The organism is Stenotrophomonas sp. STEN147 (genome assembly GCF_056757995.1).
On sequence record NZ_JBRRCG010000007.1, the window covers coordinates 113,754 to 169,803 of the forward strand.

At 67.2% G+C, this 56,050-nt stretch carries 52 protein-coding genes (2 of these 52 only partly in view); 24 read left to right on the forward strand and 28 right to left on the reverse strand.

Features of this window, described 5'->3' with window-relative positions; all coding sequences use genetic code 11:
- On the reverse strand, positions 1-797 hold the beginning of the coding sequence (locus tag ACVOKU_RS09565) for a methyl-accepting chemotaxis protein (RefSeq protein ID WP_481559762.1). 1,738 nt of this gene lie to the left of the window's left edge; the window shows 797 of its 2,535 coding nt (coding positions 1-797); its start codon is at positions 795-797; the stop codon falls past the left edge of the window.
- A 203-nt stretch (positions 798-1,000) separates the two neighbouring features.
- On the opposite strand from ACVOKU_RS09565, the gene ACVOKU_RS09570 reads away from it, so the two are divergent.
- Entirely contained in the window at positions 1,001-1,840 is an 840-nt protein-coding gene (locus ACVOKU_RS09570) for an arylamine N-acetyltransferase family protein (protein WP_481559763.1), read from the forward strand.
- A gap of 23 nt (positions 1,841-1,863) precedes the next feature.
- On the opposite strand, the gene ACVOKU_RS09575 is transcribed toward ACVOKU_RS09570, so the two are convergent.
- On the reverse strand, positions 1,864-2,235 hold the full coding sequence (locus tag ACVOKU_RS09575) for a VOC family protein (RefSeq protein WP_481559764.1): 372 nt from the start codon (positions 2,233-2,235) through the stop codon (positions 1,864-1,866).
- An 80-nt stretch (positions 2,236-2,315) separates the two neighbouring features.
- On the opposite strand from ACVOKU_RS09575, the gene ACVOKU_RS09580 reads away from it, so the two are divergent.
- Positions 2,316-3,032, forward strand: a complete 717-nt coding sequence (locus ACVOKU_RS09580) for a transporter substrate-binding domain-containing protein (protein ID WP_481559765.1) — start codon at positions 2,316-2,318, stop codon at positions 3,030-3,032.
- A 51-nt stretch (positions 3,033-3,083) separates the two neighbouring features.
- Here ACVOKU_RS09580 and ACVOKU_RS09585 read toward each other — a convergent pair whose 3' ends face one another.
- Positions 3,084-3,980 carry a LysR substrate-binding domain-containing protein gene (locus ACVOKU_RS09585; protein WP_065174425.1) on the reverse strand — a complete coding sequence of 299 codons (897 nt, stop codon included), beginning with the start codon at positions 3,978-3,980 and terminating at the stop codon, positions 3,084-3,086.
- Between the two features lie 98 nt (positions 3,981-4,078).
- Here ACVOKU_RS09585 and ACVOKU_RS09590 point away from each other — a divergent pair, with 98 nt between their 5' ends.
- Complete coding sequence (locus ACVOKU_RS09590; protein WP_481559766.1) at positions 4,079-4,261, forward strand: hypothetical protein; 183 nt, start codon at positions 4,079-4,081, stop codon at positions 4,259-4,261.
- A gap of 34 nt (positions 4,262-4,295) precedes the next feature.
- On the opposite strand, the gene ACVOKU_RS09595 is transcribed toward ACVOKU_RS09590, so the two are convergent.
- Together ACVOKU_RS09595 and ACVOKU_RS09600 are read right to left on the reverse strand one after the other, a co-directional pair.
- Positions 4,296-4,868, reverse strand: coding sequence for a GIY-YIG nuclease family protein (locus ACVOKU_RS09595; protein WP_481559767.1), 573 nt, complete (start codon positions 4,866-4,868; stop codon positions 4,296-4,298).
- Between the two features lie 61 nt (positions 4,869-4,929).
- Entirely contained in the window at positions 4,930-6,480 is a 1,551-nt protein-coding gene (locus ACVOKU_RS09600; RefSeq protein WP_481559768.1) for an alkaline phosphatase, read from the reverse strand.
- Positions 6,481-6,599: 119 nt separating this feature from the next.
- Between ACVOKU_RS09600 and ACVOKU_RS09605 the strand changes: the two genes are divergently transcribed.
- The gene (locus tag ACVOKU_RS09605) at positions 6,600-7,388 is read left to right on the forward strand and encodes a D-alanyl-D-alanine carboxypeptidase family protein (protein ID WP_481559769.1); all 789 of its coding nucleotides are present in this window, start codon (positions 6,600-6,602) and stop codon (positions 7,386-7,388) included.
- 13 nt (positions 7,389-7,401) lie between these two features.
- On the opposite strand, the gene ACVOKU_RS09610 is transcribed toward ACVOKU_RS09605, so the two are convergent.
- Both ACVOKU_RS09610 and ACVOKU_RS09615 read right to left on the reverse strand, forming a co-directional pair.
- Complete coding sequence (locus tag ACVOKU_RS09610; RefSeq protein WP_481559770.1) at positions 7,402-7,995, reverse strand: TetR/AcrR family transcriptional regulator; 594 nt, start codon at positions 7,993-7,995, stop codon at positions 7,402-7,404.
- Between the two features lie 16 nt (positions 7,996-8,011).
- Positions 8,012-8,608, reverse strand: coding sequence for an NAD(P)H-dependent oxidoreductase (locus ACVOKU_RS09615; RefSeq protein ID WP_481559771.1), 597 nt, complete (start codon positions 8,606-8,608; stop codon positions 8,012-8,014).
- Positions 8,609-8,811: 203 nt separating this feature from the next.
- Between ACVOKU_RS09615 and ACVOKU_RS09620 the strand changes: the two genes are divergently transcribed.
- Positions 8,812-10,860, forward strand: coding sequence for a TonB-dependent receptor domain-containing protein (locus tag ACVOKU_RS09620; RefSeq protein ID WP_481559772.1), 2,049 nt, complete (start codon positions 8,812-8,814; stop codon positions 10,858-10,860).
- 64 nt (positions 10,861-10,924) lie between these two features.
- On the opposite strand, the gene ACVOKU_RS09625 is transcribed toward ACVOKU_RS09620, so the two are convergent.
- A complete protein-coding gene (locus tag ACVOKU_RS09625) occupies positions 10,925-11,752 on the reverse strand; it encodes an isocitrate lyase/PEP mutase family protein (RefSeq protein WP_481559773.1) in 828 nt (275 codons plus the stop codon).
- A 153-nt stretch (positions 11,753-11,905) separates the two neighbouring features.
- Between ACVOKU_RS09625 and ACVOKU_RS09630 the strand changes: the two genes are divergently transcribed.
- The 4 genes from ACVOKU_RS09630 (at position 11,906) to accC (ending at position 15,233) form a co-directional block, all read left to right on the forward strand.
- Positions 11,906-12,640 carry a DOPA 4,5-dioxygenase family protein gene (locus ACVOKU_RS09630; protein WP_481559774.1) on the forward strand — a complete coding sequence of 245 codons (735 nt, stop codon included), beginning with the start codon at positions 11,906-11,908 and terminating at the stop codon, positions 12,638-12,640.
- A gap of 232 nt (positions 12,641-12,872) precedes the next feature.
- Positions 12,873-13,316: a type II 3-dehydroquinate dehydratase gene (gene aroQ, locus ACVOKU_RS09635; RefSeq protein ID WP_065174418.1), complete on the forward strand. Its 444-nt coding sequence runs from the start codon at positions 12,873-12,875 to the stop codon at positions 13,314-13,316.
- A gap of 59 nt (positions 13,317-13,375) precedes the next feature.
- Complete coding sequence (accB, locus tag ACVOKU_RS09640) at positions 13,376-13,855, forward strand: acetyl-CoA carboxylase biotin carboxyl carrier protein (protein ID WP_277381132.1); 480 nt, start codon at positions 13,376-13,378, stop codon at positions 13,853-13,855.
- A gap of 10 nt (positions 13,856-13,865) precedes the next feature.
- Positions 13,866-15,233 (forward strand): acetyl-CoA carboxylase biotin carboxylase subunit, encoded by a 1,368-nt coding sequence (gene accC / locus ACVOKU_RS09645; RefSeq protein WP_014648613.1) that lies wholly within the window; start codon positions 13,866-13,868, stop codon positions 15,231-15,233.
- Positions 15,234-15,366: 133 nt separating this feature from the next.
- Here the strand turns inward: accC and ACVOKU_RS09650 are convergent, their stop codons facing one another.
- Positions 15,367-15,741 carry a hypothetical protein gene (locus tag ACVOKU_RS09650; protein WP_065174417.1) on the reverse strand — a complete coding sequence of 125 codons (375 nt, stop codon included), beginning with the start codon at positions 15,739-15,741 and terminating at the stop codon, positions 15,367-15,369.
- Positions 15,738-16,712 (reverse strand): hypothetical protein, encoded by a 975-nt coding sequence (locus ACVOKU_RS09655; RefSeq protein ID WP_053515678.1) that lies wholly within the window; start codon positions 16,710-16,712, stop codon positions 15,738-15,740. Before ACVOKU_RS09655 ends, ACVOKU_RS09650 begins: the two co-directional genes overlap by 4 nt.
- A 151-nt stretch (positions 16,713-16,863) precedes the next feature.
- Here ACVOKU_RS09655 and prmA point away from each other — a divergent pair, with 151 nt between their 5' ends.
- From prmA to fis, 3 genes are all read left to right on the forward strand, one after another.
- Positions 16,864-17,784, forward strand: a complete 921-nt coding sequence (prmA, locus tag ACVOKU_RS09660) for a 50S ribosomal protein L11 methyltransferase (RefSeq protein WP_053515676.1) — start codon at positions 16,864-16,866, stop codon at positions 17,782-17,784.
- Between the two features lie 42 nt (positions 17,785-17,826).
- On the forward strand, positions 17,827-18,579 hold the full coding sequence (locus ACVOKU_RS09665) for a DUF3426 domain-containing protein (RefSeq protein ID WP_481559775.1): 753 nt from the start codon (positions 17,827-17,829) through the stop codon (positions 18,577-18,579).
- A gap of 115 nt (positions 18,580-18,694) precedes the next feature.
- Positions 18,695-18,970, forward strand: coding sequence for a DNA-binding transcriptional regulator Fis (gene fis / locus ACVOKU_RS09670; RefSeq protein WP_005419706.1), 276 nt, complete (start codon positions 18,695-18,697; stop codon positions 18,968-18,970).
- A 29-nt stretch (positions 18,971-18,999) separates the two neighbouring features.
- Here the strand turns inward: fis and ACVOKU_RS09675 are convergent, their stop codons facing one another.
- The 6 genes from ACVOKU_RS09675 to ACVOKU_RS09700 are packed head-to-tail and all read right to left on the reverse strand — an operon-like array spanning position 19,000 to position 24,807.
- Positions 19,000-19,995, reverse strand: coding sequence for a phosphatidate cytidylyltransferase (locus ACVOKU_RS09675; protein ID WP_053515673.1), 996 nt, complete (start codon positions 19,993-19,995; stop codon positions 19,000-19,002).
- Complete coding sequence (locus ACVOKU_RS09680) at positions 19,992-20,621, reverse strand: lysophospholipid acyltransferase family protein (RefSeq protein WP_053515671.1); 630 nt, start codon at positions 20,619-20,621, stop codon at positions 19,992-19,994. The genes ACVOKU_RS09675 and ACVOKU_RS09680 overlap by 4 nt, the downstream gene beginning before the upstream one ends.
- A gap of 12 nt (positions 20,622-20,633) precedes the next feature.
- Positions 20,634-21,071, reverse strand: a complete 438-nt coding sequence (locus tag ACVOKU_RS09685; protein ID WP_065174414.1) for a hypothetical protein — start codon at positions 21,069-21,071, stop codon at positions 20,634-20,636.
- Positions 21,068-22,402 carry a phosphatase PAP2/dual specificity phosphatase family protein gene (locus tag ACVOKU_RS09690; RefSeq protein WP_481559776.1) on the reverse strand — a complete coding sequence of 445 codons (1,335 nt, stop codon included), beginning with the start codon at positions 22,400-22,402 and terminating at the stop codon, positions 21,068-21,070. Before ACVOKU_RS09690 ends, ACVOKU_RS09685 begins: the two co-directional genes overlap by 4 nt.
- Positions 22,402-24,165 carry a bifunctional alpha/beta hydrolase/class I SAM-dependent methyltransferase gene (locus ACVOKU_RS09695; protein WP_481559777.1) on the reverse strand — a complete coding sequence of 588 codons (1,764 nt, stop codon included), beginning with the start codon at positions 24,163-24,165 and terminating at the stop codon, positions 22,402-22,404. Before ACVOKU_RS09695 ends, ACVOKU_RS09690 begins: the two co-directional genes overlap by 1 nt.
- 24 nt (positions 24,166-24,189) lie before the next feature.
- Entirely contained in the window at positions 24,190-24,807 is a 618-nt protein-coding gene (locus ACVOKU_RS09700) for a CDP-alcohol phosphatidyltransferase family protein (protein WP_481559778.1), read from the reverse strand.
- Positions 24,808-25,017: 210 nt separating this feature from the next.
- On the opposite strand from ACVOKU_RS09700, the gene purH reads away from it, so the two are divergent.
- Both purH and purD read left to right on the forward strand, forming a co-directional pair.
- On the forward strand, positions 25,018-26,601 hold the full coding sequence (gene purH, locus ACVOKU_RS09705) for a bifunctional phosphoribosylaminoimidazolecarboxamide formyltransferase/IMP cyclohydrolase (protein ID WP_065174411.1): 1,584 nt from the start codon (positions 25,018-25,020) through the stop codon (positions 26,599-26,601).
- A gap of 61 nt (positions 26,602-26,662) precedes the next feature.
- Positions 26,663-27,946: a phosphoribosylamine--glycine ligase gene (gene purD / locus ACVOKU_RS09710; protein WP_481559779.1), complete on the forward strand. Its 1,284-nt coding sequence runs from the start codon at positions 26,663-26,665 to the stop codon at positions 27,944-27,946.
- A gap of 131 nt (positions 27,947-28,077) precedes the next feature.
- Here the strand turns inward: purD and ACVOKU_RS09715 are convergent, their stop codons facing one another.
- From ACVOKU_RS09715 to rpoH, 3 genes are all read right to left on the reverse strand, one after another.
- Complete coding sequence (locus ACVOKU_RS09715) at positions 28,078-28,527, reverse strand: DUF2247 family protein (RefSeq protein WP_481559780.1); 450 nt, start codon at positions 28,525-28,527, stop codon at positions 28,078-28,080.
- Positions 28,528-28,586: 59 nt separating this feature from the next.
- The gene (locus ACVOKU_RS09720; RefSeq protein ID WP_481559781.1) at positions 28,587-29,633 is read right to left on the reverse strand and encodes an RHS repeat domain-containing protein; all 1,047 of its coding nucleotides are present in this window, start codon (positions 29,631-29,633) and stop codon (positions 28,587-28,589) included.
- Positions 29,634-29,908: 275 nt separating this feature from the next.
- Positions 29,909-30,784, reverse strand: a complete 876-nt coding sequence (rpoH, locus tag ACVOKU_RS09725) for an RNA polymerase sigma factor RpoH (RefSeq protein WP_053515659.1) — start codon at positions 30,782-30,784, stop codon at positions 29,909-29,911.
- Between the two features lie 355 nt (positions 30,785-31,139).
- On the opposite strand from rpoH, the gene ACVOKU_RS09730 reads away from it, so the two are divergent.
- The 3 genes from ACVOKU_RS09730 to ACVOKU_RS09740 all read left to right on the forward strand — a co-directional run bounded on the left by ACVOKU_RS09730 (position 31,140) and on the right by ACVOKU_RS09740 (position 34,708).
- Positions 31,140-31,532 carry a BlaI/MecI/CopY family transcriptional regulator gene (locus ACVOKU_RS09730; protein WP_481559782.1) on the forward strand — a complete coding sequence of 131 codons (393 nt, stop codon included), beginning with the start codon at positions 31,140-31,142 and terminating at the stop codon, positions 31,530-31,532.
- The gene (locus tag ACVOKU_RS09735; RefSeq protein WP_481559783.1) at positions 31,529-33,055 is read left to right on the forward strand and encodes a M56 family metallopeptidase; all 1,527 of its coding nucleotides are present in this window, start codon (positions 31,529-31,531) and stop codon (positions 33,053-33,055) included. The genes ACVOKU_RS09730 and ACVOKU_RS09735 overlap by 4 nt, the downstream gene beginning before the upstream one ends.
- Before the next feature lie 120 nt (positions 33,056-33,175).
- Positions 33,176-34,708 carry a serine hydrolase domain-containing protein gene (locus ACVOKU_RS09740; RefSeq protein WP_481559784.1) on the forward strand — a complete coding sequence of 511 codons (1,533 nt, stop codon included), beginning with the start codon at positions 33,176-33,178 and terminating at the stop codon, positions 34,706-34,708.
- A gap of 7 nt (positions 34,709-34,715) precedes the next feature.
- Here the strand turns inward: ACVOKU_RS09740 and ung are convergent, their stop codons facing one another.
- The 5 genes from ung to rhlB all read right to left on the reverse strand — a co-directional run bounded on the left by ung (position 34,716) and on the right by rhlB (position 39,764).
- Positions 34,716-35,429: a uracil-DNA glycosylase gene (gene ung / locus ACVOKU_RS09745; protein ID WP_481559785.1), complete on the reverse strand. Its 714-nt coding sequence runs from the start codon at positions 35,427-35,429 to the stop codon at positions 34,716-34,718.
- A complete protein-coding gene (locus tag ACVOKU_RS09750; RefSeq protein WP_193395996.1) occupies positions 35,426-36,268 on the reverse strand; it encodes a response regulator in 843 nt (280 codons plus the stop codon). Before ACVOKU_RS09750 ends, ung begins: the two co-directional genes overlap by 4 nt.
- A 7-nt stretch (positions 36,269-36,275) precedes the next feature.
- Complete coding sequence (gene ftsX, locus ACVOKU_RS09755; protein ID WP_481559786.1) at positions 36,276-37,223, reverse strand: permease-like cell division protein FtsX; 948 nt, start codon at positions 37,221-37,223, stop codon at positions 36,276-36,278.
- A gap of 3 nt (positions 37,224-37,226) precedes the next feature.
- Entirely contained in the window at positions 37,227-37,913 is a 687-nt protein-coding gene (gene ftsE / locus ACVOKU_RS09760) for a cell division ATP-binding protein FtsE (protein ID WP_053515652.1), read from the reverse strand.
- A 123-nt stretch (positions 37,914-38,036) separates the two neighbouring features.
- Positions 38,037-39,764, reverse strand: a complete 1,728-nt coding sequence (rhlB, locus tag ACVOKU_RS09765) for an ATP-dependent RNA helicase RhlB (protein ID WP_065174408.1) — start codon at positions 39,762-39,764, stop codon at positions 38,037-38,039.
- Positions 39,765-40,286: 522 nt separating this feature from the next.
- Between rhlB and trxA the strand changes: the two genes are divergently transcribed.
- Both trxA and rho read left to right on the forward strand, forming a co-directional pair.
- Complete coding sequence (gene trxA, locus ACVOKU_RS09770; RefSeq protein WP_025878607.1) at positions 40,287-40,616, forward strand: thioredoxin; 330 nt, start codon at positions 40,287-40,289, stop codon at positions 40,614-40,616.
- A gap of 230 nt (positions 40,617-40,846) precedes the next feature.
- Positions 40,847-42,586, forward strand: coding sequence for a transcription termination factor Rho (rho, locus tag ACVOKU_RS09775; RefSeq protein ID WP_346475326.1), 1,740 nt, complete (start codon positions 40,847-40,849; stop codon positions 42,584-42,586).
- Positions 42,587-42,666: 80 nt separating this feature from the next.
- Here the strand turns inward: rho and ACVOKU_RS09780 are convergent, their stop codons facing one another.
- A complete protein-coding gene (locus tag ACVOKU_RS09780; protein ID WP_481559787.1) occupies positions 42,667-45,198 on the reverse strand; it encodes a glycoside hydrolase family 3 protein in 2,532 nt (843 codons plus the stop codon).
- A gap of 341 nt (positions 45,199-45,539) precedes the next feature.
- Between ACVOKU_RS09780 and ACVOKU_RS09785 the strand changes: the two genes are divergently transcribed.
- Positions 45,540-46,547: a LacI family DNA-binding transcriptional regulator gene (locus ACVOKU_RS09785; RefSeq protein ID WP_053515642.1), complete on the forward strand. Its 1,008-nt coding sequence runs from the start codon at positions 45,540-45,542 to the stop codon at positions 46,545-46,547.
- Between the two features lie 20 nt (positions 46,548-46,567).
- Here ACVOKU_RS09785 and ACVOKU_RS09790 read toward each other — a convergent pair whose 3' ends face one another.
- Complete coding sequence (locus ACVOKU_RS09790) at positions 46,568-47,845, reverse strand: sugar MFS transporter (protein WP_481559788.1); 1,278 nt, start codon at positions 47,843-47,845, stop codon at positions 46,568-46,570.
- Positions 47,846-47,863: 18 nt separating this feature from the next.
- Between ACVOKU_RS09790 and ACVOKU_RS09795 the strand changes: the two genes are divergently transcribed.
- The 4 genes from ACVOKU_RS09795 to ACVOKU_RS09810 all read left to right on the forward strand — a co-directional run bounded on the left by ACVOKU_RS09795 (position 47,864) and on the right by ACVOKU_RS09810 (position 54,076).
- A complete protein-coding gene (locus tag ACVOKU_RS09795; RefSeq protein WP_481559789.1) occupies positions 47,864-48,154 on the forward strand; it encodes a hypothetical protein in 291 nt (96 codons plus the stop codon).
- Positions 48,155-48,254: 100 nt separating this feature from the next.
- Positions 48,255-51,248, forward strand: coding sequence for a TonB-dependent receptor (locus tag ACVOKU_RS09800; protein ID WP_481559790.1), 2,994 nt, complete (start codon positions 48,255-48,257; stop codon positions 51,246-51,248).
- Positions 51,249-51,370: 122 nt separating this feature from the next.
- Positions 51,371-52,387 carry a cupin-like domain-containing protein gene (locus ACVOKU_RS09805; RefSeq protein WP_481559791.1) on the forward strand — a complete coding sequence of 339 codons (1,017 nt, stop codon included), beginning with the start codon at positions 51,371-51,373 and terminating at the stop codon, positions 52,385-52,387.
- A gap of 114 nt (positions 52,388-52,501) precedes the next feature.
- The gene (locus ACVOKU_RS09810; RefSeq protein WP_074900002.1) at positions 52,502-54,076 is read left to right on the forward strand and encodes a sensor domain-containing diguanylate cyclase; all 1,575 of its coding nucleotides are present in this window, start codon (positions 52,502-52,504) and stop codon (positions 54,074-54,076) included.
- Between the two features lie 17 nt (positions 54,077-54,093).
- Here the strand turns inward: ACVOKU_RS09810 and aceK are convergent, their stop codons facing one another.
- Both aceK and ACVOKU_RS09820 read right to left on the reverse strand, forming a co-directional pair.
- Complete coding sequence (gene aceK / locus ACVOKU_RS09815) at positions 54,094-55,824, reverse strand: bifunctional isocitrate dehydrogenase kinase/phosphatase (protein WP_053515635.1); 1,731 nt, start codon at positions 55,822-55,824, stop codon at positions 54,094-54,096.
- 92 nt (positions 55,825-55,916) lie between these two features.
- A protein-coding gene (locus ACVOKU_RS09820; RefSeq protein WP_053515634.1) for a hypothetical protein crosses the window boundary here: on the reverse strand, positions 55,917-56,050 show its end. It continues 226 nt past the right edge of the window; the window shows 134 of its 360 coding nt (coding positions 227-360); the start codon falls outside the window, past its right edge; its stop codon occupies positions 55,917-55,919.

Genomic DNA, 56,050 nt, shown 5'->3' on the forward strand with positions numbered 1-56,050 from the left:
GATTGGGTCTCCACATCAAGGCCGACGCGGGCGGCGGTGTAGCCGAGCAGTGCCGACTGATAGGCGTCCATGCCGGTGCGGAGCGCCTCCTGCACGTCGGGCGGCAACCCCGCCAGCGCCAGATCGAACGGCAGCTTCTCTTCGCTGGCGCGGTCGGCATGAGTCGAATCGCCATCGAGCAGCAGCAGCGCTTCCTGGCGCCGCATCTTCTGCAGGTGCAGCGCCAGTGCCGGCCGGTCCAGGCCATCCACCCGCTGCTGCAAGGCGTCGGCGGCCTGCTGCAGTTGTGCAGCCAGGCCGGCATCACCCCGCCCCATCTCATCCACACGTTCGAACAGCGCGGCCACGCCCTGCGAGAATCCCTCGGCGGCCTCGGTGAGCGCCTGCAATGCCTTGCGGCGACCGGCATCCATCGGCATCGCCCTGAGCGCATTCAGATCGACCTGCAATGCCCGCTGGGCCGCCTGCAGCTGGCTGCGGTCTGCATCGTCGAAACTGCGTGCATACTGGGTCTGCAGGCGACGCGCCTCCGCCACCCGCGTCGCCAAGCGTGCGGCCAGATCGCTGCCACGCTGGTAACTGGCTTGGCTGCGTGCGGCCTGGCTGCTGGCATGGCCGGTCCAGGCATGGACAGCGGCAATCGCCACCAGGCCCGCGCCGCAGACCAGCAGGGTGGCCTTGAGTTTGTTGGCCACGCTGAGTCGATGCGGCTGCAGCCAGACCAGCAGGCGTGGAAACGCCGAGCGCATCGCGATGATGCGGGTGCGCAGGGACCGAAGGGGGACGGCGGCCGACATCACAGACTCCAGGCGGAAGGACGCACCTGTATCGGCCTGACCGGCGACAACTTTAGGCGCATTGCCGACGCCATGGCACGCACCGTGCCGGTTGCGCTCTTTGTACCGGCCCCAGGCGACGGAGACGTGACACAGCGCCTGCGCTTGACCTCAACCCCGGTTGTGGTTGCACAGTGGGATTGTTCCCACCGGCCGCCCTCGCCATGACCCCGCTCGACGTCCCCCGTTATCTGCAGCGCCTGCAACTGGATGCTCCGCCGTCGCTGGACCTTGCCGGACTGACCCTGCTGGTGCAGCGCCATAACGCCCTGCTCCCTTTTGAAACCCTCAGCAGCCTGATGCGCGACGCGGTGCCGATCGATCTGGACAGCGTGCAGCACAAGCTTCTCGACCAGCAGCGCGGCGGTTACTGCTTTGAACTCAACGGCGGCCTGCTGGCGCTGCTGCAGGCTGTGGGCTTCGACGCACAGCCGCTGAGCGCGCGCGTGCTGCTGGCGGCACAGGACGATGCCCCGACGGCGCGTACCCACCTGCTGCTGCGCGTGCACGTGGAGGGAGAGGACTGGCTGGTCGATGCCGGCTTCGGTGGCCTGACGCCGACAGTGCCGCTGCGGCTGCACGAAACGGCGCCGCAGGCCACGCCGCACGAGTCTTTCCAGCTGCAGCAGCTGCCGGGCGCGGACGACTTCGTGCTGTCCGCCCAGACGGGCGACGCATGGCGGGCGCTGTACCGCTTCGACCTGCGGCCGCCAGCGCCGATCGACAACGTGGTGGCCAACTGGTACGTGTGCACGCACCCGGATTCGAGTTTCCCTGGCCAGCTGCGCGCCTCACTGGCCGGTCCGGACTGGCGGCGCACCATCGGCAGTGGCAACTACACCGAGTACCGCCCCGGGCAGGCGCCGCTCAAACGCCCACTGCGCGATGCCGCCGACGTGCGCGACGTGCTGCAGTCGGCATTCGGCCTGCGCGTGCCGGACGATGCGCGGCTCGACCCGGCGATCACCGATTGGCTGCAGCGCTCGCACGCCGCATCACGGTAGCACCGCGCGGCACGGTGCTCGGGTTAGAACTTAACCGGCGCCTGCAGCGCAATGCGGTTGCCCTCGCTGTCGCAGATCTCGGCCACCCGCCAGTGGCCGGCATCTGCCGGGCCAAAGCGCAGCTCCGCTCCCGCCCGCAGGGCGAGATCGAGACTGGCATCCAGGTCATCAACACCGATGTAGATGCGCGCGCCCTGCTCTGCGGGCACGTAGTCCGCGCCCTGCACCAGCGCCATGCTGGCACCCGCCGCGTCATCCGCGAACGGCAGGTAGGCCATGCGGCAGCCGTGCAGCTGGACCGGCGCATCGATGCGCACCTGCAGCCACTGCTGGTAGAAGGCGATGGCGCGAGCCAGGTCGCTGGCCGGAATCTCGACATGCGCGATGGGGTTCATCGTCGCAGGATAGCGCCGCCCTGACATTCCGTGCGCATCGTTGCGGGCATGCTGGCCTGCCCCCTTTCGCGGAGCGCTGCATGACCCTGGCCGATCACCGAAGTGCACTGGCGCCACTGGGCCATCTGCGCGTCGCCATCAATCTGGGGAATCCGGTCCTTGCGCAGGGCGACGCACGATCGCCGCACGGCCCCTCGGTGGAGCTGGCCACCGCGCTGGCGCAGCGGATGGGCGTGCAGGCGCGATTCACCTGTCACGATGCGGCCGCATCGGTGGTCGCGGCGGCAGCCGACGGCGCATGGGACCTGGCCTTTCTCGCCATCGATCCGGCACGTGCCGGCCGCATCGCCTTCAGTGCACCGTATGTGGAGATCGAAGGAACCTACCTGGTGCGCGAGGACAGTCCGGCGCGGCAGGTGACCGATCTGGATCGCGGTGGGCTGCGTATCGCCGTTGGCCGGGGTGCCGCCTACGATCTGTTCCTGAGCCGGGAACTGCGGCACGCCACGATCGAGCGTGCCGACACGTCAGCGGCGGCCATCGATCTGTTTGACGCGCGGCGCCTGGATGCCGCCGCTGGCGTGCGCCAGCCGCTGCAGGCCTGGGCACTGCAGCATCCGGGACACCGCGTGCTCGCCGACCGCTTCACTGCGATCCAGCAGGCCGTGGCCGCACCTGCAGCGCGCCCCGCTGCCGCCCTGCGCGCCCTGTTCGACGAGGTCGAGGCCATCAAGGCAGGGCCCCTGCTCGAGGACGCTTTCGCACGTTCCGGACAGGCGGTCACCCTGGTGCGATGACGCAGCGGTGGCCCGCAGCACGCGACAGGTGGCCGCGTGCGCCGGGCCGGATCAGCCCTGCGTCTCCATGTGCCGCGCATGCTCGCTGGCCTGCGCATGCAACCACTCACGGAAGGCGAGGAATCCACGGTGGCGCGCCGAGCGCTGCGGATACACCAGCCAGTGCGGCCAGGCCGTTTTCAGCCGCTGTTCCGACAACGCGACCAGCTGGCCCGAATCCAGCAGCAGGCGCGCGCGCGTCAGCCGGCCCAGGGCCACGCCGACGCCATCGAGCGCTGCACGGTGATGCGCTTCGGAATCGTCGAGCACCGCCACGAACCGCGAAGGGGGGCTCTGCCCGATCAGGGCAAACCACGCGGCCCATGCGCCATCCGGATCGCCCAGCAGCGGCCACTGCGCCAGTGGAGCACGGTCGATGCCGCCCATCCGCGCGATCAGCGCCGGGCTGGCCATCGGCACCAGCCACTCATCGAACAGCCGCTCGACCACCAGCCCGGCCCATTGCCCGCCGCCTACGCGCAAGGCCGCGTCGAACTGCAGCTGCCGATCGAAATCGACAAGGCGTTCGCTGGACTGCAGGTTGATCTCGATCTGCGGGTGTGCGGCGACGAAATGACCCAGCCGTGGCACCAGCCATGCGGAGGCCATCGACGGTACGGCGCTGATCGTCAGCACATGTTCGGCGCGCGCGGCGTAGCGCTGGAACACCTCGTTGATTGCATCCAGGTGCGGCCCGACCCGATCGAGCAGGCGCTGGCCCTCCAGGGTCAGTGCGACCCCGCGCGCCTGGCGGACCAGCAGCGGCTGGCCGAGGCGCTCTTCGAGCTGCCGCATCTGATGGCTGAGCGCGCTGACGGTCAGGTTCATCGACGCCGCGGCGCGTGACAGGTTGCCCAGGCGCGCGGCAGCCACGAAACCCTGCAGGGCATGGAGGGGTGGGCGGGACATGAGGCTTGAATCCTGTTCAAGTCAAGCTTGCGGAAATGTCGCTTTTTACGTCCTCATGCTGCCCGTATCGTTCAATCCACTCAAGTGGAGCGACGATCATGAACATCTTCAGCAGTCTGTTGTTCCTGCACGGTCACATCGCAAGCGCCGAGCTGGCCCGCCAGTTGGCCACGCCGGTGGCCAGCACGACCGGGGTACCGGCAAAGCCGTACCGGACCACACACCTTGACCTTCCAGCTGCGGCAAAGGTGCCTTGCCCCACCTGCCCCGCCCCCCGCTGAGCGCGACAGCGGCGGGCTCACCGGGGCCGGGCCGCTAGTGTCCGTACCAGGCCTGCACATGGGGCGGCAGCGATGGCAGCGGGTCGATGTCCAGCGCGCGACAGCCATCGAGGGTATCGCGCAGCACCGCCGGTCCGGGGCTGCCCGGCATGCGCAGGCTTTCCTCTTCCGGCAGCTGCAGGGCGGCCCAGTCATGCAGGCGATCCAGCCGCTGGACCATGGCGGCGCGCAGCCAGGGGCGCAGCGGGAAGGTCCGATATCCGCGCCCTTCCAGCGCACGCACAGCATCGGACAGGGCCTGGTTCGCGCCACGCACCCATTCGGTGCGTCCGCCGGCCTTGTCCTGCACGGTCATCGGTGCCGGCGCGCGATGTGCGCGAAAGGGGGAACGCAGCTCCAGCTCCAGCTCCAGGTCACGCGCATCGCGCTCGGTTTCCGCCTCCACCAGCGCCCCGGCGCACAGATCGAAGAACTCGAACCAGCGCCGATGCAGTGCGCTGATGCGACCGAGCGGGTCACGCGAGAAGCCGATCTTGGCGTAATCCTCCCAGGCGCAGGGAAAGACGTAGGCGAAGACACGACCATCGATGCGGATCTGCGGTTCCATCGGCGCAGGCTGCATCGCCCCGGACGCGATGGCAACCGGGCCGGACCGTGCACTGTTCTGCTCAAGGCCGCTGCAGCACGTCCTGCACTGCGGCAGCCACGTCGGTGTTGTCGATGTAGCTGCCATCATTCCACCGCACATGCTGGCGGTAACCGGCGTCGATGCCGCGCACGCGGGCGCCGAGCCGCTCCGCGCCCGCGCCCTTGGCCCACAGCGGTACCAGTGCGTTGGAGTGATTGCCGGTGGGGCGGAAGCTCATCCCCGGCATCCGCCCGCGCCCGTTGTTGCGCACCGGCTCGAACGCCACCTGCTGCGCGTCGGGGCCCATCGGCATGCTGTTGTCGTGGTCGGTGGTGACGATCAGCAGATTGCGCTGCCATCCGCCGTTGCGCTCGATCCACGCCACCACCGCCGATACCGCATCGTTGAACTCGACCGTCTCTTCGATCAGGCGGCCGTACTGCGGCTGGTCGCCGCACTGGCCGTAATGCCATTCCGTGCCGCACGCACTGGTATGCGCGGCCCAGTCGGTGGCCCCGCCTTCCACCATCAGGAACAGGCCCTTGGACGAGCGCTGCTGCAGGAACTGCAAGGCGCCGCGGGTCATGGTCGCCAGGTCCGGCACGCTGTCGATCTTCCTCACGCCGGAGGGAGTGGTCGCATCCCTGCCCAGGACCTGCAGCTGACGCGCCTGCTGCAGGGTGCTGGATACACGCGGTACGCCGATCAACGGGCGATCGGCTGGCAACCGGCCCTGTGCGAGCGCAGCGAACGCTTCCTTGCTGCGGATCAACCGCCACGGTCCGGCAGGATTGCCGGCGATGGGAGTGCCTGCTTCCAGCTGCTGCCAGTCCTGCTGCGACACCCACTCCCAGGGGTTCGCGCAACCTTCTTCCTTCACTGCGCCTGCATCGTCATCGCAGGCGCGGCCATCGACGCTGTAGCCGGGGCCGCCGGTTCCCATGACCAGGTCCATGTGGCCCTGCGCCAGCATCTGGTGGGCGATGGCATGGTAGTTGTTGCGCGACGCGTTCTGCGCGGCGAACGCGGCCGGTGTCGCGTGCGAGAACGGCACCGAGGTGACCACACCGGTTGCCATGCCCAGGCGCTTGGCGCGCAGGGTGTTGAACTCGACCGCGACGCCGTCGTTGTTGACGTTGATGGCGTTGTTGTACGTCTTGATGCCCGACGACAACGCCGTGCCCGCCGCGGCGCTGTCGGTCGCCACCGCGGCCAGGTACTGATAACCGGCGAACGGAAGATCCGCTGCCGGTACCGGGGTGGCATCCCATGCTTTCGCGGCGTCGTAGCCGAGCGTCTGCGCCGAATCGTGCGTGGGCTGGCTGCTGGCGTTGAGCGGGAACGTGGCCACCGCAAGGCGCTGCGGGAAGTGCGCGTACGGGGCGCCTTCGCGGCTGCCATACTGCCAGTACGCGGCGGCATCCCAGGTTCCCCAGCCCGCGCCGTCGTTGATCATCACGATCACGTTGTGCGGGTAGCCGCCGGTCGCCACCGGCGCCTGCGCACGCGGTGCCGGCTGGCAGCCGGCGAGGGCTGCCAGCGCGGCCAGAATCGAAGGGTAGAGCCAACGGCGCGGCGTGTGTGCGGTCATCGTGCATCCTGTGGGGTCGGGCAGGCGGCCCGGAATGCGCGACGTTATATCATTGCAATATTGCAGATCCACGCATCCTGGCAGCGGTATCCTGTGAACGTCTCCCCTGCCGCGCCACCATGCCGTCTCCACGTCCCCCGGTCTCCTCGATCACCCTGGATGCCGGCAGCTTCGCGGTCATCCACCAGGAACACGCCGACCTGCAGCGTCCGCCTGCTTCACTGACCAAACTGATGACCGCGTACGCAGCCTACGAACAGGTCGCATCCGGCGCCGCCGCTTGGGAGATGCCGGTGACCGTTGCCGCCGAGGACGTGCACGCGGTTGCTGACGATGAAACGCGCATGGGCCTGGTGCCTGGCGAAACGGTCACGCTGGGCCGGCTGCTGCAGGGCATGCTGGTGGTATCGGGCAACGACGCGGCCCTTGTGCTTGCCCGCCATCTGCACGGCTCGCAGGCGGCATACCTGCAGCGCATGAACGCGCTGGCACGGCGTCTCGGCCTGGGCAGTACCTGGTTCGCGTCGGTGTCCGGCATCACCACGCCGCGGCACGTCTCCAGCGCACGCGACATGGCGGTGCTGGCGGGCCGCCTGCTGGCAGATCATCCGCAGGTGCTGGCCATCACCGCACAGCCGGCGTTCGCGCACGGGACGTTCAGCCGCAGCAACCAGAACGCACTGCTCGCCGATGAAGGTGTGGACGGCCTGAAGACCGGCTATACCCGCGCGGCCGGGTTCTGCCTGGCGGCTACGGCGCGCCGCCCCATCGCCGGACACGCGCAGCCGGTGCGATTGATCACCGTGGTGCTTGGCTCGGAAGACCGCGAAGCTCGCGATGCGCGGGTGCGCAGGCATCTTGCCAGTGGATTCGCCGCGTTGGCCGGCGACACCGTCGCAGAAGCCTGAGCTGCGCGGCCAGTCAGGCCCGTACAACCGTGGATACGATCACCCGCTGCAGTTCGCGTTCCGCGGCGGCTTTGCCGATCGCACCATTGGCCACCGCTTCGGACAGCGCTTCGGCAGCGCCGAGGATCGCCCAGCGCCCCTCCACCGGTACCTGGCCGTCACCGGCGAACGGGCCCAGCCAGTCCGCGCAGTTGTCGATGAACTCCTGCTGGTAGCAGTGCCGCACCTCGCGCAGCTCCGGCGCGCCGACCAGCGCTGCCAGGATGCTCTGCACGTCAACGCCCTGGCTCAGCACGCAGTCGATGTAACCGGACGCGATGGCCGCCGCGCGCGCGGTCAGTTCTGCCGGCGCCGCGGCGATACGGTCATTGAAGATGAGCGTCTGCCGCTGGTCGTAGTCATGGTAGAGCGCCGCCAGCAGGCCGTTGCGCGTCACGAAGTGATCGTAGGCCACCGGCTTGGTCACGCCCGCCGCTTCGGCCAGGCGCCCCAGGGTCAAGGCATCGGTGCCTTCGGCGCCTACCAGCGCCCATGCGACATCCAGCAACTGGCGGGCCCGCTGCTCGCGGGTCAGTCGGCGACGCGTGGGGGTGTCGGTGGCAGGCATCGGCGGAACACGGCTGTCAGCTCGTTGGATGCCCGATTTTACGGCCGATCTCCATCGCGGTCTGCAGATGCGCCGCGGCCGCCCCGGTGTCCGCCTCCAGCAGCAGGGTGGAGGACAGCACGCGCGCGCCGCAGTAATCGAAGATGCCCATGTCGATCTGCGTGTTCATGGCCGCGCCATAGCCACGGCGTTCAATCATCGCGGCATCGGCACCCCCGATGCCGACCAGATGCACCTGCAGCCGCTGCAGCCGCTTCTCCACTTTGCCATCGGCACCCTCGCCGTAGGCCCAGCCCTGGGTGAAAACGCGATCGATCCAGCCCTTCAGCAGCGCCGGGAACGACCACCAGTAGAGCGGGTAGACCAGCACCAGGGTGTCGGTCGCATCCAGCCGTGCGTGCTCGGCCGCCACATCGGCCGGTGGCGGCGCGATGCCGCGGAACAGGGCCTGGTCCTCCCCATTGAAGCGCGGGTCGAAGCCTTCGGCCATCAGATCGGCAATGGCAGTGGTATTGCTCTCACCGGCATCGGCGATGGCCTGCGCGATGCGCGCGGCGACCGTGTGGGTCAGCGAGGCAGGATCGGGATGGGCAACAACAATCAGGCTGTGCATGGGCAACTCCTTGGTCATTAGTTACTAATGGTAACTAGCGCATCCAGCCCGGTCAGCACTGCCAGCAGGACACTGTTTCTGGCGTTCTGTATCGCCTCAATTCAAATGCAAATGATTCGTGATACGATTGTTAAGGAAATCTGAAACCCCACACGGACGTCCCAGCCATCGCCAGTGGACCCCCTCACCCGGAGTACCGCGCGATGTTGCATGCCAGTCTGAAGTCCCGTCGTCCCGTTGCCACGCTGGCCGTGGCCATCGGCCTTGCCCTCGCCTCCCAGGCCCACGCCGAGGCGTCAGCCGATGCCGCCGCCAAGCAGATGGACACCGTGGTGGTCACCGCCACCGGCGCCCAGCAGTGGATCCGGGATGCCCCCGCCAGCATCAGCGTGATCACCCGCGAGGACATCGAGCGCAAGCCGGTCAGCAGCATCGGCCAGTTGCTGAGCACCGTGCCCGGCGTCACCGGCGGTTACGCGCTGTCCGGTGCGCAGTCGAAGATCCGGCTGCGCGGCCTGCCCGAGCAGTACACACTGATCCTGATCGATGGCCGCCGCCAGGGCAGCTCGGCCGGCGTGAACTATCGTGATGACCTGGGCCCGCAGGATCTGAACTGGCTGTCGCCGGACATGATCGAACGCATCGAAGTGGTGCGCGGCCCGATGTCCTCGCTGTACGGATCGGACGCGATGGGGGGTGTGATCAACATCATCACCCGCAAGATCGCCGACCACTGGGGCGGCTCGGCCACCTTCAACTACAGCAAGCCCGATTCGGACACCCGCGGCAACACCACGCAGATGGGAGCGCTCTTCAGCGGCCCGCTGACCGACAACCTGGGCGTGCGCATCGGCGCCAACGTCACTGACCGCGAATCCGACCGCGGCGCGCGGCAGACGCCGGGCAACAAGGCAGAGAACGCCAACGTGCTGTTCAACTGGCGCATCAGCGACAGCCACGTCGTGGGCGTGGAAGCCTCGCGCGGAACGCAGCGCAACAGCGGCGCCGGCCAGGTCAACAGTTGGGGACTGTCCAAGCTGGTGCAGACCGGCTACGTGATCCGCCATGACGGCACCTACAGCGACGCCACCACATCCAAGACCTCGCTGGTGCAGAACGAATACGAAGACAAGGGCAGCGACGTCGGCAACCGTTCGAAGGAAACGGTGTTCGATACCGCCTTCAACACCGGCTTCCACTGGGGCGTCGAGCACAGCCTGAACGTGGGCGGGCAGTGGAAACGCGAGGAGTTGGAGAACAGCGACACCATCGGCACCGTTCCGGTCACCTGGACGGGCAGCGGCCGCATCAGCCCGACCAGCGAGGCCGACTCCTGGGCGCTGTTCGCCGAGGACCACCTCACCCTGCACGAGCGCTTCGTGCTGACCCTGGGCCTGCGCTGGGACAACACCGAAAACTACGATGACAACCTGAGCCCGCGCATCTACGGCGTCTGGCACCCGGCCGACGCATGGACCGTGCGCGGTGGCATTTCCAAGGGCTTCCGTGCCCCCAACCTGAAGCAGGGAACGGCCGGCGCCGCGACCCAGTCCGGCGGCAACGGCTGCCGTGCCCTGACCGCCGAAGGCTGGAGCAGCCGTTCGGTGAATGCCGACGGCACGCGCGGCTGCTACATGGCCGGCAACCCCAACCTGGAACCGGAGACCAGCACCAACTACGAGCTGGGCGTGGGCTTCGACCGCGAAGGCTGGTCGGCCTCGGCCACCTACTTCCTGACCAACTTCGACGACAAGATCGAACAGGTGCCGCTGAGCCAGATTCCCGGCCAGACCAGCAGCTTCGTCAACGGTTACTGGTGGACTGTGGCACAGAACATCCAGAAGGCACGCACCCGCGGTGTGGAGGCCAGCGTGACCGTGCCGCTGCACGAGCGACTGAGCTGGACCACCCATGCCACGCGCATGCTGGAATCGAAGAACCGCACCACCGGCGCAACCCTGCTGGTGGTGCCGGAACTGACTGCCAGCACCTCGCTGGAATGGCAGGTGACCGATGCCTGGTCGTTGAATGCCAGTGCGCAGCACATCGGCAAGCAACTGGTGTCGGCCACCAGCGCGACCTTCGCCAAGGCGTACACCACCTGGGATCTGGTGACCGGCTTCGACGTGAACGAGAACCTGACCCTGCGTGCCGGCGTGCTGAACGTGGGCGACGTTTCCACGATCGACGAAGGCAACAACTACGACGGCGGCGCGCGCACCTTCTTCGTGGGCGCCACCGCACGGTTCTGATGCAGCACTGGCCCGGATCCCTTCGCGCAGCGAAGGGATCCCGCCGTGCATCCGCGGCCCTGCCTCAGCGGAACAGCGCGTTCAACGCCGCACCCGATGCAGCCGCCTGCAGGCCATCAAAGCGGCCTTCCTGCAGGATGGGATCGGTGGCCCGCATCAATCCCCCCCACGCCGCACGGGCCAGCGCCCCGCCCAGGCTGACCCGGCGTACCCCCATCGCAGCGATGTCCTGCAGCGTCAGTGACGTCGGTCCGCCCACCAGCAGGTTCACCGGCTTGCCACCGGCCGCGGCCACCACCGCCTGGATCTGTTCGACCGTGGTGATGCCCGGTGCGTACAGCACATCGGCACCTGCAGCCGCGTAGGCACGCAGGCGCTGCAGCGTGTCTTCCAGATCCGGCACGCCCACGAAGAAGTTTTCCGCCCGGCCCACCAGCAGGACATCGGCTGCGGCACGATCGATGGCCGCACGCGCCGCGCGCAGGCGTTGCACGGCCTCCTCCAGCGGGCGCAGCGGCGCGTCGGCCAGACCGCTGGCATCCTCAATCGACAGCGCGGCGATGCCGGTGTCCAGCGCAGCGGTCACCGCCTGGCTTACGTCATCGGGCGTCGCGCCGAAGCCATCACCGAAGTCTGCGTTCACCGGCAGGTCGGTGGCGGCCACCATCAGCCGCAGGTGGTCAAGCGTCGCCTGCAGCGATACCGCACCATCGGGGTGACCTTCGCTCCATGCACATCCCGCGCTGGTGGTGGCCAATGCCAGGAAGCCCTGCCGCTGCAGGTAGCGCGCGCTGCCGATGTCCCACGGATTGGGCAACACGAAGCAGCCCTGCGCATGCAACTGCCGGAACGTGGCACGTCTGCGGGCAGTGCTGGCATCTGCGCTGTTCATGGCGGGTATCCGTGCAGTGAGCTGACCACCCTATCCGGGCGGCGCACAGGACTCAACGCACCTGCGGCGCAGCATCAGGTGATGCCACCGGATCATTGGACGCGGCCCCCGCATCCGTCCGACGGTGACGGTCCGCCGTCCACGGAAACAACCATGCCGCGCTCCCCGCATTCTTCTGACGCCATTGCTGGCGACGACACCGATGCACACCAGGCCGCGCCGTTCTCACCCAGCCGGCGCCGCCTGATCGCATCGGCCGGCTTGGCCGCAGGTGGCCTGGCCGGCGCCACGAGTCCGGCCGCCGCAACACCGGCCCGAGAGGTGGCGAACACGACCGCACCGGGGCGTCCCGGATTCCAGGCGATCGTCCCGCCGCCGGCGCAGGGCCGCAGTCCCTGGGGACAGGACACCGCCAGCGAACCGACCCCACGACCGCGCAGCACACGCCCGGGCGAATCGCCATTGCCGACCCACCCACGCCCCTACACCGACATCAAGAGTTACCACGCCCACATCTATTTCGACGAGGACACCTCGGCCAAGGCCGCACTGATCCGGCGCTGGGTGGCGGAACGCTTCCCGGTGGAACTGGGCAACTGGAATCCGGAGCCACGCGGCCCCCATGTCACCCCGTCCTTCTACTTCGGCTTCACCAACGATCTCCTGCCGGTCGTGGTGCCATGGCTGCAGCTCAACAGCCTGGGCCTGACGATCCTCATCCACCCCAACACCGGCGATGGGCGCGCCGACCACCTGCATTACGCGCTGTGGGTGAACCGCGCGCAGCCGGTGAACGCCTTCGACTGGCCCGCGCCCCGGCCGGGCGAACAGGAGCCGCTGGAACAGGTGTTCCCCAACGTCGTGCCGACGCGGCCGCTGGAAACCTGAGCAGACCCGCCCGGCCTGGCCGGGACAGGAGCGGCCGGCCGCCATCGTCGGCGTACGTGCGGGTATCAGCAGCCGTCGCCACGTTCAGCGCGCCTTGAGGCGCTGCCCGGCATACGGGCACAAGCGCTTCCGCCGATTTCAAACAATCGATTGAAACGCGGCAAACTTCGCCGAACTGGACAGCATCGGCCGCTTCCGCCAGACTGCCGCCCTTTCCAGTCGATCGGATCCCATGGCGAAGCTGCTGGTCCTGCACGGCCCCAACCTCAACCTGCTCGGTACCCGCGAGCCGGAGGTCTACGGCCACACCACCCTGGCCGATATCGACCAGGCGCTGGCCCGCCAGGCCGATGCCGCCGGGCACGTGCTGGAGAGTGTGCAGTCCAACGCCGAACACGCGCTGGTGGACCGCGTACAGGCCGCCCGCACCGACGGCACGGCGTTCATCCTGATCAATCCGGCCGCATTCACCCACACCTCGGTCGCCCTGCGCGATGCGCTGGCGGCCGTGGCCGTGCCGTTCATCGAAATCCACCTGTCCAACCCGCACGCCCGCGAACCGTTCCGCCAGCACAGCTATTTCAGCGACAAGGCGGTCGGCGTGGTGTGCGGCTTCGGCGCCGACAGCTACCGCTACGCGATGGACGCGGCGCTGCTGCGGCTGTCCGCCACCTGATTGTCGACCCGGGCGCCCACGGCGCTCTCCTCACCTAGATAGAAACCCAAGAGGCCCTCATGGATCTGCGCAAAATCAAGAAGCTGATCGACCTGCTGGAAGAGTCGAACCTGGCCGAAATCGAAATCAAGGAAGGCGAAGAGTCCGTGCGCCTGTCGCGCGCGCCGGTCGCCGGCTATGCCGCCCCGGTCGCCGCTCCGGTGTATGCCGCCCCTGCCGCGCCGGCGCCGCAGGCAATGCCGATGCAGTCGCCGACCGAAGCCTCCACCGGCGGCAGCGCCAAGCCGGGCCCGGCGCTGCCGGAAGGCCACGTGCTGCGTTCGCCGATGGTCGGCACCTTCTATGCCTCGTCCGCTCCGGACAAGCCGGCGTTCGTCACCGTGGGCCAGCAGGTCAAGGAAGGCGAAACCCTGGCCATCATCGAAGCGATGAAGATGTTCAACCCGATCGAAGCCGACGCGTCCGGCACCATCGTCGCCATCCTCGGCGAGAACGGCCAGCCGGTGGAGTTCGACCAGCCGCTGTTCGTGATCGGCTGAGGGGCACGCCATGCTCGACAAAGTCGTCATCGCCAACCGAGGGGAGATCGCGCTGCGCATCCTGCGCGCGTGCCACACCCTGGGCATCCGCACGGTGGCCGTGCACTCCACGGTCGACCGCAACCTCAAGCATGTGGCCATGGCCGACGAGTCGGTCTGCATCGGCCCGGCGCCGTCGCCGCAGAGCTACCTCAACATCCCCGCCCTGATCGCCGCGGCGGAAGTCACCGATGCCCAGGCCATCCATCCGGGCTACGGCTTCCTGTCGGAGAACGCCGATTTCGCCGAGCGCGTGGAGGAATCCGGCTTCATCTTCATCGGCCCCAAGGCCGACACCATCCGCATGATGGGTGACAAGGTCGAAGCCATCCGCGCGATGAAGGCCGCCGGTGTGCCGTGCGTGCCCGGCTCGGGCGGCCCGCTGGGGGAGGACATCGTCGCCAACACCAAGATCGCCCGTGAGATCGGCTACCCGGTCATCATCAAGGCGGCGGGCGGCGGTGGCGGTCGCGGCATGCGCGTGGTGCACGCCGAAGCCTCGTTGAAGACCTCGATCGAAACCACCAAGAGCGAAGCGAAGGCGGCGTTCGGCAATGGCGAGGTCTACATGGAGAAGTTCCTGGAGAACCCGCGCCACGTGGAGATCCAGGTGCTGGCCGACGGCCAGGGCAATGCCATCCACCTCGGCGAGCGCGACTGCTCGATGCAGCGCCGTCACCAGAAGGTGGTCGAGGAAGCGCCGGCACCGGGCATCACCGCCGAGCAGCGCGAGCAGATCGGCAAGGTCTGCGTGGAGGCCTGCATCCGCATCGGCTACCGCGGCGCCGGCACGTTCGAGTTCCTGTACGAGGACGGCCGCTTCTACTTCATCGAAATGAACACCCGCATCCAGGTGGAACATCCGGTCACCGAAATGGTCACCGGCATCGACCTGGTGGCCGAGCAGCTGAAGATCGCCGCCGGCCAGAAGCTGTCGATCAAGCAGAGCGACGTGGTGCTCACCGGCCATGCCATCGAGTGCCGCATCAACGCCGAAGATGCTGAAACCTTCGTGCCGAGCCCCGGCACCATCACCGGCTTCCATCCGCCGGGCGGCCCCGGCGTGCGCGTGGACACCCACATCTACAGTGGTTACCGCGTGCCATCGAACTATGACTCGATGATCGGCAAGCTGATCGTGCACGGCCCGGACCGCGAAACCGCGATCGCCCGCATGCGGGTGGCGCTGAGCGAAATGGTGGTCGACGGTATCAAGACCAACATCGCCCTGCAGCAGCGGATCATGCGCGACAAGGGCTTCCAGGCCGGTGGCCAGAACATCCACTACCTGGAAAAGCGTCTGGCCGAGCGCAAGAACAAACCGATCGCGCTGACCTGATCGGCACAGGTGCCGGACACGAAAAGGGCGGGGATATCCCCGCCCTTTTCGTGCATTCTGCAGCGCCTTCCCCCGCGCCCGGTGTACCGGGAAAAGCAGCCGCGCGTGAGGGCCCGGCGCTGCAGGATCGGTGTCAGTGCCTGTCGGCCGCGGTTGCCGGAATCTGCGAGTTCGGCAGCGGGCGCACGCCATTGGGCGAGGTCGGATCGACAATCACCATGGTCTCGGTCGAGCCATCGGGCCAGACCACCTGGAAGGTGCTGCCCGCCGGCAGCGATGCGAACGGCACGCCGCTCTGCGCGCGATAGACCGCAGCGACCTGGCTGGCGCCGGCGCGGCGCAGGTCTTCCTGTGCCTTCACCGTGGTCAGCTCCACCTTCGACAGATGCCGGTAGCGATCCTCGTAGGTATCGATCATCAACAGGCCCACCGCGCCGGCCGAATAGGCCACGAACAGTGCCACCCAGAACCAGAACTTGGCCCCGTGAAGGAATCGACGGTAGTTCATGGCCTGCTCCCCCTTCCAATCAATCGCTTGATCCATTCGTTCATCTTCCCAGCACCTTGCCGCGAAACCGCAGCGTCATACACGAAATCCCGGAAATCCTGCGTCTCATCCTGCGAACAGATCCCTCCATTCGCACAAAAACTGTTGACCAGCACGCTGTCGGCGCCACACGGTAGACCGAGTTCGCAGGCCGCAAGCCGCCACGCCATTTCGCTGAGCTGCTCGCCGGCGACCAGCCCGTCCAGTGCACTGTCACCGGCGGCGCGCACGCCCATTCCCGGAGCGAGGGCCATGAATGCCTCCGGATCGCGCGACAGGCGCACGCGCTCGACCAGGCCACGGCGGTAGTCCGCGCTGTCGTGCAGCGGCTCACCTTCAGCGAACAGCGCGGCCTCGGCCGCCAGGTTGCCCTGCGCGGCCGCCTTGCGACGCTCCGCCAGCACCAGCGCCGCGCCCAGTTTGTCGCCGGGCACGAACCCGCCGCAGCGCTGGGCCACGCGCTCGCGCGCATCGACCATGGCCGGTGCGGCACTCAGGCCCAGCCCCGCCAGCACGTTGTTGTCCAGGCGATACCCGCCCGGATCGACCGCGTACTGCGCGCAATAGTCATACACCCGGCTGAGCATCCAGCGCGCTTCGTGGTTGCCACCGTCGGCCTGCGCGCGCAAGCGCTGCGCATAGGCGAACAGATCGGTGGCGCCCTCGATGTCGGCCCGGATGTCCAGCGGCAGGCCGGACGGCAGTGCGCCGCCCCGCTCGAAGGCCGCCAGACGCCGCGCCAGCGCCTCGGGCATGACCGGCATCGTCGTCCCATCCTCGTTGCCCGCCACCTGGGCCGTCGGCAGCCCGGAGGCCGCGACCGGAGACGATACCGAGCCCACGTGCCCGCTGGCCCGATACCCGGCCACGCCCAGCACGGCCACCGCCGGCAGCACGAGCAACCAGGTTTTCAGGGTCGGAGCGAGGGCCATCGGCAACGGAAAGCGTCGGGGGCGCACAGGAAAGCGCGCAGTTTAGCAAGGCCCGGCAGGCCTGTCTGAACGGGGGCCGTTCATCTCAGAGCATACGGAGACGCCCCGATGGTCTAGCATGGCCCCCTTTCCCGCGATTGCCCCCGATCCCATGCCGTTCCTGGAACTGACCCTGCGTTGCACCGAAGCCACCCAGCCCCGCTATGAGAATGCGCTGGAGGACGTCGGGGCGTTGGCCGTGACCCTGCTCGATGCCGAGGCCGACACCAGCAACGAGCAGGCGATCCTGGAACCGGGCGTGGGCGAGACGCCGCTGTGGGACAGCCTGGTGCTGACGGCGCTGTTCCCGGCTGACAGCAATGCGCTGTTGCTGCTGGCGGCGCTGGAAGCGTTCGACCCGGAACTGGACTGGAGCGGTGGCAGCTTCCGCGCCGTCGAGGACGAGGACTGGGAGCGTGCCTGGCTGGACCAGTTCCAGCCGATGGACTTCGGCAGCCGCACCTGGATCGTGCCGTGGAACCATGAGCTGCCGGAGGCGGCGCAGGCCGCCGACGCGGCCGTCGTCCGGCTGGACCCGGGCCTGGCCTTCGGCTCCGGTACTCATCCCACCACCGCGCTGTGCCTGCGCTGGCTGGACCAGCTGGCCGTGGACGGCCAGCTGCAGGGCCAGCGCGTGCTCGATTTCGGGTGCGGCTCGGGCATCCTTGCCCTGGCTGCGCTGAAGCTGGGCGCCGCCGAGGCGATCGGCGTGGACAATGATCCGCAGGCCCTGGTCGCGACCGCCGACAATGCCGAGCGCAATGGCGAGCAGGGCCGCATGCAGGTCTATCTGCCACAGGACGAGCCGGTGGCAACCTATCCCATCGTGGTCGCCAACATCCTCGCCTCGGCACTGGATGCCCTGGCCGAACTGCTGGCCGCGCGCGTGGCCGGCGGTGGCCGCATCGCACTGTCGGGCATCCTGCATGGACAGGAGCACGAACTGCTGCAGCGTTACAGTGCATGGTTCGACGACCTGCAGGCGACCCGCGATGGCGACTGGATGCGCATCACCGGCGTGCGCCGCGCCTGATCGTGTTTGAATGAGCGCTCGACCCGAACCCGCACCGTGAGCATGTCCGAGCCGACCCCCGCACGACGTCCACTGGCCACCTTCCTGCGCCCCGCGCCGGAAGGCGGAACGGCACCGGCCGTCGAGGCGCACGTCGATACGCCCGCACAGGCCGGTCCGGCGCCCGAACCCGCTGCGGCGGAGATCGAACATGCGCCGGCAGCGGCGGTGATCACTGCGCAACCCGTTCCGCAGCACACCGATGATGCGCCCCCGCATGCCGCGACGGTGGCATCACCATCGACCCAGGACGCACCCGGTTTCCTCGCCCGTGCACCTTCACGCTCACGCCCGGCGCCGCGCTGGCACTGGCTGCTGGTGGCGGGGCTGGCGGCGCTGCTGATCCTGCAGAGCGTGCTCGCCGACCGCGCGCGGCTGGCGTCCGATGCCCGCCACCGCACATGGCTGGTGGCGCTGTGCGGCGTGCTGCGCTGCAGCCTGCCCGCTTGGCACGAACCCACCGCCTTCACCATGACCAGTCGCGACATCCGCCCGCTGCCGGGTCAGGCTGGCGTACTGCAGGTCCAGGCCAGCATCCGCAATGACGCGCGATGGCCACAGGCCTGGCCCGACCTGCGTCTTTCGCTGTCCGATGCGGACGGACGGGTCATCGGCAGTGACGTTTTCAGCCCCACGCAGTACCTCGGCGAGAACCCGGGTGCCGCCGTGCTGGAACCGGGTCAGAGCGCACACATCGCGTTCCGCGTGCAGGAGCCTGCGGCCTCCACTGTCGCATTCACCTTCGAGTTCCTGTGATCGGGACGAAGGCGACCAGCCATGGCAGGTCGGGCACGCTCGCGCTAGACTGACCGCCACCACCTCATCCGGCCGCGCGCTCCGCGTGCACGGGCCAACCAGATCGGGAACCCCCTTGAACGCTGTCCTTTCTCGTCCTGACAACAGTCGTGGCGCTCCCCGGCCACCGCTGCGCGAACACGTCGCCCAGTCCGTGCGCCGGTACCTGCGCGACCTTGATGGCTGCGATGCAGACGACGTCTACGAGATCGTGCTGCGCGAGATGGAGATTCCGCTGTTCGTGGAAGTGCTCAACCACTGCGAAGGCAACCAGAGCCGGGCCGCGGCGATGCTGGGCATCCACCGTGCCACGCTGCGCAAGAAGCTGAAGGAATACGGCATCAGCGCCTGAGCGCGGATGACGACGTCGTGGAAGCGGGGTTACCCGCCGCCGCCCGCCTTCCAGTAATACCGCACCACGTGGAAGAACACCGGTGCGGCGAAGCACACCGAATCCAGCCGGTCGAGCATGCCGCCATGGCCCTCGATCATGTGGCCCCAGTCCTTGATGCCACGGTCGCGCTTGATCGCCGACATCACCAGGCCACCCCAGAACCCCATCAGGTTGATCAACAGCGACAGGCCGAACGCCTGCAGCGGCGTGAACGGCGTGATCCACCACAGCGCAGCGCCCACCACGCTGGCACTCAGCACGCCACCGATGAAGCCCTCCACTGTCTTCGACGGCGACAGCCTGGGCGCGATCAGGCGCCTGCCCAGCAGCTTGCCCCAGATGTACTGCAGCACGTCCGAGGACTGCACCACGATCACCAGGAACGCCAGCAGCAGCACGTTGCGCGCGGGCTCATGCCCGGGCACACGCAGGTTCAGCAGCAGGGGCACGTGCGAAATGCAGAACACGCAGATCATCAGCCCCCACTGCACCTTGGCCGTGCGCTCCAGGTAATGCGTGGTGTCACCGCCGATGGTGGCCAGGATCGGCAGGAACAGGAACGCGTAGACCGGAATCAGCAGCGTGTACATGCCATACCAGTCGATCCACACCAGGTAGTACTGCCAGGGCAGCACGATGTAGAACGCCGCCAGCAGCGCGTAGTAGTCACCTGACCGGGTGGGTGCCAGGGTGATGAACTCGCGCAGGGCAAACAGCGAGATGATCGCGAACAGCACGATCACCCCGGCCCGGCCGAACAGCAGTGCCAGGCCGACCACGATCGCCATCACCCACCAGGCGCGGATGCGCGAGACCAGATTGGCGATGACCGCGCTGGGCCGTCCACGCTGCCGCCAGCGCAGGGTCTCGGCCACCAGCGTCGCCAGCACCAGCACCGCGCCGACCCCGGCGAACAGCAGCCCGGTCTGCTGGCCCACGCTGCGCGCGGCGAGATCACCCGATACGGCGATCAACCCGCTCATGCGCGTCCTCCGTCCGGCGCCAGATCCAGCAGCGCCTGGCGGCTGCGCTCGAGAAACGCCGTCTTGTCCTCATCGGCCTGCAGCCGCAGCGGAGTACCGAAGGTGGCCGTGCACAGCAACGGCAACGGCAGGAACCGTCCCTTGGGCATCACCCGCTTCAGGTTGTCGATCCACACCGGGACGAATTCCAGTTCCGGACGCTGCCGCGCAAGATGGTAGATGCCACTCTTGAACGGCAGCAGCGGCTCATCGCCGACGTTGCGCGTGCCTTCCGGGAACAGGATCAGTGAGCACTCCGCATCCACCGCGTCACGCAGCGCCTGCAGCGGATCCTGCTGGCGGCGCGCCGCTTCGCGCTCGACCAGCACGCCGTTGAACACCGCATCGATCAGGTAGCGACGCAGGGCGTCGCGCTGCCAGTATTCGGCGGCTGCCACCGGACGCACCTGCCGCCGCAGTGCCGGCGGCATCGACGACCAGATCAGCACGAAATCCCCGTGGCTGGCGTGATTGCCGTAGTAGACACGGCGCTCGCTGGAGGGCGCGCAACCGAGCCACAGCGCCCGCGCGCCGGTGAGTACATGGATGGCGCCACTGCAGGCGCGGGCGATCAGTTCAGCAAACATCGATGTCTCCCCTCAGGTCTGCGGCCACAGCACGGCCAGCAGCAGCGCGGCGAACTGCAGCAGCGCCGCCGCGTACTGGCGCAGCAGCAGGCCCCGCATGCCTGCCCAGCGCACATCCCATCCACGCGTAGGCGCCTGTGCGTCGCGGCGGCGCAGGCCGGCGACATGCAGGGCCGCGTCCACCCGTTCGGCCGCCGCCTCACCGTGCAGCTTCTCCTGCAGCAGCAGCTGCAGGAGGCTGGCGTCCAGCTGTACGCGCACTGCGTAGTACGCCTGCACCATCCCCGCCGCCACGCTCAGCAGCAACAGGCCGGCCGCGAACATCGCCAGTCCCGGCTCGATGCCCAGCAGCAGCAACGCCACCAGCAGCAGTCCCAACGACAGCGCAGCGGGCAGCCGGCCCTGGCGCAGCAGCAGGCGCATCATCGGCAGGTCGACAGCGAGGCTCATGGGGGGCTCTCCGCGGTGATGGCGGCCTGGATGGCGCGCAGGTGGTCGTCATGCAGAACGATGGAGGGCCGCGCGGCACGTATCCGTGCCACCGCCTCGGCTGCGTCCCGTGCCCGGCCGCTGCACAGCAGCCAGGTCGCTACGCTGGCCGCACTGCGCGAATAGCCCAGGGCACAGCACACCAGTACTGGACCCTGCATGCGCAGGCGTTCGATGGCGGCAGCGGCCTCGCGCAGCTGCGCCGGCGAGGGCACCACCATGTCCAGCATCGGCACGCTGGCATACGCAGCACCTGGCGCCCGGCACGACAGCTCTGCGCAGGTATCGACCACGCCGTGCAGTGGCGACGCCAAGGCCGCCCGTGGAATCCGTCCCAACCACACGCCATCGGCCACCGCCGAGGGCTGCGGTGCCCGCCATGTCCATAGCCGCGAATTGATCCAGGCGGCGCCCAGGTAAGGCGCGAGCAGCCAGCGCGCGGCCATGGTCAGGCGCCCGTCGTCGCGCTTCTGGAACATGGCCGTGCCCAGTCCGGCGTACGCCAGCGCCACCAGCAGCAGCGAGATCGCCGGCCACAGCAGCCACAGCGCGGCACCTCGCAGCGTCAGCGCCGGCACCAGCAGCACGGCGGTACCCAGCAGGTAGAGCAGCGCCAGCCGCCACCGCGCAGGATCCTCCGCGGACTGCCAGGCACGCAACGGCGGTGTTCCCTGGTCCGGCCACAGCCACACGCACAGCCAGCCGACCAGCAGGCCAGTGGGAATGTCGATGAAGTGATGCTGGAACGTGGTCAGCACCGAAATGCCGATCAGCAATGCCCACGCATGCAGCACCAGCCGCCAGGCGCCCTGCAGGTAGTGGGCGAACTTCACCCACAGCACGATCAGCAGCACGATGTGCAATGACGGCGCCTGGTTGAAGGGCTTGTCGAACCCCAGCAGCACTTCGAACAACCAGCCATAGGCACCGCCCGTCTCCGGCCGCTCGAAGCTGAAGCGCAGCGGCCACAGCAGGAAGCAGGCCACTGCGATCACCTGTGCACTGAGCAGCCGCAGCGCATGGCGGTCCAGCTCCAGGCGCTGCCGGCACAGGAAGAACGACACGGCGTAGAACAGGTCGATCGACCAGTACGGCACGATCGTCCAGGGCACGAACGGAATGCGCGTCTCCCAGTCGAACACGACAACCGGCACCACGTCGTGGCGGCCGGCCATCCAGTTGGCAAAGCCATAACTGGCGAAGAAGAACGGGCCCAGCAGCGCCAGCCACAGCAGCGCGCGGCGCCACGGACGCGGTGCATCGGCAACGATCGGCGTTGCGGTGATGGCCATCAGGCGACCCGACGCGCCAGCGATACGGTGAAAATGCCGAACGCATCGATGCGCTGGGTCACCTTCTCGAAGCCCGACAGCCGCACCAGCTCGTCCATCTCCTGCTGGGTGCGCCGTCGCATGACCCAGGCCGCGCCCCCGCGATGGCTGGTGAGTGCACGGGCGATGAATTCCAGCTGCGGGTGCCAGGGCTGGCCGGTATAGGCCAGGTAACCCCCCTCCGGCACCACCGCGGCAATACCCTGCAGCGAACGCAGCACAGCGTCGTTGTCGGGGAACAGCTCGTACAGGCCTGAGACCACAGCCAGCGTCGGCGCGGGATCCACCGTCGCCAGCAACGCCGGATCGAACGCGTCGCCCTGCTCGAAGCGGGCGATGTCGGCGGCTCCCAGCCGTTCGATCAAGGCCTGGCCCTGGGTCACATTGAGCGGGCTGAAATCACGCAGCACGATGCGGTCGGCGCGCTGTTCGCCCTGGCCCAGAGCTTCCAGCACATAGCGGCCATGGCCGGCGGCCACGTCCAGCACCTGCACCGGCAGATCCTGACCGCGCAGGCGCATGGCCGCATCACGCAGCAATTCCTGCAGGTGCTGGCCACGCACGCGGATGCCGCGCCAGCCGATCGCATCGAGGTAGTTGCGGTCGATCATCCGCCCCAGCGGCCCCTTGCCGCGCGCTTCGTCGCGGTAGATGTAGTCCAGCGTGCTGCCGGAGTCGAAACCGGTATGCAGGCCCAGCGCGATGCCTTCGGACAGGGTGCCGCCCAGGCGCAGGCCCGCACGCACCCCGCGCCAGCGCAGGTCGGCCAGGCTGTTGCGTTCCGGTGGCCAGGCCAGGATCTCCGATTCCTCGAACGTCGGCCCATGCCGATGCGCGTCGCGCCGCGACAGCGTGCGCAGCGGTTCGGCGAAACGCGCCTGGATGAAGTCGCGGATGCGCGCCAGTGCCGGTGCACGATCGCGCTCGCCCAGCGTGTCGTGGAAGAAGCCCGGCAGATGCACGCGCTCCTTGATCGGACTGGACAGGCGCTCATAGAAGCGGTCCTGCGGACCACGGTGCACCACGAAGTCGGAGCCGGACACCAGCAGCTGCACCGGCACGCTGATCGCCTGCGCATCGGCCACGATGCGGTCGGCGGCTTCATACAGGCCCAGCAGCACGCGTACCGAGATCGGCCGGGTGATCAGTGGATCGGTGCGGTAACTCTCCACCCGTGCCGGATCATGCGTCAGCCACTGCGGCTTGACGTAGCTGCTGACGAAGAAATTGCCGCGCAGCTTCTGCATCATGGCCAGGCCTGGACGTGCGAACGGCACATACAGCTTCACCTTGAATGCCGGTGACGCCAGCACCAGCGCGCGCAGGCGGGGGGCATAGTCGTGTACCCAGGTCGCAGCGATGACCGCGCCCACGCTCTGCGCGACCACGACGATGTCCTCGACCGCGATGCCGTGCTCGCTGCCGATGTGGGCGATGAAGCTGTCCAGGTCGCGCACCAGCGCAGGGAAGCCCGGTGCGTCCCCACGCTCGCCCGGCGAACGGCCATTGCCGCGCGCGTCCCAGGCGAAGAAGGCGATCTCCGGCAGGTCCAGTTCGTCGACCAGGTGGGTGACCCGCCCTGAATGCTCGTGGCCGCGATGCAGCAGCACGATGGCCCGGACCGTGCGCCCCGGTGGTGTGCCTGCGGCCGCAACCGGCCAGTGCCGGTAGAACAGCGGTACTTGGTCGAAGCTGTGGAATTCCCGTTCCTGCACCTGACGCATGCCTTCTCCTGGTGGGCTGTTGACTTATTGCTGCGCTGTGGCCGCTTCCTTCAGTCCCCGCCGGACGCGGTTGACCGCCGTTACCCCGCACAGCAGCGCCATCGCTGCGGTCACGCCGCCGACCGTCAGGGCACCGGCCCAGCCGAACGCCAGCAGCAGGCCCAGCAGGCCGATGACGAAGGCGCGGTCGCTCTTGCCCATCGGGCCGTCGTAGCGGCGGCTGGCACCGACCATCAGGCCCAGCACACCGGCGTACTCGCTCAGTGCTGCGCCCCAGGCCAGCAACCACAGCGCTTCCGGGCGAACGCCCGGCACGCTGAGCAGACTCAGGTACAGCGCCGCATCGGCCACCCCATCGCACAGCTCGTTCAGATAGGCGCCCAGCCGCGACTGCTGGCCGAACTCGCGGGCCAGCATGCCGTCCACGGCATTGAGGGCCATGCGCAGCAGCATCCACAGCGGCAGGGCCAGATACAGCAGCGGCTGCTGTGGCGCACAGCACCAGACCACGACGGCGACCAGCAGCGAGACCACGGCAGCGGCCACGGTCACCGCATTGGCGGTGATCCCCGCGCGATGCAGGCCGCCTACGGCCGGACGCAGCAGGTCCTGGAAACGTCCTTTCAATGCATAGATCGACACGATCCGAACCCGCAGCTCCCTGGCAGTTCCGGCACAGCCTACCCGATTGGGAGCGCACCTCCGTCGAAATGTCCGCGGCGCGGCGCCGGCCAGGGCGTACCGAAGGCGGCGACAGGGCCGTTGGCGCCGGTCAATTTTGCCGCCGCCGCCCGCCGTCGGCCCCCACCGCCTACAATATCGGCCCCGCTCCGCTGCCGATTGCCCCGTCCCATGACTGCTGATCTGTTGCCCGTCCGTCGGGCCCTCCTCTCCGTTTCCGACAAGACCGGCCTGGTCGAGCTGGCCACCGCACTGGCCGCCCGCGGCGTCGAGCTGCTGTCCACCGGCGGCACCGCCAAGGCCATCCGTGATGCGGGCCTGGCCGTGAAGGACGTCGCCGAGGTCACCGGTTTCCCGGAAATGATGGACGGGCGGGTCAAGACCCTGCACCCGATGGTGCACGGCGGCCTGCTGGGCCGCTCGGGCCTGGATGACGCGGTGATGGCCGAACACGGCATCGGCGCCATCGACCTGCTGGTACTGAACCTGTACCCGTTCGAATCGGTCACCGCCAAGGCCGACTGCACCCTGGCCGACGCGGTGGAGAACATCGACATCGGCGGCCCGGCCATGCTGCGCTCGGCGGCCAAGAACTTCGCCCGCGTGGCCGTGGCCACCGACCCGTCGCAGTACGCCGAGCTGCTGGGCGCCCTGGACACCCATGATGGCCAGCTGCCGGCGGCCACCCGCTTCGCCTTCTCGGTCGCCGCGTTCAACCGCGTCGCCCAGTACGATGCGGCGATCAGCAACTACCTGTCGGCGGTCACCGCCACCGACGCCGCCGTGCCGGTGCGTGCCGAGTACCCGGCGCAGATGAACTCCACCTTCGTCAAGGTGATGGACCTGCGCTACGGCGAGAACCCCCACCAGAGCGGCGCGTTCTACCGCGACCTGTACCCGGTGCCGGGCACCTTGGCCACCTTCCAGCAGCTGCAGGGCAAGGAACTGAGCTACAACAACCTGGCCGATGCCGATGCCGCCTGGGAATGCGTGCGCCAGTTCGATGCGCCGGCCTGTGTCATCGTCAAGCACGCCAACCCGTGCGGCGTGGCGGTGGGTGCCGGCAACGGCGATGCCTACGAGCTGGCCTACGCCACCGACCCGACCAGTGCCTTCGGCGGCATCATCGCCTTCAACAAGCCGCTGGACGCCGCCACCGCACAGGTCATCCTGGACCGTCAGTTCGTGGAAGTGCTGATCGCACCGGACTATGAGCCGGCGGCGCTGGAATACGCGCAGAAGAAGGCCAACGTGCGCGTGCTGCGCATTCCGCATGGCGACGGCCTGAACAACTTCGACAGCAAGCGTGTCGGCTCGGGCCTGCTGCTGCAGTCCTCGGACAACCGCGGCATGACCCGTGACGAACTGAAGGTGGTCAGCAGGCTGGCACCGACCGACAAGCAGTTCACCGACCTGCTGTTCGCCTGGAAGGTGGCCAAGTTCGTGAAGTCCAACGCGATCGTCTATGCCAAGGACAACCGCACCATCGGCGTGGGTGCCGGCCAGATGAGTCGCGTGTATTCGGCGCGCATCGCCGGCATCAAGGCGGCCGACGCGAACCTGGTGGTTGAAGGCTCGGTGATGGCGTCTGATGCGTTCTTCCCGTTCCGCGACGGCATCGATGCCGCCGCCGCCGCCGGCATCAAGGCGGTCATCCAGCCGGGCGGCTCGATGCGCGACGCCGAGGTGATCGCCGCCGCCGACGAGCATGGCCTGGCCATGGTGTTCACCGGCGTGCGCCACTTCCGCCACTGATCCGCATCATCAAGCCGGGCCCTGCCCGGCTTTTCTTTTCTGCTTACGAGAACCCTGTCCCATGAAGATCCTCGTCATCGGCTCCGGCGGCCGCGAACACGCCCTGGCATGGAAGCTGGCCCAGTCCTCCCGCGTCGATGAGGTACTCGTGGCACCCGGCAACGCCGGCACCGCCACCGAAGACAAGTGCCGCAACATGGCGGTGAAGGTTACCGACATCGATGGCCTGCTGGCCCTGGCCCGGGCCGAAGGTGTTGAACTCACCGTGGTCGGCCCGGAAGTGCCGCTGGTGGCAGGCGTGGTCGATCGGTTCCGTGCCGCCGGCCTGCGCATCTTCGGGCCGACTGCCGCCGCTGCCCAGCTGGAAGGCAGCAAGGCCTACGCCAAGGACTTCCTGGCGCGCCACAACATCCCGACCGCGTTCTACGCCGTGCACACCGACGTGGACGCGGCACTGGCCTACATCCGCGAGAAGGGTGCGCCGATCGTGGTGAAGGCCGATGGCCTGGCCGCCGGCAAGGGGGTGATCGTTGCAATGACCCTGGCCGAGGCCGAGGATGCGGTGCGCGACATGCTCTCCGGCAACGCGTTCGGCGACGCCGGCGCGCGCGTGGTGATCGAGGAGTTCCTCGACGGCGAGGAAGCCAGCTTCATTTCGATGGTCGATGGCGTGCATGCGCTGCCGATGGCCACCTCGCAGGACCACAAGCGTGTCGGCGACGGTGATACCGGGCCGAACACCGGCGGCATGGGCGCGTACTCACCGGCCCCGGTGGTCACGCCGGAGGTGCACGCGCGGGTGATGCGCGAGGTGGTGAACCCGACCGTGCAGGGCATGATCGCCGACGGCATTCCGTTCACCGGCTTCCTTTACGCAGGCCTGATGATCGATGCCAGCGGCGCACCGAAGGTGATCGAGTTCAACGTGCGCTTCGGTGACCCGGAAACCCAGCCGGTGATGCTGCGCCTGCAGTCGGATCTGGTCGGGCTGGTGGAAGCCGCCATTGATGGCCGCCTGGACCAGGTGCAGGCACAGTGGGATGCGCGCCCGTCGCTGGGTGTGGTGCTGGCGGCGAAACCTTACCCGGAAGCGCCGGTCACCGGTGACGTGATTTCCGGCCTGGATGAGGTGCCGGGCAGCGCCAAGGTCTTCCATGCGGGTACTGCACTGGACGCGCACGGCCAGGTGGTCAGCGCCGGCGGCCGCGTGCTGTGCGTGGCGGCGCTGGGTGACAGCGTGCGCGATGCGCAGGCCAATGCCTACGCCGGCGTGGCCAAGGTGCGCTGGGCCAACGAGTTCCATCGCAATGACATCGGCTGGCGCGCGATCGCGCGTGAGGGGTGAGGCCTGGTAGATCCACCACGCAGACTCCTGCATGGAACCAGATCGCGGATTCTGGGAGTCTTCACCGTCCTCGGCATGGAAGCCGGGACGGTGCGCTTCGGGAAGAGGCGACGCACGTCAAGCGAAGGAAACTACGCTGAGTGAATCCGCTGTTTCGCCGAGTCAAGATAGCGTTTCCAGTTCTCGAAGAGCCGCGCAACATTCTGCTCATGTGAGTGAGCAGACGGATCATACCCATCAGAAGCTGGCATGTACCTGACAAAGCTCTCCAGAGACTCCGGGTAATCAAAATCAGCGTAGATCCTCTCAACCTCTCCGAGCGGATCAGCAATCTCATCGCGCTTGGCGTAGGCGTCAGCGAGAAATGCAACAAGCCATCTTCTGAGAATCTCATCCTCGTTTGAGTTCTTATCGAATGCCGCCAACTGCGCAGCTACGCTATTACGCTCATCGGGAAGAACCCCTTCAAGCCTTTCAATCAAGGCGTTCAGATTGAACTTCTCTTCCAGTTCCTTCTGCTCCGACGCGCAGTGCTTCACAACCTCAAAGTCAATCAGATGGCGCCCCAGTGCCCATGCCACCTCGGTCTGACTCCAGGGTCCATAGGGTTGAATACAGTCATACGTTCTCATGTAGACACTCACTTCTTGTTTGGTATTCCGTTCATGCTGCCACCTTCCACAAATCTTTGATGGGTCAAGTCGCCAGCCTTGTCGACTATGTATTCAAATCGACCGGCCTTTCCATTGAGTTCACCTGGCAGCTGCGTCAGAGTGCGGACCACGCCGTCACCCCCTGTCAACGGAGTATGAACACCCGCTTCTGCAGCGGTCTCTCGCATAAAGGTCGCCGAATTGTGCCCAGCGTCGGCTTTGAGTGCACTGCCCACAGGTCGGGAATTCAAAAGTGCCCGACCTTCAACACTCAGAGCTTTGGATGCCGCCACACCTGCTCCACCGGCACCTGTAACTCCTGCGATATCAGCAGCGATACTGGTAGCTGCTGATACGACACTTGGATTGGCCATCGCAACCATGCCAGCTTCGATCAGCACTGGAGCAGCCATTGCCGCTGTAACAGCGATTGCGGCCGGTCTCATCGGCTCGTATACGGCGCCATTTCCGGCAGCAATATCCCTCCGATGCCGCTCAACGAATCGCTCTGCGGCCTGCCTTCCATCCGCATCGACGAACCTGTAGGGGTTCCCGTTCGCGTACCGATACCTATTGAACTGCTCAACTGGCATTTGGTGAGCGGTGACTGGGTCCACTGACAAAAACACACCCAGTTGTGGATCCATGTAGCGCTGTTGCATGTAGCTCAGCCCTGTGGCCGAGTCACTCACATGTCCGGCGTACCCAGGTCCATCCGTGACCTGACCGCCTACCACGGCCCCGTAGGGTTCGTAGTCATATCGTTTGATGACGTTGCCGTTGGCATCGCTTTCGGCCACAACCGAGCCGAGGGCATCAGTGTGAATGTATGTGATCGTTGTCTGGGCGATTGCGGATGGTGACAGGCCAAGGCCGATCAGCAGCAAGCAGCACAGCCAGGCGCCTATGACACCAAGCTTGCGAGTTCGATCTTCAAATGCCCCGAAGCGGGTCGACACACCGCTTGCAGTTCCCCCGAACCTGCGCATCATTCCGATCCATGAAAGAGCCTTGAAGCAAGGCTTGGCATTCATAGCACAGGAAGGCAGTCATCGGAGTCCAACTCCAGGACTGAGGCCAAAGGGACCATTCTGAATTGGACCGGGCCTTTGGCTATAAACCTCGCGAGGGATTGAACGGCCACCGGAAGCGCATGACTGCCAGCCATGGGCTGGTACTACTGAAGCAGCCGATCAGCGACCTGCATTACCAACTGCCATGCCGGCCGAACAAAAAAAGCCCCGACCAACGCCGGGGCCTTTCATCAGAACGGGTTCCGGAAATAGGAACCGAACCTAAGATCCATGCCTTACGCGGTGAACAGCGCCTTCATCTTCTTCAGGGCGTTCGCCTCGACCTGGCGGATGCGTTCGGCCGACACGCCGTACTCGTCTGCCAGTTCCTGCAGCGTCACCTTGCTGTCCGCATCCAGCCAACGGCGGCGGATGATGTCACGCGAACGCGCATCCAGTTCAGCCATGCCTTCGCGCAGCAGCTGCAGCTGGTTGTCCTCGCTGTCGGCCCGCTCGTAGGCCATCGACGGATCTTCATCGTTGGCCACCAGGTATGCGGCCGGCGACGGCGGCGCATGGTCGTCATCCTCGTCGCTGGGCGCATCGAAACCGATATCGCGACCGGACAGGCGCGACTCCATTTCCATGACCTCGCGCTCGGACACGTTCAGATCCTTGGCCACCGCGCTGACTTCCGCGGCGTTCATCCAGCCCAGGCGCGTCTTCGACTTGCGCAGGTTGAAGAACAGCTTGCGCTGCGCCTTGGTGGTGGCGACCTTGACGATGCGCCAGTTCTTCAGGATGAACTCGTGCATCTCGGCACGGATCCAGTGCACGGCGAAGGAGACCAGGCGCACGCCCATGTCCGGGTCGAAGCGCTTGACCGCCTTCATCAGGCCGATGTTGCCTTCCTGGATCAGGTCGCCCAGTGCGAGTCCGTAGCCGTTGTAGCCGCGGGCCACGTGCACCACGAAGCGCAGGTGCGAATGCACCAGCTCACGGGCAGCGTCCAGATCGTTGCCGTCGCGGAAGCGACGGGCCAGGTCCTGTTCGTCATCGACCGACAGCACCGGGATCTGGTGCACGGCACCGATGTAGGCGTCCAGCGAACCGAGCGCACTGGGAATCGGGAGATTGTTTGCCACAAGGGCAGTAGAGGTGTTCTGGCTCATAGGCACCCATCTTAGCAGTCCGGGATTTGGACTGCTAAAGGAGGAAAAAGTTCCAGCATCCTATTGATGCAACACTGGTCCCAAACAGAGCCCTACCGTAGCGCGATTTGATGACAGTGGCGAGCGCGCTTTTCGGGATTCACAATCCCTTGGAATTCAAGCAATTACCTGCCGGGAACCGGCCGATTCCGGTCAAGCGGAGCTGAACGGGCCGTTCCGGAGGCCCATTCAGGCCAGCAAACGTTGCCCGGTGTTCAGGCCCGGCCGGTCGAGCCGGTGCTTGACTACTAAAAAACCAGTTGACTCCTCCACGCCGGCGTGCTCCGATGCGTCAACTAATTCGTTCGTAGATGCCATGGCCCGCCCCGTTTCTCCCACCCCCACCCCGGCCGAGCAGGCGATCCTGGACATCCTCTGGGACAAGGGCGAAGCCTCGGTGCGCGAGGTGGCCGACATCCTCGGCGAGCAAAGGCCGGTCGCCTACACGACCGTGCTGACCATGTTCAATGTGCTGGCGCGCAAGGGCTTCGTAAGCCATCGCCAGGAAGGCCGCGCCTTCATCTATCACGCAACGCTCAGCCGCGAGCAGGCACGCCGCCAGGCACTGGATCATCTGCTGCACCAGTTCTTCGACGGCTCACCAAACGTACTTGCCCAGCATCTGCTGGACGAGCGTGAGATCGACCGCACCGAACTGCAGGGCCTGCAGCAGCGCATCAGCGATGCCAAGGCCGGGAGAAGGGAATGAATCTGATCGATCTGGCGATGGCACTGGGCGCGCGACAGCTGCTGCTGGGCGCGATGGTGCTGCTCCCCGCGCTGTGGCTGGCACGACGACAAAGCCTTTCCCCCGAGCAGCGCTCCTGGCTGCTGACAGCGGCAATCACCGTCGCACTGCTGCTGCCGTTCACCGCGTTCCTGCCCGGCTGGTCGACCACGCTGCCCTCGCCGGCTCCGGCGGCTCCGGCGTTGCACCCCATGCCGGGCGAAGGTGCCACCACAGAGGAAGCCATCTACGAGGCCGGACGGCAGCCAGACATCTATTATCTTGAACTGCCTCGGGCTCTGCCGACCCTGCTGGCGGCGCTATGGCTGCTGGGCACCCTCTGGCTGGGCATGCGCCTGTTCGACGCACTGCTGCAGACACGCCACCTGCGACGCCGGGCACAACCGGCATCGCCGGCGCTGCGCAACAGCCTGGAAGGCATCGTGCCGGCACATGTAGACATTGCCACCTGCGCGGTCGATGGCCCCTTGGTGGTGGGCCTCTGGCGCCCGCAGATCCTGCTGCCGCGACACCTCATCGCGCGCCTGGATACCGTCGCGCTGCAGAACATCGTCCGCCATGAAGTCGCACACCTGCAACGCCACGACCTGTGGACGAGTACGCTGCTGCGTGCGGGCGTCGCGCTGTTCTGGTGGAATCCGCTGCTGCACATCGCACAGTCGCGGCTGACAGTACTGCGCGAGATGGCCTGCGACGCCCGCGCGGCAGCGCAGGCATGCGAGCCGCTGGACTACGCCGCCTCGCTGCTGGACAGCATCGAGCAGTTGCAGGCCCTGCGCGAGCAGCCGCCGAAACTGGCGCTGGGCATGTTCGACGCACGCAGCCAGCTGGCACAGCGTATTGACCAGCTCATCGCGACGCCGGCAGCAGCACCGCGCCGACGAAGCACCTTGCTGCTGGGCCTGCTGCTTCTGCTGACCTGCACGACTGCGCTTGTCCTGGTCGCGCCGCGTTTGGCGACCCCCACCGGCACCGGCTCCGATCCCCGGGTAATCGAGCTGCTGCGTGCTGCCAGCCACCATGACACAGCGCAGGTGCATGCCCTGGCCGTCGCAGGCGTCGATCTCAATGCACGCGCACTCGGCGATGGCACCGCATTGATCCAGGCAATCCGCGCGCGCGATCCGGCCATGGTCGACACCCTGCTGCGGCTGGGGGCCGATCCCGACCGCGCCGCGTTGGGCGAAGGCAACCCGCTGATCGTCGCGTCGGCACTGGGGCTGCAACCCATCGTAGAGCAGCTGGTCCGCGCCGGTGCCGACGTGAACCGGGTGGTGACCTACGACGAGACGCCACTCATCAATGCTTCGCGTGGCGGCCATCTGGTCACCGTGCAGTACCTGCTGGAGCACGGTGCCGACGTCAATCTGGGCGTGGAGGCCGACGGCTGGCTGGGCCGCTGGAGGACGCCATTGAACCAGGCACGCACGGTGGCCGTACGCGATTACCTGCTGGCTCGCGGCGCACGCCCCGAACCGCAGTGAAGCTGCGCTGCATCGCGCCCTGTGATGCAGCGCTTGTGCCCTCCAACCGCACCGCCCGTACGCAGCTCGCGTGCGTGGTCATGCCTGCGCCGCACCTCACCCGCTGAAAGGATGCCGATGATGAAACGACTGCTGCTCTGCTCACTGCTGGTCACGCTGCTGCCCGCGCTGCAACCCGGCGCCGCGATCGCGCACGAGAGCGCCAACGGGGATACCACTCGTTTCGCCCAGGCAATGGCCAACGGCCTGCGCCCCAGTACCGCAGCGCAGGGCGCTGCAGTGCCGCACTGGTCGATCCAGGATCGCCTCGCCCATTACAAGGTTCCGGGAGCGGCGGTTGCGGTCATCCGCAATGGCAGGGTGGTGTACGCAGCCGGGTTCGGGCTGCGCCAGGCGGGCACGCAGGATGCAGTGGACGCCGACACCGTTTTCTCGGTGGGCTCGGTCAGCAAGATGGGCGCAGCGGCCACCGCGCTGAAGCTGGTGGCTGCGGAACGCCTGCAGCTGGACGATGACATCGATCGCCACCTGCGCCGCTGGCATGTCCCCGCTACGGCGCCCGCGCAGCACACTCCGGTCACCCTGCGCATGCTGCTTTCGCACACCGCCGGCTTCAATGTGCACGGATTCGAGGACTACCAGCCCGGAGAACCGCTGCCCACTCTGCTGCAGACCCTTGAAGGCCTGCCGCCTGCGAAGAACCCGGCAATCCGCCTGATCCATCCTCCCGGTCACCAGGTGGATTACTCCGGTGGTGGCTATACGGTGGTACAGCTGGCCATCGAGGATGTCACCGGCCTGCCGTTCGCGGAGGCCGCCCGCCGCCAGATGTTCGCGCCATTGGGCATGTCACGCAGCACCTACCAGAATCCGTTGCCCGCACGGCACGGCAACATCGCCCACGCGCACGACAGCAAGGGGCAGCCGGAAGCACTGCCGCGAGGCTGGCAGAGCTTTCCAGAACAGGCAGCCTCCGGTTTGTGGACCAGCGCCAATGATCTAGGCCTGTTCGTCGCGGCGCTGCTGCGCAGCGTGCGGGGTACCGACGGCTGGCTGCCACAGTCGCTGGCGCTGCAGATGGTCAGCGAAGTCGCACCTGCCGCGCGCGGCCTGGGTCCGGAGCTGGCGGGCGCCGGGGGCAGCCGCCGCTTCTTCCACAATGGCAGCAACGACAGTTATCACGCTGGCATCGAAGGCTACCCGGAAAGTGGCGATGGCTTCGTCATCCTCACCAACGGCGATAACGGTCCGGCCCTACGGGGCGAGATCCGTAATGCCCTGTCCGATGCGCTCGGTCACAATGCCAAGCCGCTGATCCGCACTCTCGATGCTGCGCCGCTAAGCGCCGCTTTCCCGCAGTTCGACGGACACTTCACGCGCGACGACGCGCTGCCGATGGACATGCGCGGTGGCCTGGCCGACTGGTTCGAAGTCGACACGCTGGATGTGCAGTCGAGTGAGGCGGGACTGCAGCTGCGCCTGCCCGGGCGCGACTCGCCGGTAGCCCTGCAGGCGCTGACACCGGTTCGTTTTCTGGCCGGCAGCATCGGCGCGGAAGTGCTGTTCCATCGCGGCGGTGATGGCAGGGTGCATGCGCTGAGCGTAATTGCCGAAAGTGGCCGCGCCTACTACCGCCGGGACACCAGGCCTTAGTGCGGAATCACATTGCGTCGCGCGGCGGCAGCGACCAGTCGATCGGCGCCTGCCCGCGACGCTGCAGATAGTCGTTGGCCATCGAGAAATGCCGGCAGCCGAGGAAGCCACGATGGGCCGACAGCGGCGAGGGATGCGGGGCTTTCAGCACACGGTGGCGCCGGGTATCGATGACCTTGCCCTTCTGCTGCGCGTAGGCCCCCCAGAGCATGAACACCAGGCCTTCGCGTTCGCGGTTGAGCACATCCACCACGTGGTCGGTGAAGCCTTCCCAGCCGCGGCCCTGATGGGCGCCGGCCTTGCCCTCCTCCACCGTCAGCACGGCATTGAGCAGCAGCACGCCGCGCTGCGCCCACGGCACCAGGCAGCCGTGATCGGGACGGGAGATGCCCAGGTCGCCCTCGATCTCCTTGTAGATGTTCAGCAGCGATGGCGGCACCGGAACGCCGGCGGGCACCGAGAAGCTCAGTCCATGCGCCTGGCCGCGCCCGTGGTACGGGTCCTGGCCCAGGATCACCACTTTCACCTGCTCGAACGGCGTGGCGTCGAACGCCGCGAAGATCTGCGGGCCCGGCGGGAACACCGCCGCGCCGGCCGCCTTGCGCTGGCGCAGGAAGGTGGAGAGTTCGCGCATCTGCGGCTGCAGCAGGTAATCGCCGACCTGCTGCTTCCAGCTCGGTTCCAGCTGGATCGTCGGGGTGTCCACTACGTCATCGGTCATCGCAACAGGGGTCCATCGTTCAAGCGGGCCAGGCGCAGCTGGAACAGCACCTTGGTCACCAGCAGGCGCTCCTCGATCGGCTTCAGCACCAGATCATTGGCACCGGCCTGCAGCAACCCGGTCTGGTTGTGTGGATTGCCGTCGCCGGTCATCACCAGCACCGGCAGGCGGCGTTTGCCGTAGCCGAAATCCACGCGCACGCGCTGCACCACGTCGCGTCCGCTCAATTCGCCCTTCAGGGTGACGTCGGTCAGCACCAGGTCGATGCGGTGGCGGCTGCGGCCCAGCGATTCGGCCGTGAGCAGGGTGAAGGCCTCTTCGGCACTGACCACGTGCAGCACGTTGAGCTGCTGGCGTTCGAGCATGCGCTTGGTCGCCTCCGCCACCACCCGGCTGTCCTCGATGTAGAGGATGGTCGCCCCGGGAATGGTCTGCGGCTGCACATAGCCACGGATGAAGGTCGCCAGGGCCTCATGGCCCAGCGCCTTGTCGAAATAGTCGGTGACGTACTCGGTGAAACGCCGCTGCTCCAGATGCTGCTGCGCATCGCCGGAGACCACGATCACCGGCACGTACGCCTGGCCGGCAGCTTCGCGGACCGTCCGCGCCAGCGCCAGGCCGTCGCCGTCACGCAGGGTCAGCGAGGTGGTGACCAGGTCCACCGGCCCCTGCGCCAGCGCCTGCTGGGCACCCTCGATGCTGTCGCAGCCGATCACCTCCACGCCCGGCAGATCACGCTGCAGCACGTCGGCGATCAGCTTGCGCACCAGTTTGGAACCGTCGACCACCATCACCCGCGTAGCGGGCCCTTCAAGGTGCTTCAGCGCTTGCGGTTGCATGCCGGTCTCAGGTGTCGGTCGGGCGGGTCTGGCGGAGGAAGTGGCCGGTGACCAGCCACGCGCCCAGCCACCCCAGCAGCAGCGTGCCCAGCAGGACCAGGCTGCCATGCAGCAGGTCCAGGCCGTGCAGCACGAACGGGCTGCCGTAGCTGCGTGACAGGTCAGCCAGCGGCGCGCGCAGGGCGGCGCCGGCAACACCGATCAGGGCCAGCGCCACCGCGCCGGCGCCCAGCCCGTACCAGGCACCCAGATACAGGAAGGGCCGGCGGATGAAGCCATCGCTGGCGCCGAGCAGCTGCAGCACGCCGATTTCCTCGCGCCGTGCCTGGATGTCGAGGCGCACGGTATTGCCAACCACCAGCGCAGCGCCGACGCCGAGCAGCACCGAAAGCACCTGTACCAGCCGCGCGCCGAACGCCAGCCACGCATCCAGACGCTGCCGCCACAGCGCATCGTGCTGCACCAGATCGGCCTCGGGCAGGCTTTCCAGCGCACGCGCCAGACGCGCATCGTCCTTGCCCTGCCCCGGGGTGATGACCAGCAGCGACGGCAGCGGATTGTCGTTCAACGCGTCGATCGCCTCGCCAAGGCCGGCGTCGCGCAGCTCCTGCAGCCCTTGCTCGGGCGTGCGCACGCTCACCTCGCCGACGTCATCGCGGTCGCGCAGCTGGCCGGCCAGGCGCAACGCACCGGGGCCATCCACCGTGCCCTTGAGGAAGACATTGATGTCGCGCGACTGCTGCACGCTGCCGGCGAAATGCTTGAGGTTGTCCAGCGCGATCGACAGGCCCAGTGGCAGTGCCAGCGCCAGCGCCATGACCATCACCGTCAGCAGGGTTGCCCACGGCTTGCGGCAGGCGCGGCCCAGGCTGAACACCACGCTGTGCACGTGGTGCTGGAACCACACGCCGAGACGCGAGGGTGCGGCGGCTTCGCTGTTTTCGTTCTTCGCCATGCGTTACTCCGCCAGATCCTGCGGCGAGATGTCGTCCACCAGCCGGCCGTGGTCGAGAATCAGCACGCGCTTGCGCATGCGACGCAGCAGGGGAAGGTCGTGGCTGACCACCAGCACGCTGGTGCCGCGCGCGGGCAGCTCGGCGAACAGGGCCATGATCTCCGCCGCCAGGGTCGGGTCCAGGTTGCCGGTCGGCTCGTCGGCAACCAGCAGCTTGGGTTCACCCACGATGGCGCGGGCGATGCCCACACGCTGCTGTTCGCCGGCCGACAGCTGCGATGGCAGTGCCTTCTCGCGATGGCCCAGGCCCATCCGTTCCAGCACGGAACGCACGCGCTTGCCGATGTCGCCACGGCGCGTACCGCGCAGGATCAGCGGCAGTGCCACGTTCTCGGCAATGGTCCGGTCCATCAGCAGGCGATGGTCCTGGTACACCGCACCGACCGCGCGCCGATGGCGCGGGACGTCGCCGCCGCGCACCTTCAGCAGGTTGCGCTCGTCGAAGACCACCGCGCCGCGGCTGGGCCGCTCGTCGAGGTGGATCAACTTGAGCAGCGTGCTCTTGCCCGCCCCGGAATGGCCGGTGACGAACAGCATTTCGCCCGGCGCGACCTCGAAGCTGACATCGATCAGTGCTTCGTGGCCACCGGCGTACTGTTTGCTGACATTGTCGAAGCGCAGGACACTCATGCCCCGATTATGCAGGACCGGCGCGAAGTATCGATAGCGCCGGGACACGCCCGGGTGGAATCGTCGATCTGCCGCTGCGCGCGCCGGGCATGGCCCGGCGCTACCGCTGACCGGGCGCGCCGATCAGCCGCCCGACAGCATCCGGCGGATCTTGCGGCCGATGCGGGTCAGGAACGAGTCGGCGGCGTCGGTGCTGCGCACCGGCTTGGCCACCACGTGAACCGGCGTCACCGGCGAGGCACCGTTGCCGGCGCTGCCGTTGGCGACCATCGCCTCGCCACCCTCGACCGGACGGCCATGGCGACGACGACGGCGCTTGCGCGGCTTGCGCTCGCCGTCCGCCGCGAGCTCCGGAGCACCTTCGGCACGCGGCGGACGCGGCGGGCGCGGGGCCTGGGCCGGGGTGCCGGACCCGGCACCTTCCACCGGCGCGGTCGCGCCCTGCTCGCCTTCCACCCGCGGCTTGCGCGGACCACGCGAGCGGCGTTCGCCGCTGCGCTCGCCATCGCGGCGCTCGCCACGGCCGGCGCCGGAGCGACCACCGCTGCGGCCACCGCCACGACGCTCTTCCTCGGCGGCACGGGCTTCGCGCGCCTCGCGGAAGATCTGGCCGACGCTTTCGTTCTCGTCACCGTCCTCGCCAGCGACCGTGGCCGGGCGTTCCGGACGCGGCAGTGCGGTCATCAGTTCCTTGGTGACCGGCTCGGACGGAATCTTCTGCTCGATGTAGGCCTCGATGTCCGGCAGGCTCATCGCATAACGCTCGCAGGCGAAGCTGATCGCGTCACCCTCTTCGCCCAGGCGTGCGGTACGGCCGATGCGGTGCACATAGTCTTCGGCGTCGAACGGCAGGTCGTAGTTGTAGACGTACTTGATGCCGTCGATATGCAGGCCACGGGCAGCCACGTCGGTGGCGACCAGGATTTCCAGCTGGCCCTTCTGGAAGCGGTTGAGCAGGCTCTCGCGCTTCTTCTGCGGCACGTCGCCGGACAGGACGCCGACCCGGTACCCGGCCTTTTCCAGCGAACGCGCCACGCGCTCGACGAAGACCTTGGTGTTGACGAAGACCATGGTGCGGGCGCCTTCGCTGCGCGAGAGCAGGCCCAGCAACAACGGGATCTTCTCGTCGTCGGCCGGGAAGTAGATCTTCTGGCGCACGCGCGCGGCGGTCACTGTTTCAGCTTCGACCACCAGCTTCTGCGGCTCGTTCATGTGCTCGTAGGCCAGCTCCAGCACACGATGGCTGAGGGTGGCGCTGAACAGCAGGGTCTGCCGGGTGGTGCGCTCGGGCATGCGGCGCAGCAGGAAGCGGATGTCCTTGATGAAGCCCAGGTCGAACATGCGGTCGGCTTCGTCCAGCACGCAGATCTCGCAGGCGTGCAGCGAAACCACCTTGTGCTGCTTGACGTAATCGATCAGGCGGCCGGGGGTGGCGATGATCACATCCACGCCCTGCTGCAGGATCTCGCGCTGCTTGTCGTAATCCACGCCACCGTAGACGAGGGCGAAACGCAGGCCCAGGTCGGAACCGAACTTCACGGCGTCCTTGTGGATCTGGATGGCCAGCTCGCGAGTGGGCGCCAGGATCAGCGCGCGCGGGTCTTCCGCCTTGCGGTCGGCCAGCGCCGGGCGGCTCAGCAGGCGGTTGACCACGGCAACCAGGAACGCCAGCGTCTTGCCGGTGCCGGTCTGGGCCTGGCCGGCGACATCACCACCGGCCAGCGCGACCGGCAGTGTCAGCGCCTGGATCGGGGTGCAGCGGGTGAATCCGGCTCCTTCAAGGCCGGCCTGCAGGGCCGGATGCAGCTCAAAGGAGGAAAAGGTCAAATCGGTCAGCGGTTTGTCGCTCATGAGTCCGTCTTGGTATGGCCACCGGCCAGCGGGCGGGCGGCACTGCATCGTCTGGGGGCACCGTCGCAAACTGCGGCCCCTGCGGCGGGTCGGCGGACCGGGACCACCGGGTCCGCGCGCCGCTCAATGCCCCAGTTTAACGCACTCCGGCGGCCAAACCGGAATGAGCCGTCTCACGCGACCGCGAGACAGGCCCGTGCGGGACGCCTCTTCACCCAGCCACACCGCGCTTGAACAGCCCTGCCGGGGGCGCTGGAGTCCGCGCCTGCCGGCCCCCACCTCAAGAAGACAGTGAAATCCGACACATACCGCGCTTCGAAGCGATCACGATACGCTGGGTTCCAGCCGGCGACTGTCCATGCCCCGCGATAGGGGTACACTGCCGGCCGTGAGCGTCCAGGCATCCCGCCGAACGCACCGCGGCAGGACGCCGCGAGGCAACGACGAGGGTCGCGCCACCGGGCAAGGCCCAGTTCACCCACCTCCGGCCTGGCCGGGTGCAATCCAAGACGAGAAACCAAGATGAGCGACAAGGTTGTACATGTCGGCGATGCCGACTTTGATAGCGCCGTGCTGAATTCCAAGGAACCGGTGCTGGTCGATTTCTGGGCCGAGTGGTGTGGCCCGTGCAAGATGATCGCCCCCGCGCTGGACGAGCTGGCCGATGCCTACCAGGGCCGTGCCAAGATCGCCAAGGTCAACGTCGACAACAATCGTGCGCTGGCCGCCAAGTACCACGTGCGTTCGATCCCGTACCTGGTCGTGTTCAAGGATGGCGAGAAGGTCGGCGAGCAGATCGGCGCGGTGGGCAAGGCCCAGCTGGCCGGCCTGCTGGACAAGGCCCTGGCCTGATCCTGTAACGACTCCGGCAGCCGCCCGGTGCGGCTGCCGGCAGGCGCGGACCGCGCCTGCATGAATGCTGTTCCCGGCGACCCTTGCACGGCGCCGCGGGCCGATGATAGTGTCGGCACATCCGGCCGCGTTCGCGTGCCGCACCTTCTGGACGCAGTTTCTTCCAGACCCATCCCCAACGTTCGCCGCCCCAGCCGGGCGCTCGCACCTTCAAGCGAGGAATAACGCTCTTGTCCGATAACACTCCCGAAACCGGCAGCGCAGAAGCGCCCGCCGAAAAGCGCGTGCGCAAGGCCCGCGTGACCAAGGCTGCCGCACCGGCCGCCGCCGAAACCAGCGCGCCCCCCGCGCAGCCGACCCTGCCGCTGGCCGCCGCGCCCGAAGCACCGGCGCCGGCCGCAGCCGCTCCCGCGCCGAGCGCGCCCGCCGCCGAGGCCCCTGCCAGCAGTGGCGGCGGTGAAGGCGGTGAGGGTCGCGAATCCGGCCAGCCGCGGCAGCAGAACCCTCAGGGTGGCGGCCAGCATCCGCACAACCAGAATGGCCAGCAGGGCCAAGGCCAGGGTCAGGGCAACCGCCGTGACCGTTTCCGCAACCGCCGCGACCGCGACCGCAACAACCGCTTCCGCGATGACGGCATGCCCAACGAAGGCGGCGAGCAGCAGGCGTTCGTGCCGCGCGTGCAGCCGACGGTGCCGGAAGGCTTCCCGGTCTATTCGCTGAGCGATCTCAAGCGCATGCCGGCACAGAAGCTGCTGGAAATCGCCGAACAGCTGCAGATCTCCGAAGGCGTGGCGCGTGCCCGCAAGCAGGATGTGATCTTCGCCCTGCTGAAGGTGCTGACCCGCCATGGCGACGGCGTCGCCGCCGATGGCGTGCTGGAGATCCTGCCGGACGGCTTCGGCTTCCTGCGCGCGGCCGAAGCCAGCTACCTGGCCGGCCCGGACGACACCTACATTTCGCCCAGCCAGATCCGCCGTTTCAACCTGCGTACCGGCGACCACCTGTCCGGCCGCATCCGCTTCCCGAAGGACGGCGAGCGCTACTTCGCGCTGTCGATCGTGGACACCATCAACGGTGAGCCGCTGGAAGCGTCGAAGAACAAGGTGCTGTTCGAGAACCTGACCCCGCTGTTCCCGCGTCGCCGCTTCACCCTGGAGCGCGGCAACGGTTCGTCGGAAGACATCACCGGCCGCATCCTCGACCTGATGGCCCCGCAGGGCAAGGGCCAGCGCTCGCTGATCGTCTCCCAGCCGAAGGCGGGCAAGACGATGATGATGCAGCAGGTCGCCACCGCGATCACCACCAATCATCCGGACGTGCACCTGATCGTGCTGCTGATCGACGAGCGCCCGGAAGAAGTGACCGAAATGCAGCGCACCGTGCGCGGCGAGGTCATCAGCTCGACCTTCGACGAGCCGGCCGCACGCCACGTGCAGGTCGCCGAAATGGTGATCGAGCGCGCCAAGCGCCTGGTCGAGCACAAGAAGGACGTGGTGATCCTGCTGGACTCGATTACCCGCCTGGCGCGCGCCTACAACAACGTCGTGCCGAGCTCGGGCAAGGTGCTGACCGGTGGTGTGGACGCCAACGCCCTGCACCGCCCGAAGCGCTTCTTCGGTGCCGCGCGCAACGTTGAAGAAGGCGGCAGCCTGACCATCATCGCCACCGCGCTGGTCGACACCGGCTCGAAGATGGACGAGGTGATCTACGAAGAGTTCAAGGGCACCGGCAACAGCGAAGTGCACCTGAGCCGCCGCATCGCCGAGAAGCGCGTGTTCCCGGCCATCGACATCAACCGCTCCGGCACCCGCCGCGAAGACCTGCTGATCGAGCCGGAACTGCTGCAGAAGATCTGGATCCTGCGCAAGCTGCTGCATCCGATGGATGAAATGGCCGCGATGGAATTCCTGCTGGACAAGATGAAGAACACCAAGTCCAACGACGAGTTCTTCGGTTCGATGAAGCGTTAAGAAGAAAGCCCCGCACTGCGGGGCTTTTTTTTTGCTCGGGAACGGCGCATTCGCCGGGCATGGCCCGGCGCTGCCTTCGGTTACGGGCAGGCCACCGCGCCCTCGGCGGTGGCCGTGTTGGCCGTCAACCTGACCTGGGTGAAGGCCGCGGCGAACGGCGCGTCGGCGCTAACCACGAACGGGGCTTCCACCGCGCCCAGGTCCACGCCGCGCTTTGCAAAGCAGGCCAATGGCACGGTCACCGTCTGCTTCTGCCCGGGCGCCAGCGCGACCAGCTGCGGGGCGATGTCCACCCCGCCCTCACAGCCGCTGCCACACTGCATGGTCACCTTCACCGGCGATGCCGGGCGCTTCACCAGCTGCACGTCGAACTGCAGCGCGCCGTTGCTGCGCGCCAGTGCGCCGAGATTGCGGCGCGAGGTGCTGCGTGCGATCAGCTGCGCCGGGGCCCGCCAGGTCACCTCCTTGGCGTCCTGCTGGGTGTTCACCTGCACGGTGCGCACCTGCACCACCGGCTTGGCGGTGGGCCAGCGCAGCGTAGCGTTCAGATCATTGCCAAGCGGTTGGGTCGCTCCCGCGGCGGCAACGTGCAGGGCGAATGGCGGCGTGTCGGCGCGGTTGAAGATCGGCAGCACGGTGACTTCGCCGCAGCTGTCCGGGTCAGCTTCCTCGAGCCTGGCGACCTTGCCGCCCTTGGCGTAGCTGAGGCCATAGCCAAGCGCGAACAGCGCCGGCTTCTTCGCGTCGGGCTGGTCGATCGGCGCCGGGCACGGCACGCCCGGCCACGGGAAGCTGAGGCGTCCACGGAAGTCGTGTGCCGGCTTGCCGCCCTTGCCCGCCACCAGCACATCAGTCACGCCCTTGCCTTCGGTGCCCGGCAGCCAGGCGGCGACGAAGGCGCTGGACAGATTGAGCAGGTCGTTGGCATACATCGGGCGACCGGACAGGTAGACGGTCACCACCGGCTTGCCGGTTGCAGCTGCGGCCTTCAGCGCGGCCAGGTCCTGCGGGTAGGCCCGGCTGTGGCTGACGGTATCCGAAGCGAGAATATCGCCGTTGGTTTCCGCATAGGGCGTCTCACCGATCACCGCCAGCACCACGTCGAAAGCCTTCGGATCGACGCCTTGGCCATCGGCGCTGAAGCTGACCTTGTCCGCACCCAGTTCGGCGCGCAGCGCGCCCAGCACGGAATCGGCGTTGGGAAAATCGGAATTCCTGTTCTCGGTGCCCTGCCAGGTCAGCGACCAGCCACCGGACTGGTCGCCGATGCTGTCGGCGCTCTTGCCGACCACCAGCACCCGTGCATCGCGGCGCAGCGGCAGTACCTTGCCTTCATTCTTCAGCAGCACCAGCGATTCGCGCACGGCACGCCGGGCCAGGTAACGGTGCAGCACAGCGCTGGCATCGCCGGCGTAGCGGCTGTCGGACGGCTTGTGGTCGAACAGGCCCGCGCGCAGCTTCACCCGCAGGATGCGGGCGACCGCATCGTCGATGCGCGCCAGCGGAATCTCACCGCTCTTCACCTGCGCGGTGGTGTTGGCGATGAACGCTTTCCAGTCGTCGGGCACCATCACCATGTCGATGCCGGCATTGATGGCCTGCGCACAGCTGTCGTTGCGGCAGCCCGGCACCTGCGCGATGCCGTTCCAGTCGGAGACGACGAAGCCATCAAAACCCATCTTGCCCTTCAACGCATCGGTCAGCAGCGCCTTGCTGCCGTGCATCTTGCCGTAGTCCACGCCTGCGGCGCGGTCGTTCCAGCTGTTGAACGAGGCCATCACCGTCTGCGCACCCTCGGCAAGCGCACCGTAGTAGCCCTGCGCGTGGATGTTGATCATGGTGTTCTTGTCGACCAGCGCCTCACCCTGGTCGCGGCCGTTGTCGGTGGCACCATCGCCCAGGTAGTGCTTGGCGGTGGTGACCACGTTGCCGTCGTCCTTGAAGGTGCCCTGTGCTCCCTTCACGTAGGCGTGGGCGTAGCTGCGGATCACCGCCGGGTCGGACGAATAGCTCTCATAGGTGCGGCCCCAGCGAGGGTCATGGGCCACGGCCAGGGTGGGTGCGAACACCCAGCCGATGCCGGTGGCGCGCACCGAGCGCGCGGTCGCCTCGCCGATGCGTTCGATCAGTTCGGCATCGCCGGCCGCGCCCAGGCCGATGTTGTGCGGGAACAGGGTCGCACCCAGCACGTTGTTGTGGCCGTGCACCGCATCGGTGCCCCAGATGACCGGCACCGGCGTCTTCGCATCGGTTGCCAGCGATGCAGCGTGGTAGGCATCGGCCAGCTGCAGCCAGTCCTGCACGCTGGCGTGCTTGTCCATGCCCGGCCAGGAGCCGCCGCCATTGAGGACCGAGCCGATGTAGTAGCGACGCACCTCGTCTGGCGTGATGGTCTTGATCTCGGCCTGGGTCATCTGTCCGATCTTCTGCGCCAGCGTCATCTGCGCAAGGATCTCCTGCACGCGCCTTTCGATATCCGCATCGGCAGCGATCACGCTGTGGACGCGCGGCCAGTCCTGCAGGCGTTCGCCCGTGGACGGCGCGGCACCCGCCGATGCGGCAAGGGCGGCCAGCAGACAGCCGGCAAGAAGGGTCTGGGTGGGGCGCTTCACTGGGCACTACCTCCGTGGATGACGTTCCTGGCGTGCGGGACTGCAGCGGCACGTCGGCATGGGCGATCGGACGCCCGTCCTGACAGCGCTGTCATATAAGCCTGCCTGCATCGTGTCAATGAGCGATCGCACATCCTGTGGCGGCAATCGCGTAACGGCGGGCTTTGCGGCCGACGCAGCACACGGCCCGCGGCGGTGGGTGTTGCGACGCGACAAGAATTCAGGACGTGCCAGTCCCCCTCGCGTCGTGGCACCATCCGCCTGCTCCGGCAACACCGACATCGCAGGTACGCACTACCATCGGCGCGTAGCCGCCGCCTTCCAGGAGGATCCACCGCATCATGCGCAGTCGAATCGAGGATGTCGCCGCCGTTGCCGGGGTATCGATCAAGACGGTGTCCCGCGTGCTCAACCGCGAGCCGAACGTGCGCGAGCAGACCCGCGAACGGGTGCTGGCGGCCGTGGCGCGCCTGGGCTACAAGCCCAATCTCTCCGCGCGCAGCCTGGCCGGACAGCGCTCGTACGCGCTGGCACTGGTCTACAACAATCCTTCGCGCAACTACCTGATGGAAATCCAGAACGGCATGCTCGAGGCCTGCCACGCACAGCACTACAACCTGATCCTCGGCCCGGTGGGCACTGGCCGGCGTACCCTGCCCGACATGACCGCGCTGTTCGAGAACTCGCGTCCGGATGGCGTGGTGCTGATCCCGCCGCTGACCGACGACGAAGTAGTGCTGTCGTACCTGGAAGAGCATGACATTCCCTTCGCCTGCATCGCCCCGCGACACCCGGAAGGACGCATCGGCGTGCGCATGGATGAAACCACTGCGGTGGTCGAGCTGATCGGTCACCTGGTCGCGCAGGGCCACCGCCGCATTGCCCACATCAAGGGGCCGCGCGCGCATGGTGCATGCCAGTGGCGCTACGCCGGTTACCGCCAGGCCCTGCGGCAGGCGGGTATCGCCTACGATCCGGCGCTGGTGGTCAACGGCCAGTTCTCGTTCGAGTCCGGCGTGGACGCGGCCAACCTGCTGCTCGACATGGATGAGCCTCCCACGGCGATCTTCGCCGCCAACGATGACATGGCCGCAGCCGTGTATCGCGTCGCGGGCGAACGCGGGCTTCGCGTGCCGCGCGACCTCTCGGTGTGCGGGTTCGACGACACGCCGATCGCAGGGCACATCTACCCTGCACTGACTACCGTGCGTCAACCGACCTCGCACATGGGGCGGCTGGCCACCGAACAGCTGATCGAGCACATCCGTGCCGAAGCCGCTGGCCGCATGATCACGGTCGAGCACGCAGTACTCGAACGCGAGTCGACCGCCGCACCACGGCGACGTTGAGCCAGCGGCGAAGCTGCGGCTCACGCGGCAGGCAGCCGCGAACCCTTCCATGCATAGAAGGCAATGTAGAGATAACACAGCGCCGGCAGCAGGAACGACAGCTGCAGGCCGTGATTGTCGGCAAGCCAGCCCATGGCCAGCGGAATGACCGCACCGCCGACGATGGCCATCACCAGCAGGCTTGAAGCCTGTCCGGTGAGAGCTCCAAGGCGGGTGATCGCCAGCGCGAAGATGGTCGGAAACATGATGGAGTTGAACAGTCCGATGCTCACCACCGCCCACTTGGCCAGGCCACCCGTGGTGGAGACGGTGATGCCGAGCAGCAGCACCACCGCGAGCGCGAAGAGACCGAGCAGCCAGCGCGCATCCAACCGCGCCAGCAGCGCCGCGCCAAGCAGGCGCCCGACCAGCGCACCGCCCCAATAGAGCGAGACATAACCGGTGGCCTCCTGCTCGGTCATGCCCTGGCCGATGCCCGGCGAGGACAGGAAGTTGACCAGCACGCTGCCGATGGAAACTTCCGCGCCCACGTAGCAGAAGATGGCCAGCACACCCAGTCGCACATGGCGGTGGCGCAGGACGTCCCACGGCCGGCTTCGCGCGCCGGTGCGTTCCTCCACGCCGGGAATGGTGGGAAGACGGAACATCCAGATCGCTGCCGCCAGCAGGAACAGGACCACGGCCAGGCCGAAGTACGGCAGCTGCACCGATTGCGCTTCGGCTGCACGGTAGGCCAGCGCTTCGGCCTGCGGCAACAGCGCCAGCTGCTCCTCGCTGCGCGGCTGCGCCGACAGGATCAGCAGGCCACCGAACAGCGGTGCCAGCGTGGTGCCCAGCGAGTTCATCGATTGCGCCAGGGTCAACCGGCTGGAGCTGGTGCGCTCCTCACCCAGCAATGCCACGTAGGGGTTGGCGGCCACCTGCAGCACGGTGATGCCGGTGGCCAGCACGAACAACGCCGCCAGGAACAGCCCATAGACATGGGCGGCCGCAGCCGGCCAGAACAGCAGCGAGCCGACGCCTGCAATGGCCAGCCCGGCGACGATGCCGCGCTTGTATCCCACCGCAGCCACCAGCCGGCCAGCAGGCAGCGACATCAGGAAGTAGGCGCCGAAGAAGGTGAACTGGATGAGCATCGCCTGCACCCAGCTCAGCGCGAACGCCGCTTTCAGGTGCGGAATGAGGATGTCGTTGAGGCAGGTCAGGAAGCCCCACATGAAGAAGATGGCGGTGACCACCCCCAGTGCGTGGGTGGTGCCCTGCACGTGATGTCCTCGAACGGTCGTTGCTGTGTCCATTGCTTGTCCTTCCAGTCAGTGATCGAAGCCATCCTGTGGTCAGGCGTGACATTTGCAGCCATTGTGATTGTCCAGCGCTGTCAGTCCAACGAATGCCCTGACACGTGCGGGCTGAAAGCTGATCCGCGCAGTTTTGTTCTGCACCGCACAACACTTTCCTGCCCTCGTGTTGGCAGCGCTGTCATCCCTGAAAAACCGCTGCAGATGCCGTCGCACAAGGCGTTTTTTCCGAAGCGACGAGGTTCTGGCAACGATTTCACAGCGCGCCTTGCGACCGCCGATGCGGCGCACTTCATGGCAGTTTGTTGACAACGCTGTCAAGCGTCGCTCCAATCCGGGCCACATGCAGTAGTCCGTGATTGAACGAAGCAGGATCGCCATTACCGACTTCCCTGGGGAGGGAGCTTCCATGAAGACGTACAAGGCAGTACCTCGCAAGACGATGCTCACTTCCGCGCTGCTGGCTGCGCTGGCCGCCCCGGCATGGGCACAGGACGCACCCGCCGCCAGCGAACCGGCCGATCCGACCACGCTCGATGCGGTGCAGGTCACCGGTATCCGCGGCAGCCTGACCTCATCGATGAACCTCAAGCGCGACAGCCAGGGCGTGGTTGACGGCATCGTCGCCGAGGACATCGGCAAGTTCCCGGACACCAACCTGGCCGAATCGTTGCAGCGCATCAGCGGCGTTTCCATCGACCGCACCTCCAGCGGCGAAGGGTCCAAGGTGACCGTGCGCGGCATTGGTCCGGACTACAACCTGGTGCTGCTGAACGGGCGGCAGATGCCGGCGTCGAATCTGGGCAACGGCGGCGGCGGCCTGTCCGGCTCGCGCTCGTTCGACTTCGCCAACCTCGCTTCCGAGTCGATCTCTGCGGTGGAGGTATACAAGACCAGCCGCGCCGACAATCCTGCCGGTGGCATCGGTGCCACCATCAACATCAAGACACTGCGGCCGCTGGAGTCCGAACCGGTGATCAGCCTTGGTCTGAAGGCGGTCAACGATTCGTCCAACGACAACCTGCCACGGACCCTGCGCGGCTCCAACGTCACCGGCGAGCTCTCGGGCATCTTCAGCCAGCGCTACGCCGACGATCGCTTCGGCGTGACGTTCAGCGCCAGCCACCAGGAACGTGATTCCGGCTTCAACCAGGCCACCGTGGCCGAGGGCTGGGCCACGTTCAAGGGCAACGAGAGCGCGGACTGGCGGGCACTGCCGCTGCCGGGCCAGGGGTATTCCGACCGCATCACCAACCGCCCCGGCCCCGACGACGTCTACGCACGTCCGCAGAACACCGCCTACAACGTCAACGGCGTGCAGCGGCAGCGCACCAACGCGCAGGCGACGTTCCAGTGGAAGCCGGCCGACAATGTCACCACCACGCTGGACTACACCTATGTCGAGAACAAGGTGCAGCAGCAGCGCAGCGAACTATCGGTCTGGTTCAACTATGGTCCGGGCGACAGCATCTGGACCAACGGCCCGGTGTCCGCGCCGATCATCTACAGCGAGGACATGACCAATTCGGATGTGTCGATGGGCGGCGCCAAACTGGCCACCAAGACCGACATGCACTCGCTGGGCTTCAACGTCGACTGGGAAGTGAACGACGCGCTGGACCTGTCCTTCGATGTGCACAGCGCCGAGTCGGAATCGCGACCGGACAGTCCCTATGGCTCGGCGGGCGTGCTCGGCGTGGCCGCCTTCGTGCGTGGCACCACCACCGTCGACTACAGCGGCGACCTGCCGATCATCAACATCGCACTGCCGCCGGGCGGCGTGCAGGCCTCCGACGCACTGGTCACCGGCTCGGTGTTCCAGAACAGCTACAACAAGTCCAAGGTGCAGCAGTACCAGGGCCGCGGCACGTTCCGCTTCGCCGACTATTCGGCGCTGGACTTCGGCGTGGGCCACACCCAGGTGGAGAACCGCTCTGCCTCGGCCATCATGCAGCGCAACAGCTGGGGCGGTCTGGGCTCTCCGGCCGACTACGCCGATGACATCTGGTACGCCGACAACATGGGCAAGTACTTCAAGGCATTCTCCGGCCACAACGATCCGCGCCTGACCGGCCAGTTCCTGGTGTTCGACTTCGACCGCCTGATCGGCCGCGCGGCCCAGGTCGGCACCGATTCCGATCCGGCCTGCCCGAGCTGCTACTACGCACCGACGGAATACTCCGAGGACATCCGCACCACCGAGAAGTCCAAGAGTGCCTACCTGCAGTACCGCACCACGTTGGATTGGTCGATGCCGCTGCACGTGGCCGTCGGCGCGCGCTACGAGCAGACCGAGGTGGAGTCGAATGCGCTGGTGCGCGTGCCGACCGGCATCAGCTGGAGTTCGGCCAACGAGTTCAACATCGACTACGCCGCCGATCGCGGCTTCGTCGGTGGCAAGGGCAAGTATGACTACGTGCTGCCGAACGTTGATCTGAAACTGGACCTGGCCGAGACGCTGGCGCTGCGCGGCAGCTACAGCCGCACCCTGGGCCGGCCGAGCTGGACGCAGATCCAGAGTGGTCAATCGCTGGCCGACATCGTGCGCACCCAGGGCGGCACCGGCACCCGCGGCAATCCGGGTCTGGAGCCGCTGATCTCGGACAACTTCGATCTGTCGCTGGAGTGGTACTACGGCGAGGCCAGCTATGCCTCCGTGGGCTTCTTCCGCAAGAACATCAAGAACTTCATCAGCGATACCATCGTGCGCGAGAACGCCGGCACCCTGCATACGCCGGTCGGTGGCGCGTACTGGAACGAGGCACTGGCATCGGGCTGCGGCACCACCGACATGCCCTGCATCCGCGACTACATCTTCACCAACCATGCCGGGGATCCTGGCGTGACCTATACCGGGCGCAATTCGGCAGGGCAGATGACCGGCACCATCGTCGGCCAGCCCAACGACCCGGTGGCCGGTTTCGATATCACGGTACCGGCCAACCAGCACTCGGATCACCTGGACGGCTGGGAAGTGGCGGTGCAGCACCTGTTCGGCCAGTCCGGCTTCGGCGTGGCCGCGAACTACACCAAGGTGAAGTCGGGGCTGACGTTCAACAACCTCAGCCTGGGCGACCAGTACCCGATGATCGGCCTGAGCGATTCGGCCAATGTGGTCGCGTTCTACGACAAGAACGCCTGGCAGATCCGCGCGGCCTACAACTGGCGCGACAAGTTCCTCAACGGCATCGGTGGGCAGGGCCCGAACCCGAACTACACTGCCGCGTACGGTCAGCTCGATCTCAACATCAGCTACGCGGTCAGCGAACAGCTGACGCTGAGCCTGGAAGCAATCAACCTGACCGACGAGACCATGCGCACCTATTCGCGGCACACCAACATGCTGCGTTATGCCACCCAGACCGGTCCGCGCTACATGTTCGGCGTCCGCTACAAGTTCTGACCGGCGCCGGAGGCCTCGTGGGGCCGGGGGAAGGCCCGCCCCCCCCCCCCCGGTGCATGATGCGCGGACCCAAGGCCGCCGGGCACGGGCCCGGCCCTCCATCACGCCCAGGATGTCCACGCATGCTGCCCCACCCCCGACCCATCGATGAAGTGCGGGACCTGGACCCGGATGAGCTGCCGGCCCGGCTGCACACCTGGACCACGCCGAAGGTGATCCGCGGGCTGGTCGCGCACTGGCCCCTGGTCGCGGCCGCGCGCCGCTCGCCTGCGGAGGCGGTTGCGCACCTGGCCGCGTTCGACCACGGGCAGATGCCGGTGACCGCGACCACGGCAGCACCCGACGCCGGCGGCCGGCTGTTCTACAACGCGGACATGAGCGGCTTCAACTTCCGCCGCGAGCAGGTACCGTTGAAAGTGGTGCTGGCCACGCTGCTGAAATACGCCGCCGATCCGGCGCCGCCATCGATCTACGTGGCATCGACGACGCTGGACAGCTTTCTGCCCGGCTTCACCCTGGCCAATCCGCTGCAGCTGGGTGTGGACGAACCGCTCAGCAGCATCTGGATCGGCAACCGCTCGCGCATTGCCGCCCATCAGGACGTACCGGACAACCTGGCATGCGTGGCGGCCGGGCGCCGCCGGGTGACGCTGTTCCCGCCGGATCAGATCGACAACCTGTACATCGGCCCGCTCGATTTCACTCCCGCAGGGCAGGCGATCAGCCTGGTCGATTTCCACGCACCGGACCTTGATCGCTTTCCACGCTTCCCGCAGGCGCTGCAGCAGGCGCTGGTGGCCGAGCTTGAACCGGGCGATGCGGTCTTCATCCCTTCACTGTGGTGGCACCACATGGAAGGTCTGGAAACATTCAATGTGCTGGTCAACACCTGGTGGCGGCCGGTGCCGGCCTGGATGGACTCGCCGATGAATGCCCTGATGCTGTCGATCCTGGCCCTGCGCGGATTGCCCGCGGCGCAGCGCACGCAGTGGCGCGCGATGTTCGACCACTATGTGTTCGCCGACAGCGAGGCGGCGACCGCACACATCCCGACGCAGGCGCAGGGTGTGCTGGGAACGCTCGACGCAGCGGCGGCCGCGCACGTGCGCCAGACCCTGCTGCGCCGCCTGCAGCGCTGAGGCCGCCGGTCGCGCCGGGCTTCACCCGCGCCGACGCCGTTTCTGGCGATAATGCTGCCTGCATTCCGCCTGCGCCTGGCCGCATTGCGGTCCCCCCGTCCCATCCTGCTCCGCATGCGCCTGATTTCGCCCCGCCTCAACCTGGGCAAGCTGATCCTGGCCCTGGCCCTGCTCAGCGCCATCATCGCCCTGGCCAATACGCTGCTGGCCAGCTACCGCGTGCAACGCGACCAGCTGGTCGGCAACACGCTGGAGGCCAACCGCGTCTATGCCAGCAAGCTGGCCGAGACGACCCAGAACTTCCTGCTGTCCGCCCAGCAGCAGCTGGCCTACAGCGCGACCCGCCTGGGCGAGGCCGACATGGACCCGCGCCAGGCGCAGGGCGAAGCCAGCCGCCTGCAGCTGCAGTCGAGCAGCTTCAACTCCTCGCTGGTCGTGGATGCCGATGGCCTGGTGATCGCCACCTCGCCCCAGACGCTGCAGCTGCAGGGCGAGATCCTGCACAGCGCGGGCAACAATGCGGCACTGGCCTCCCGTCAGCCGATGATCAGCGATCCTTACCAGTCGGCCACCGGCAAGCTGCTGGTCTCACTGTCGCATCCGATCTTCGACGGCCAGGGCCGGTACCGCGGCTATGTCAGCGGCACCCTGTACCTGCGCCAGCGCAGCGCGCTGCATACGCTGCTGGGTACGCATTACTACCGCGACGGCTCGTATCTGTATGTGGTCGACCGCCATGGTCGCCTGCTGTACCACGTCGAAGGCGAGCGGGTGGGCGACTATGTGGTCGGCAATCCGGCGGTGACGGCGGTGATCCACGGCGAGCGGGGAGCACAGCAGGTGCGCAACAACCGCGGTGTATCGATGCTGGCCGGCTATGCCCCGGTCGCTGTCACCGGCTGGGGCATCGTCGCCCAGCGGCCCACCGAAGCCACCCTGCAGCCACTGTCGCGGCTGATGTCGGCGGTGATCTGGAACGCGATCCCGCTGGGTGTGTTGTCACTGGTGGTCACCTGGTGGTTCGCCCGGCGCATTTCGCTGCCGCTGTGGCAGCTGGCGCGCAACGTGCAGGCCGGCGAGGACACCGGCAACGCGATCAGCCATGTCAACGGCATACGCGCCTGGTACTTCGAGGTTGCCCAGCTCAAGCATGCGGTGCTGCACAGTTTCAACGCGCTGCAGGACCGGATCGGCACGCTCAACCGCGCCAGCCGCACCGATCCGATGACCGGTCTGTTGAATCGTCGCGGGCTGCAGCATGCACTCGATGCGCTGCAGGCGCAGGGCATTCCCTTCGCGATCCTGGCGCTGGACATCGATCGCTTCAAATCGATCAACGACGGCCATGGGCATGACGTCGGTGATGCCGTCATCGTCCATATCGCCGAGCAGATGCGCCGCCACTCGCGCGAGAGCGATCTGTTGTGCCGCGCTGGCGGCGAGGAGTTCCTGCTGCTGTTGCCGGGTATCGGTACCGAGCCTGCGCGCCAGGCCGCCGAGCGACTGCGCCAGCACATCGCCGATCACCCCTTCGCACCGGTCGGCACGATCACGGTGTCGCTGGGCGTGGCCCATTTCCCCAGCTTCCATGCCGATGCCGAGCAGGCCCTGCGCCTGGCCGACAAGGCCCTGTACCTGGCCAAGGAACAGGGGCGCAACCGGGTGATCGTCTACCCCCACGCAGACTGAAGCGCAGGCGCGCGGGGCTACGCCAGCCGGTGGCTGGCGGCATAGGGCGGCGTGTCCGGATAGTCGCCACTGGCGAAGCGGGCCTGCAGGGCCTGCCACCAGCCGGGATCGAACAGGTGCCGATAGTGCTCACGCACGGCCGCCAGTTCGCCGGCGGGCAATCCCATGAAGGGGCCGAAGCGTTCGGGGAACACATCGCGCGGGCCAACATGGAACCAGGGCTCGTCGGCCATTGCCTCTTCCGGCGAGCTTGGCTGCGGCCAGGCACGGAACACACAGTCGCTGACCAGGCACAGTTCGTCGTAATCGTAGAACACCGCGCGGCCGTGACGTGAAACACCGAAATTCTTCGGCAGCATGTCACCCGGGAAAATGTTGTTGCGCGCCATGTCGGTGATCGCCTGCGCGTAGTCGAGTACCGCAGCGCGCACCGGCTCTGCGCCCTGCTCGCGCAGGTACAGGTTCAACGGGCGGAAACGGCGCTGCACGTAGCACAGCGCCACTTCCACTTCGTCGCCATCGACGCGGATGCTCTGCGCGCACTGGCCCAGCAGTTCGTCAAGCAGCGCCGGCGCAAAGCGGTCGCGCGGGAAGCGCAGGTGCCGATAGGGTTGCGCGTCCAGCAGGCGGCCGACACGGTCCAGGTTGAACACCAGCGCGTACTTCTCTTCCACCTGCTGCCGTGACATCGCCTTCGGCCAGGCGAAACGATCGCGGATGAGTTTGAACACCAGCGGATAGCTGGGCAGGGTGAACACGGCCATCACCATGCCGGGGGTGCCTTCGGCGTGGACCAGGCGCTCGTGTGGATGTTCATTGAAATGGCGGAAGAAGGTGCGGTAGCGCTCGGTCTTGCCCTGCTTGGCACGGCCCAGCACGGTGTAGATTTCGTCGATCGGCTTGCCCGGCAGCAGGCTGCGCAGGAACACCACGGCGTCGCCGACGGTGGCCAGGTCGGCCTGGAAATAGCTGCGCGACACGCCGAACAGGTGGGCGACATCGCGGCGACGGGTCAGCACTGCATCGGCACGCAGGCCCTGTTCGTCGTTGACCAGCGCGATCACGCAGGGCGAGAAGCGATGCTCGCCGAAGACGCGCCCTACCAGATAGGCGCGACGCTCGCGGTAGAACACGGTATCCAGCAGTTCGATGCTGCGTACCGGCGTATCGCCCCAGTGCGCAAGATCATCCTGCAGCCGTACGGCGATGGCGGCGGCGCAGCGCAACTGGTGCGCATAGGGAACATCGAAGCGATAGTCAGCCAGCACCCGCTGCAGCGCCTCCACCGGGCGCGTCGGCGAGACCGCATAGGTGTGCCGTGCGACCGGATGGGTGATCGCATCGGACGGCTCGACATCGAAGGCGATGAACTCCACCGCCGGGTCCACGCCACGGGTGGCGAACAGCCGCCGCGACAGCGTGTTGTAGAAGGTCTTGTACAGCTCGGCGTCGATCAGCCCCTGCAGCAGGGCGCTGTAGGCGCCGTGCACCTGCAGCCACAGGGAGCGCTCGCCGATCGCCTCGCCGGCAAGCCTGCGCAGTGCATCCATCTGCTCGGCGATGCACAGATCGTACAGGGCGATGCGCTCGACGGCGTCCTGGCGGGCACCGTTCCAGTCGCGCTGCTCGAAGCGCTGCCGCGCGCGGGCGGTGATCGCCGCGAAGCGGGCATGGTACTGCTCGAATCCATCGCGGATGGCGCCTGCGATGCGCGGCGCCAGTTCGGCAGCGATGTCAGGCGTGGACATGCAGGGCTCACCGGAGAAGATGGCTCAACCATACGCCGGCGTGGGGTGGAATGGGTAGAGCCGGGCCATGCCCGGCTCCAACAGGCATCGGCTCAGATGGCCAGCTCGGCTTCCACTTCCTGCACCTTGCGCCGGGCCAATGCCAGATTGGATTTGCTACGGTCCAGCACGATGTAGAAGAACAGGCCCTTCTTCCTGGCCACCGGGCGCATGATGTGGTACGCCT

Excerpts from the sequence above, each read along its gene's own strand:
- aroQ (WP_065174418.1), top strand. The coding sequence starts at position 12,873 with ATGGCGAAGCTGCTGGTCCTGCACGGCCCCAACCTCAACCTGCTCGGT.
- ACVOKU_RS09695 (WP_481559777.1), bottom strand. The coding sequence starts at position 24,165 with ATGCGTCAGGTGCAGGAACGGGAATTCCACAGCTTCGACCAAGTACCG.
- ACVOKU_RS09600 (WP_481559768.1), bottom strand. The coding sequence starts at position 6,480 with ATGACCGCACACACGCCGCGCCGTTGGCTCTACCCTTCGATTCTGGCC.
- ACVOKU_RS09730 (WP_481559782.1), top strand. The coding sequence starts at position 31,140 with ATGGCCCGCCCCGTTTCTCCCACCCCCACCCCGGCCGAGCAGGCGATC.
- ACVOKU_RS09650 (WP_065174417.1), bottom strand. The coding sequence starts at position 15,741 with ATGAACTACCGTCGATTCCTTCACGGGGCCAAGTTCTGGTTCTGGGTG.
- ACVOKU_RS09590 (WP_481559766.1), top strand. The coding sequence starts at position 4,079 with ATGAACATCTTCAGCAGTCTGTTGTTCCTGCACGGTCACATCGCAAGC.
- ACVOKU_RS09610 (WP_481559770.1), bottom strand. The coding sequence starts at position 7,995 with ATGCCTGCCACCGACACCCCCACGCGTCGCCGACTGACCCGCGAGCAG.
- ACVOKU_RS09800 (WP_481559790.1), top strand. The coding sequence starts at position 48,255 with ATGAAGACGTACAAGGCAGTACCTCGCAAGACGATGCTCACTTCCGCG.
- ACVOKU_RS09655 (WP_053515678.1), bottom strand. The coding sequence starts at position 16,712 with ATGGCCCTCGCTCCGACCCTGAAAACCTGGTTGCTCGTGCTGCCGGCG.
- ACVOKU_RS09685 (WP_065174414.1), bottom strand. The coding sequence starts at position 21,071 with ATGAGCCTCGCTGTCGACCTGCCGATGATGCGCCTGCTGCTGCGCCAG.
- ftsE (WP_053515652.1), bottom strand. The coding sequence starts at position 37,913 with ATGAGTGTCCTGCGCTTCGACAATGTCAGCAAACAGTACGCCGGTGGC.
- ACVOKU_RS09595 (WP_481559767.1), bottom strand. The coding sequence starts at position 4,868 with ATGGAACCGCAGATCCGCATCGATGGTCGTGTCTTCGCCTACGTCTTT.
- ACVOKU_RS09665 (WP_481559775.1), top strand. The coding sequence starts at position 17,827 with ATGTCCGAGCCGACCCCCGCACGACGTCCACTGGCCACCTTCCTGCGC.
- ACVOKU_RS09630 (WP_481559774.1), top strand. The coding sequence starts at position 11,906 with ATGCCGCGCTCCCCGCATTCTTCTGACGCCATTGCTGGCGACGACACC.
- ACVOKU_RS09740 (WP_481559784.1), top strand. The coding sequence starts at position 33,176 with ATGAAACGACTGCTGCTCTGCTCACTGCTGGTCACGCTGCTGCCCGCG.
- ACVOKU_RS09720 (WP_481559781.1), bottom strand. The coding sequence starts at position 29,633 with ATGAATGCCAAGCCTTGCTTCAAGGCTCTTTCATGGATCGGAATGATG.
- ftsX (WP_481559786.1), bottom strand. The coding sequence starts at position 37,223 with ATGGCGAAGAACGAAAACAGCGAAGCCGCCGCACCCTCGCGTCTCGGC.
- ung (WP_481559785.1), bottom strand. The coding sequence starts at position 35,429 with ATGACCGATGACGTAGTGGACACCCCGACGATCCAGCTGGAACCGAGC.
- ACVOKU_RS09580 (WP_481559765.1), top strand. The coding sequence starts at position 2,316 with ATGACCCTGGCCGATCACCGAAGTGCACTGGCGCCACTGGGCCATCTG.
- rhlB (WP_065174408.1), bottom strand. The coding sequence starts at position 39,764 with ATGAGCGACAAACCGCTGACCGATTTGACCTTTTCCTCCTTTGAGCTG.
- prmA (WP_053515676.1), top strand. The coding sequence starts at position 16,864 with ATGCCGTTCCTGGAACTGACCCTGCGTTGCACCGAAGCCACCCAGCCC.
- ACVOKU_RS09615 (WP_481559771.1), bottom strand. The coding sequence starts at position 8,608 with ATGCACAGCCTGATTGTTGTTGCCCATCCCGATCCTGCCTCGCTGACC.
- ACVOKU_RS09690 (WP_481559776.1), bottom strand. The coding sequence starts at position 22,402 with ATGGCCATCACCGCAACGCCGATCGTTGCCGATGCACCGCGTCCGTGG.
- ACVOKU_RS09785 (WP_053515642.1), top strand. The coding sequence starts at position 45,540 with ATGCGCAGTCGAATCGAGGATGTCGCCGCCGTTGCCGGGGTATCGATC.
- ACVOKU_RS09625 (WP_481559773.1), bottom strand. The coding sequence starts at position 11,752 with ATGAACAGCGCAGATGCCAGCACTGCCCGCAGACGTGCCACGTTCCGG.
- ACVOKU_RS09810 (WP_074900002.1), top strand. The coding sequence starts at position 52,502 with ATGCGCCTGATTTCGCCCCGCCTCAACCTGGGCAAGCTGATCCTGGCC.
- ACVOKU_RS09570 (WP_481559763.1), top strand. The coding sequence starts at position 1,001 with ATGACCCCGCTCGACGTCCCCCGTTATCTGCAGCGCCTGCAACTGGAT.
- ACVOKU_RS09585 (WP_065174425.1), bottom strand. The coding sequence starts at position 3,980 with ATGTCCCGCCCACCCCTCCATGCCCTGCAGGGTTTCGTGGCTGCCGCG.
- purD (WP_481559779.1), top strand. The coding sequence starts at position 26,663 with ATGAAGATCCTCGTCATCGGCTCCGGCGGCCGCGAACACGCCCTGGCA.
- ACVOKU_RS09575 (WP_481559764.1), bottom strand. The coding sequence starts at position 2,235 with ATGAACCCCATCGCGCATGTCGAGATTCCGGCCAGCGACCTGGCTCGC.
- aceK (WP_053515635.1), bottom strand. The coding sequence starts at position 55,824 with ATGTCCACGCCTGACATCGCTGCCGAACTGGCGCCGCGCATCGCAGGC.
- ACVOKU_RS09605 (WP_481559769.1), top strand. The coding sequence starts at position 6,600 with ATGCCGTCTCCACGTCCCCCGGTCTCCTCGATCACCCTGGATGCCGGC.
- rpoH (WP_053515659.1), bottom strand. The coding sequence starts at position 30,784 with ATGAGCCAGAACACCTCTACTGCCCTTGTGGCAAACAATCTCCCGATT.
- accC (WP_014648613.1), top strand. The coding sequence starts at position 13,866 with ATGCTCGACAAAGTCGTCATCGCCAACCGAGGGGAGATCGCGCTGCGC.
- ACVOKU_RS09675 (WP_053515673.1), bottom strand. The coding sequence starts at position 19,995 with ATGAGCGGGTTGATCGCCGTATCGGGTGATCTCGCCGCGCGCAGCGTG.
- ACVOKU_RS09680 (WP_053515671.1), bottom strand. The coding sequence starts at position 20,621 with ATGTTTGCTGAACTGATCGCCCGCGCCTGCAGTGGCGCCATCCATGTA.
- ACVOKU_RS09790 (WP_481559788.1), bottom strand. The coding sequence starts at position 47,845 with ATGGACACAGCAACGACCGTTCGAGGACATCACGTGCAGGGCACCACC.
- ACVOKU_RS09805 (WP_481559791.1), top strand. The coding sequence starts at position 51,371 with ATGCTGCCCCACCCCCGACCCATCGATGAAGTGCGGGACCTGGACCCG.
- ACVOKU_RS09735 (WP_481559783.1), top strand. The coding sequence starts at position 31,529 with ATGAATCTGATCGATCTGGCGATGGCACTGGGCGCGCGACAGCTGCTG.
- trxA (WP_025878607.1), top strand. The coding sequence starts at position 40,287 with ATGAGCGACAAGGTTGTACATGTCGGCGATGCCGACTTTGATAGCGCC.
- purH (WP_065174411.1), top strand. The coding sequence starts at position 25,018 with ATGACTGCTGATCTGTTGCCCGTCCGTCGGGCCCTCCTCTCCGTTTCC.
- ACVOKU_RS09750 (WP_193395996.1), bottom strand. The coding sequence starts at position 36,268 with ATGCAACCGCAAGCGCTGAAGCACCTTGAAGGGCCCGCTACGCGGGTG.
- accB (WP_277381132.1), top strand. The coding sequence starts at position 13,376 with ATGGATCTGCGCAAAATCAAGAAGCTGATCGACCTGCTGGAAGAGTCG.
- ACVOKU_RS09620 (WP_481559772.1), top strand. The coding sequence starts at position 8,812 with ATGTTGCATGCCAGTCTGAAGTCCCGTCGTCCCGTTGCCACGCTGGCC.